Origin of the sequence: Flammeovirga sp. SJP92 (assembly GCF_001583495.1) — a bacterium.
In the GTDB taxonomy this organism is placed as follows: domain Bacteria; phylum Bacteroidota; class Bacteroidia; order Cytophagales; family Flammeovirgaceae; genus Flammeovirga.
In genome coordinates this window covers 1-57,671 of sequence record NZ_LQAQ01000123.1, presented here as the reverse complement: position 1 = coordinate 57,671, position 57,671 = coordinate 1, and the positions used below count along the sequence as shown (strand labels likewise).

The following is a 57,671-nucleotide window of genomic DNA, read 5'->3' as shown; positions in this document are numbered from 1 at the left end:
AAAAGACACAGAGTCTCTAAATGTGTTGTAAAGGTTTACAATAAAAACAGAATCTTCACCAGATGCAGTCTTACCGGATGCTTCTGTAAATAACACACTGATTGTTTTTTCTTCAGAATAAGTTTCTCCTTCGTTGACAATGTATGGCGTATAATCAACAACAGTATTCTCAATTGTACCTTCTAAAAAGTTGGCACCTGTTGGAATAGTCCAACCATGATCCACTGCTCCTCTTGACAAGTCTGAAAATGCAACAAAAGAGTTTAAACCTACTTTCATTGTGTCATTGTAGCTGAAGTTAGTGTTAGACATACTCGTGTACCACATGGCATCCGAGAACTCATTAGGCTCTTCATACTCTTTATTACTACATGCATTCAAGCAAAGTAATAATGTAAGCGCACTTATTATATATTGTAATCTTTTCATTTCTTTCAAAAAATTGATAAGTAATGAGTACACAGACAGTACAAATAGGTTTGCCTTGCCTGTGTACTTATTTATTATTAATTAAGGTATGGATTTGACGCTGCCTCAACACTTGGTATTGGGAAGTAATCATGCAATGACTTAATATAATTCGTTGCAGAAGTACTGAACTCATTTCTGTTCAAGTGTTGTTTCGCTTCATCAGGATGGTCACCTTCAAAAAGTACTGAGGCCCAAATGTTTTTATTGTCTGGAGTCACAAACTTATCCACGTGGTACTTACGTTGTGCAAGATCTTCAAAACGCTCTTCCAAAACACCCCATCTTCTCAAGTCAAACCAACGGATTGAATTGCCTTCTACTGATAATTCTAATGGACGCTCAACATACATTAGGTGTTCCATTAATTCCTGTGCTGTATATGTTTTCTCATTGTGCTGAGATGTTGCATAATCACTTGTTGATGAAGGTCCAATCAATTCCAATGCTGAACGGTAACGTACTTTATTGATATATTTCAATGCCTCAGCAATTCCTGCCGCATCAGAACCTCCTTTAATCATTGCTTCAGCATACATTAAATAAACATCAGCTAAACGGATGACCGTAATATTCAGACCTGAACGAGCAATATTGTCATCTCCTAATTCAGTAGTTCTCGTCTCCCATCTAGAATACTTCTTGAAATAAGCTTGTTTCTGATTGAAAAGTCCATTTCCGTAAGTATAAGGCAAGCTTTGATAGTAAGGAACAATATCATCAATCATCACTACTGAGTTAGATGCTCTTAGAGAATAAGGCTTTAATTTTTCAACACCATCCTCATCTACGTAGTAGTTTCTTGCGTCTGTAGGATCCATTGGGTCTGTTTTGTACGCTAATGCCAACCAATAAGATGGCTGTAATGTACCCCAACCTCCAAATGTTCTTGTCACAAATGATTTTACGATATCATTGGAAGTAGATGCATCATCATTGATATTAAACTCTGTATTGAAGTTACTTGAATAATTAATCTCTAAGATTGACTCTGAATTAAACTCTGTTTCTTCTCTGAAGTTATCAAGAAAATCAGTAGTCAATGCATAACCATAATTATCAATTACATCTTTCAAATAAAGTGCGGCGTTTTCATAATCTCCTTCATAAAGGTAACTTTTACCTAAAAGTGCTGAAGCTGCACCCGCTGTTACTCTACCTAAATGCTGAGACTCCCAAGAGATAGGTAAATTTTTCATGGCAAACTCTAATTCTCCTCTGAAGAACTCTCTCATTTCTGCTGGCTCTAAAGGAGCTTGGTAGAAATCCTCTTCTGCTGTTGGAACAAAATCGTATTTCACTACTCTTCCTTCGTTAAAAGAGTTGTAAGCCCAGAAGTGGAACAGACCTCTAAAAAAACGAGCTTGAGCTAGTATATAACGGTGAGTATTTTCTTCTGTAATTACAATTTCCTCACCATTAGCATCCATCTCTTCTTCTTCTGGATAGACTTTATAATAATTCGCAATTACTTGGTTCGTTCTAAAAATACCTTTATAAATACGTGCCCATCTTTCTGCAATAATACCCGTTGAAGAGTTGTACGTCTTATGATAGAATTCATCACCTGTTAGAGGAGCAACCTGTGTTCCCACAAAACACATGTCATCTCGTCTTACCTCATTGGAAATTGCCAATAAGTTTTTCTCTTTGAAAGTACTGTAAACTGCAGTTAGACTTGAATTCAATTGTTCAGGATTACTGCCGAAGTCGTCTGAGTTTAGTGCATTAGGGTTTTTCTCTTCCAAAAAGCTTGAGCAAGACCACATTGTTGAGGCCAACAAGCCACCTAATATAACTTTATATAATTTATTTTTCATTGCTTTAATACTGATTAGAATCCAAATTGTAAACCGAAACGATACGAAGCAGTTACAGGGTAAGTACCTTTGTCAATACCTCTTGTACTCAAACCATTGTTACCTACTTCAGGATCATAACCTGTGTAATTTGTAAATGTCAATGGATTGATAGCAGTTGCATAGAATCTCAATTTATTGATTCCCATTTTCTTTGTTAGTGTATTTGGAAGCTGGTAACCTAATGTTACGTTACGTAAACGAACAAATGAACCATCCTCTAAGTAGATATCATTACGACCTCTATAGTTGGCGTGATTACCACCTCTATTTGCTGGAATGTTGGAATCAAAGTTAGCTTCAGACCATTGGTATACCATGTCTTTATGAACACCTTGCTGATATGCATAAGCCTTATTACCGTTGATTACTTCACCACCAATTGCCGCATAGAATTGTACTGAAAGGTCAAATCCTTTAAAAGAACCACCTAAGTTCAAACCTAGCTCGTAGTCAGGCATACCACTACCCATATACACTCTATCTTGGTCATCAATGATACCATCACCAGAGTCAGGAATGCCATCTCCTGTAGTATCAACTGTTGGTTGATCTACTAAACGTAAATCACCTAACTTGGCACCTACATTGAACTTCTCGTTGTACTCATCAACTTCCTGTTGTGTTCTTAAAATTCCATCTGATTGAATCAAGAAGAAAGCGCCTGCTTCATAACCTTCTTTCAAGACAGACAATTTATCAGCATGATTACTACCAAGTGTGATCGCTTCACTACCTTTCATGTAAGACTCTTTGTTCGTACCGGCCATTTTAGTGATCTTATTCTGGTTTTTAGAATAAGTTGCACCTACGTTCCAGCTGAATCCTTTCTTACTTACATGCTTATAATTGGCAGAAAATTCCATACCCTTGTTGTTCATATTACCCACGTTCAATACTACTTGAGGCGTTAAACCACCACCTGTAGATGAAGGGATCAATACTGGGAATAACATGTCTTCCTTGTCAGTATTATAAACATCTGCAGTTACTGTCAATTTGTTATCGAAGAATCCTAAATCAACACCAATGTTAGTTTGTACTGTAGTTTCCCATTGGATATTTGCGTTGGCAAAGTCCACTTGAGAAGCACCTGAACTTAAGTTTTCTGTGCCACCTGTACCAAATACTGCATCTTTGTATAATGTGATATTGGCTACATTGCTGTAATCTAAGAAGTTTTGGTTACCTGTAGTACCATAAGAACCTCTAAACTTGAAAGTGTTTACAGTTTCACCAACACTATTTTGCCAGAACTTCTCCTCCGCTACGTTCCAACCTACTGAAACGGATGGGAAAAGACCCCAACGATAATCTTCTGCAAATCTAGATGAACCATCTCTTCTCACTGATGCACTCAATAAGTAACGTCCTTTGTAGTTGTATTGGAATCTACCTAACATACCCACTAAGTTGTTCGTTCTGTTTTGCAAGTAGCCTGTTTGGTTGCCTGCCAAGTTATCAGAAGTTGCACCATCAATCACAGTTACCTCATTACTGATCAAATCTTTTCTAGATCCAAAGAAAGAGTTGTAATTATAGCTTTCTAAAGAGAACACACCTAATAATTTAAAGTTGTGGCCTTTGATCTGTTTCGTATAATTTGCCGTAGATTCCCAAGACCAGTTATCTCTACTGCCACTTGTCTGTCTTACACCTGATCTGTAGTTATTGATCGATACCAATTCACCTTGTCTGTTGTAAGCTTGAATAATTGGCTCAATTAAAGTACGAGTATCTTCCGTCACACTACCACCAAAACGAGTCGACAATTTTAAGCCTTTCATCACAGCATAATCCAACTTGAAGTTGTAGTTCGCTTGATTAGAAACACTTGAATCATCACGTTGTAACCTAGTTTGAATAAAAGCTAAATTTTGAACGTTGTTGTCATTGTCATCGTCAATATTTGTAGTTGTTTCGTTCGGGTCGATTTCTTGTTGGTAAGGTTTGTATCTATAGGCATCTGTTAATAAAGTAACTGGAACATATTTTCTCTCTTCTCTTTTCAAAGAAAAGTTTGTTGAAAAAGTAAATTTCTTCTTCTTATACACCGAGTTTGAACGTATACTCAATCGTTCAAAACCAGAGTTAATTACAGAACCATCTTGAGAAAAATAGTTACCTGTAATATTATATCTGAATCCTTTTTGACCACCTGTTGCCGTTAAGCTGTAGTTTTGAACTGGTGCATTATCAATCAAAATGACATCAGACATATTAGTATCTCTTGTAAAAGAAGATGCATTTTCTTGAAGAGGTGTCCAGAAGTTTTCCTTACTGTTATCTGGAAATAAGTTTCTCAACTTAAGATTTTCAGCGTACATGTATTCTTCAAAGTTCATAGTATGAACACCCGAAGTAATTTTTTGAATACCATAGTAGCCATCAAAGTTGATTTTCATTTGTCCTTCTTCACCTTGTTTAGTTGTGATAAGGATTACACCTGCTGCACCTCTTGTACCGTATACCGCTGCAGAAGCCGCATCTTTTAATACGTCAATTGTTTCAATTTCATTGGGTGATAATCCCGGATCGCCGTCAAACGGAACACCATCCACAACATATAAAGGTGTACTAGAACCGGTCACTGAACTCAGACCACGAATCATAATATTGGCCGCCGCACCTGGCTGACCTGATGAAGCCTGAACGTTTACACCAGCAATCTGCCCTTGCAAGGCACTTGCCATGTCAGAAGTGGCATTTTTAAGTAATTCCTCGCCGTCCATTCTTCCTACGGCTCCGGTTACTTCCTTTTTCTTTTGCTCACCATAACCAATTACAACAATTTCATCCAATGCTTTCACATCCAATTCCATGTTGACATTGATCACAATGCGATCTCCTACTTTGATTGGTTGGTCGCGATAGCCAATTGAAGAGAATCTTAAAACTGTTTGCTTGTTTGGAACAATAAGTTTATAAATTCCTTCAAAGTTGGTCACACTACCTTGTGTTGTTCCCTCAATAACGACATTTACTCCAGGCAAAGGATATCCATTTTCATCTAAAACTTTACCTGTAATAACATTTTTCTTTTTCTGGCCATAAGCCTCTACTGAAAGCATAGCACCTACCATAAGAAATAAGATCAATACCTTATGGAGACTAAACGACAGTTTAACACATTTCCACATAGTCTGCTTTTGTGTAATAAGTTGAACATTCATTTCATACATCAAAATTAGTTTGGTCTTTTAAAATTCTTTAAAACAAATTGTTCATAAATAGGGGGATAAATAAATCTGTATTTAAAGGATTTTAGAGGAATGAGGGGATTATCATAATAAATCATACCCTTTTAAAAGAACCTCACTATACAGCAACTTACGGATAGTTATACTCTTCAAAAACGTGCTTGTAGTAATCATTTTCATATAAAAGTGCGTATTTTACGTTTAAAAAATAGGGGGAGAGATCATCTAGTTAAAAAATGGTAAATTGAAAAAAGAACTACCCCTTCTATCTCTATCAAAATTAGGTGATTATTCGTAAAAAAAACATTTATTTACATTAATTTTTTTTTAAGGTTCTCTAACATTTAAATTCCCCCCTTCCAATATCCCCCACTACTTATACTTTATTTTTGGCTAAGGATCTGAATTAAGTAATCTAACTTGCTTTCATTAAATATAAAGAGTACGTGACTACGGTACTCAAGCAAATCAATACATGAACTATCTTTATTAAGGTCTTAATACTTAATGGTATAAGATGTGACTACTTCATCATCTGTTGATTTGTACAGTTCACTTTTTTAAAACTTAACAATGAAATGAAAAAGACAGCTTTTTACTCTTTCATGGTTCTCTGCTTGTGTTTTGGCAACTTAGCCATGGCACAACAAAAAAAGCCCAACGTCCTTTGGCTTTTGACTGATGACCAAAGACACGACTCTGTGCAGGCTTTCAACAAAATGCTTACAGGTAAGAAAAACAGTAAGTTAGGGTATGTTGAATCTCCAAATGTGGACCGTTTGGCTTCAATGGGAACTACTTTTATCAACACCTACTGTCAGGCAGCAGGTTGTGCTCCTTCTAGAACATCAATGCATTTAGGAAGGTATCCTTTCCGTTCGGGAGTATATGAATTTGAATATTATAATAACTCTTTAGAACATTTCAAACCTACTTTGCCAGAGCAAATGAAAGCTTTGGGGTATCAAACGGTACATATTGGTAAGCTTGGGGTTAGAATCAAAGAATTGATGAAAAATGGTAAAACAAAAGGCCATAAGATCTATGAAACTGATATTGACTTCAAACAATTACATAAAGATGGTTTTACGGATTATGGTAAAGAATGGGCCGCTAAAGTAGAAGGTGAAAAGTTAGAAAAACCTATCAAAAACTTAGAATTCTTTGTGGATGAAAATGGTGACAAAATCTACATTTCTAAAGAGCTCGAAGCAATGAAGCCAGAATATAAAGGTTCTGCTCAAAAAGCTTATGATAAATATGATCTCTTAAGACATTATAATGAGAAAAAAGGACCTCAAACTCCTTTCTCTGGCGGTATTCTTTCGGGTGTAAGTTCACAGCCTGCTGGAAAAACTCGTGACGGTTACTATGCTAGTATCTTCAAAGAATATTTAGAAAACAAGGAACCAACTTATACTATAGGTAGCAGAACATTTGATGGTATTGATGATTCAAAACCTCTTTTCTGCCATATCGGTTTTGATTTTCCTCATACACCTGTTTTACCTCCAAAAGATTATAGAGAGCGTTTCCAGAAGTATGATTATGATATTCCTGAATTAGATCCAAATGAAATGGATAAGATGCCTAAACAGCTTAAAAAACAAGTAGGAAGAGGGTATTCGGATCATTTCACAAAAGAGGAAAAACTAAAGATGGTACAGGATTATTATGCTTTCTGTGCTTATGGTGACCGATTGATTGGTGAAGCTGTTGATGCTTTTATTGAATACAGCGAAAGCAAAAATCAAGAATGGTTGATCGTTTATGTATGTGGTGATCACGGTTGGAAACTGAATGAGCATGGTTCTGTGTCTAAGTTCTCTCCATGGGACATTGATGTACACAACCCTATCATAGTTGTATCTTCTGACAAAAAGAAATTCCCTAAAGGAAAAGTGGTAAGAGATTTCACTGAGTTTGTAGACGTAGCGCCGACGATCTTGGCAGCGGGAGGTGCTGCTATTAATAGTGATGAATTCAATTATCTTGACGGGTTGGATATGGCGAAAGTTGTAGCTGAGGAAGCTCCAAAAAGAGATTATATCATTGGGGAAAGCCACGCTGTTACTGGCCCAAGAGCATTTATCAGAACTGAACGTTTTATGTTCTCTATTCAAACAAGGCCTAACAAGGTAAGAGGTAAAGATATGGAATGGGCCACTACAGCCAGCTATAAAGATTTAGACCCTTGTTTATACGATATGAAGAAGGATCCCAACGAGGTTAATAACCTTGCCTTCAATAAAAAATATCAGAAGATTGCACAGCAAATGAAAGAGAAATTAATCAATATTGTAATTGGGGATAACCGAGTGGAAGTAAACTGGAAAAAATGGGGAACAGGCACAGATGTTTACAAAAGTAACTTTGCCGAAGGTGCTCATGATTACAAGCTGAATTTGGATGACAATCTATAATCAAACTCTATAATTTTCTACTGAATTTAAATTATTTGTTTCAACAAATTCAAAACACCCCCTTTCTTAAATTATGCAGTTTAAGGAAGCGGGGTGTTTTTTAATTTACCAAAAGAGAGGGTTTTGCAACAAATAAAGTGGGGTATTTTTGCAAAAAACAGTTTAAGTAGCTTATTTGATATTCATTTTAAGGGGGAGGAACTCCTAAAGTCCCCTTATTGCACTAACAGAACGACACATCTCGGTGATAGAGATACTTTTTTAATGAAATTGAATTTATAGGATGAAATTATTACTACACCATTTACTCTTCGCATTTTTATTGCTGAGCGTAACCTGTTATGCTGACACTAAAGATTTAATCTTCAATCATTACACCACCCGACATGGATTGTCGCAAAATGATATTAATTGCCTTTATCAAGACAGTCAGGGTTTACTATGGATTGGTACTAATGATGGTTTCAGTAGTTTTGATGGGTATGAATTCAAAGATTATAGAAAAAACACCCATAATATCCCCTCCAATATCATTAATAGAATTGTTGAAGATCATTTTGGCAATTTATGGCTAGGAACGGCCGATGCAGGTATTTGCAGGTTCAACGTAGAGACAGAAGAATTTACATCTTTCATGAACTCTAAAGAAACGCCAAAGCTATTTACTAAAAATAATGCGAACAGAATGGTACTGGATGCTCAGGGTAACCTGTGGTTTGGTAATTCTAAAGGATTGAACTGCGTTCAGAAAAAATATTTAAATCAAGATCAGATTGAAGTCAATAAATATCAGGCGAATCCACACAACAAAGAGAGTCTTTTAGAGGATCATATTCGTGATATTTACATAGATGCTGAAGGTACAATGTGGATTGGAACACTGAAAGGTTTACAGAAGTTTATCCCTCCTACAGGTACTAAAGACTATGGTACTTTTAAAAGCTACCCTAATACAGCAAGTAAGAATAATGGTATTTTGTGTTTTTCTGAAAGTGATAATGCTCTGATCATTGCCTACTATAATGGCATCTATGAGGTCACAAGAGATGGTGACAACCCAGAAGATTTTCATTTCAAAAAATTATCTGAATTGCGTAGCGATGTTTTGTTATGTGATAATCACAATAATATATGGGCAGGTACAAGACAAGGTCTTTTCAGAATGAAATTCAACAAACCAAAAGAGAACCTTGTGGTTTTGGAGCATTATGACAAAGATGAATACCTAAATACCAATATCATCCACACTATTTATGAAGACAAAACGGGTATTGTTTGGATTGGTACCAACGGTGGCGGTATAAAAAAGTACAACCCGAAAAGAAAGAAGTTCCAACACATTAAAAAAGAGAGAGACCAAAGCAGTTTATCGTATAATAAAGTGAGATCTGTTTTTGAAGACTCTTATGGAAGGCTTTGGGTAGGTACTGAAGGAGATGGCTTAAATTATTTGGAACCTAATTCAACGGAATTCAAAAAAATCAATGTAGCCAATGGTGTAAGAGGGCAAAATATGGTGTATGACATTGAGGAATGGAACAATCAATTAATTTTTGGTGTAGGTTATCCGCTTCGTTCCTTGGCCATTCCCATCGATAAAGCCCACTTACTTGAAAAACGTTTATGGGACAGTTCATCTTTCCACCCTGCCAACCTTCGTAATTCTGTTTTCTCTATTGAAACAGACGGTGACTCTACCATTTGGCTGGCATCATATGGCGGAGGATTGACAAGAGGTACATTGCAGAAAGATAATTCTATTCTTTGGAATAAAATTGATATTCAGCAAACGGAAGAATATAAAGACCCTTTTGAAGTCATCAGAAGTCTATTAATAGACAGTAAAGGTAACTTGTGGGTAGGTAGTAATCAGGGGTTAATCATTATTCCTAAAGAGGAAAAAGATAATAATATTCCTGAGTTTAAACTTTTTATCAGTGACGATGACGACGATACATCACTAAGCCATAACTATGTACTTCCTATCTACGAGACCACCAGTGGAGAAATCTGGGTAGGAACTTTAGGTGGTGGATTGAATATCGTGGAGGCCAATTATGATATCAATAACATAAAATTTGAACGTATAACGGTCAATGAAGGACTTCCGAATAATGCCATCAAAGCCATTTTAGAAGATAATTATGGCAATGTTTGGGTGTCGAGCAACAAAGGAATCAGTAAGATCAATATCAAAAGTAGAATGATTAAAAACTTTGATGTAAGTGATGGTCTTCAGGATGATGAGTTTGGTGAATTGACGGCCTGCAAACGTAAAAGTGGAGAGTTGGTGTTTGGCGGTGTAAATGGCATCAATGTTTTCAATCCTCATGAAATCGTAGATGATATCACTAACGCAGATTTAGTATTTACAGAATTGAAGATTCTTAATAATGTCATCAACCCTGTTGATGAGGATAACGATATTTTACAGAAATCCATCCGATTTACAAAATCCATTACTTTGGATGCTAATCAGAATAGCTTCTCTGTAAAGTTTGCTTACCTTCATTATGCTTCACCTAACAAGAACAGCTATAAATACAAACTAGTTGGTTTGGATAAAAGCTGGATCACGGCAGACGCCATGCAAAGAGAAGCGAAATATACTAACCTCTATCCAGGAGAATATACCTTAATGGTTAAGGCTTCTAATGGTGATAACATTTGGAAATCAGATCCTATAGACTTGAAGATCACTATTCTTCCTCCATGGTGGATGACTTGGTGGGCTAAAATGATGTACTTTGTAGTTTTTGTTGGTCTTGTGTATTTCTTCTCAAGATTTACTATCATCACAGCAAGAAAAAAATCTCAGCTGGAAATGGTGAAGTTTGAAAATGAAAAACTGGAAGATTTAAGTCAATTGAAAATGCAGTTCTTTACCAACATCTCTCATGAGTTGCGTACTCCACTGACATTAATCAATACTCCAATAGAGCAATTGATCAAAAAAGGCAAAGAGCTTTCTGAGTATGAAAGAGACAAATCTTACCAATTGATCCATAAGAATATTCAGCACTTGATGCGTTTAGTCAATCAACTGTTGGATTTCAGAAAGGTGGAACAAGGAAAAATGAAACTTAACTTGACCAGAGGAAATTGGAATACGTTTATTGAACAGATTTATTTTTCTTTCAAGGAGTTTTCTGAACAAACCAACATAACATATACTTTCCATAAAACGGAAGACAATATCCATGGTCTGATTGATTCAGACAAGATGGAAAAGATACTTTATAACTTGCTTTCAAATGCTTTCAAATTCACCACTGAAGGAGAAATCAATTTGAGTATCAAACAGGAAAATGGACGTATTGTAATCACTTTACAGGATACGGGCATTGGTATTCCGAAAGAAAGGCAACAGCACTTATTTGAACGTTTCTATCAAGTGGATAACTTAAAAAGAGCACGTCATAGAGGCACAGGAATTGGTCTTGCTTTCACAAAGAGTTTGGTGGACCTACACCACGGTGATATTACACTCGAAAGTGAATTGAACAAAGGTACTACTTTCTTCTTGTCCTTCCCTATTGATGATGACGCTTATGAAGGTGAGTACATTGAAGAAACTCCTGTGGAAGAAACAAAATCATTAATTGAAGACGAAGAATATTTAGAGACTTCTACTAAAGCAAAAATTTTAGTGATTGATGATAACCTTTCGATCAGAGAGTTACTGAAAGATCTTCTAAAAGACAATTATGATGTTTTCTTAGCAGAAAATGGTTCGAAAGGATTAGAATTAGCCAAAGAAGTAATGCCGAACCTAATCCTATCAGATATAATGATGCCGGTAATGGACGGTTATGAATTCACAAAGAAAGTACGTGAAGACAATCAAATCTGTCACTTACCAATCATTCTATTAACGGCTAAAAAATCAGAAGAAAGCAAGCTGAAAGGTTATGAATATGGAGTCGATGCCTATGTCACAAAACCATTCAACTCGGATGTTTTACTGGCAAGAATCTTCACCATCATCGAAAACCGCCGTAATCAACAAAAACGCTTCAGAGTAGATGTTGACATTCAGCCAAGTGAAATTACCTTTACTACAATTGATGAGAAATTCTTGAATAGATTGGTTGAAATTGTAGAAGAAAACATCTCAGATTCTGAATTCACCGTAGAAAAACTGGCACTAGAATATGGTGCCACGCCACTTCGTTTGAATCAGAAATTAAAAGCCCTCACTGGTCAGACCGCCAAAGGCTTTATCAGAAATATTAGACTGAAACGAGCAGCACAAATGCTAAAACTTGGCAGATTTAGCGTCAGTGGTGTAACGTATGAAGTTGGGTTCAATGACTTGAAATATTTTAGAAACTGCTTTAAGAAAGAATTTGGAGTTCTTCCTTCTCAATACGCAAAAGAAATTGAGGCGGACAAGATCCCTTAATGTCGGTTCTTAATATAAAATTGGAATGGCCCATAAGTGAAAACTTGTGGGCTATTTTATTTTGTAATAAAAAAATAGATATTCGCACTAAGAATCTTTCTACACTAAATCAGATAACAAGAATTTAATAATAGATATGAGCAAACTATTTACTATAGTATTACTAATTAGTCAATTAATTTTAACAAATAATATTTACGGTCAATTTAAGAAAAGAGAAATAAAAAAATTTACAAGCAAACTATTTACTATAGTATTACTAATTAGTCAATTAATTTTAACAAATAATATTTACGGTCAATTTAAGAAAAGAGAAATAAAAAAATTTACACAAAAGTACAATTTGGTGATTTCTACTTCAGAAAAAGAAGTGGGACATTTATTAAGTTTTAAGAATTTCAGTAAAGGTGTTTTTGTACCAGCAAATGAAAAAGAAAAAAGTACCCTTATGACAACTATGTTACTTGGAAGCCTCTCTCATTTGTACGACTTTCTTGAAGATAATAAGAAAGGAGAATTTATAGTTCATTTCCCAAATAGTTATACTAGTTCTAAGTTCCTTGTAGAATATAAATTTGATTCTGGAAGTGTTTTCGTAATGAGAAAAATGATTTATGGTAATTTGTTCTTGGAACCTTTTTCAGCTGAAGACCCCAATAACTATGGTTTATTATTCGGTTTTGCAATTAATTCAGAAAACGATTTACAGCTACTTATTAATACATTAAAAGAGTATTGGATAACTAATAACATTAAAGTAATTACACATAAAAATGATCACCTAGAATTTTAGATTATTTTTAGATAGTTCAACTTCTCAACAAGTTACTAGCAACACCTTTCTTTATAAGAATAGGCTTTTGAGGAATAGTGTTTTGGAATTAAAAATCACCTCATCTTTCACTCCGATTAACTCTAATATTACTATCAAATTTGAAGACAATCATAAAGAAGAGGACCCAAAGCATCGTAAACGTTATGTTATATTCTTACTCCCAATCCAAAGTCAGCAAGCACTGAGGCGGCACCTTTTGCTTTTAAACCAGTATGAATAATTATTCTTTTCAATAAAAAATACCTTAAAGAATACCTTGTGTACACCTGTCCCTCAATTGGCTGTGGATCATAAATGTAGTGCCCTAAACTAAGACTAAACTCTACACTTTTCCCAAAATTAAATGCATAACCTAAACTTAAACCCATTTTTACTGGATCTATTGTTTCTGGTTTTATTTTAGTATGATGATCCAATACTCTTAAATCTTTCCACAAAGCATCCTGAGTATACTCAAAATAATCATAATTTAATATTACACCTCCAAGATTCCCTACTTGCTTATATACAGAAGCCTGTAATAACCTTATTTGATGGGATCTATCTATCTGAAGAACCTTACGATCCGCTTTTGAAGCCACAATAGAAAAGTGCCAAGGTCGCTTTCTAGGCAAGGCTTCCAGAGCTTTTTTCCGTTCTTCTTTGCTTATTGTTTTTCTTTCATAACCACTGCAATGCCTTACTCCCACTGTAAAAACAAAGTTATTCATTCCATTATTAGGTACAGATCGGTGTCCATTTGACAAATGCCGAATTCCAAATGAACCGACAAAGTCCCACTGTCCATAAATGGTTCTATGATAAGAAAATGTAGGATCAAGACAAAAATTCCAATGATTGCTGATCGCATAATTAAAAGGGTTTGTTTCTAAATCAAACTTCTTTTCAATGTACGATAAACCCGTTGCCGCTGAAAAAGTAAACTTATGTTTCCTTTTTTTAGATAAAGTATATTCGAGGTAGGTTGTTACTGCATAACTTTTTCCTAGTTCATCAGGAACACTATAATCTGCATAAGTAAACTTAAAGCCAATGCTGGGGTAATTATAAATGTGTTCCCAATCTCGGTTCCCGATCGTGTTTTTCTGCAAGTAAAATTCACTAATAAACATTCCTGTGTAAATCAGTTTTTGATTGTAACCATCATCAGGAAATTCTTTTTTTACAGGTTGATATTTACCACCTCTGTATCGGTATAAAATTCCGGTGCCGGCACTTGCACCCATTGACCATTGTTCTGAAAAACTTTGTGAGAAAGTGGTTTCAATGCAAAAGAAATAGAACAATAGCAATACCAGTAATCTTTTTGTAGAGTAAGCGTTAGAGAGCATATAGTTTGTTAATTATTATTCTTTGAATAATTCTTCAAAGCTAAACGAAGTATTCTATTTATGCAAAGATTGAGCATATTATCCTTTTTTATAGTTTAATAACTTGACCATTAGCATTGTTGTGATCAACAAAAAGATACTTCTTACTTCAAAAAAGTGACAAAACCTTTCCTTCCTGTATTTCAGTTTTAAGATTCTATTTTCACCTACTAATTTTGAAAAACAATAAAGGATCATTTCACCTACTGCTTTTTAAGACTCAAAGAAAAATTACCAACAATAGGTACAAATACCTTTATCAGCTCTTCTATGAATAGTTAAAGCTTATTTCTTATTAGACTTTTTATTTTAATGAAACTTTCAAATTTTGCCTTACTCTTTTTCTATGGAACTTTACTTTTGGGATCGTGCGAAAGCACTAGTGACGATAATTGTACTGCTACAGTTTGGTATCAAGATAATGACAATGACGGGCTTGGTAACCCTGATGTAACCCAATCTGCTTGTGAACAACCTGAAGGGTATGTGAACAATAATAACGATACAGATGATACCGGAGGAAGTAGCAGTTCAGATTGTGACACAGCAGGCGAAGTTGCACAATCCTCAAATGCTGAGATTGAAGCGATGCGTCAGGCCATGCTTGCTTTTAGAAATTCTCTTTCCGCTTCATTACTCTCTGAAGCTTCCACTTGTTTAGATGATGAGAGGTTCTATACTTGGCACAATACTCCGAATGCCAATGGCACTCAAAGAGATGGAATCATTTATGGTGAGCTGTCTGAAGAACAACTGACTTTATTTAAAACCTTATTACAATTGTTTTTAAGTGATGGTGGTTATCAGAAAGTAGATGAGATCACGGTGCTGGCGGAGGGACTTTTGGAAACAGAAAATGCCGAAGCTTGGAGCCCTGATTATTATTCTATTGACATGTTTGGTGATCCAGAAAACAGTGGTTCATGGGGATTTCAATTAGACGGTCATCACTTAGCCATCAACTTCCTTGTACATGGAGACAATGTCAGCATGGTTCCGGCATTTTTAGGGGGTGAACCAGCTGTTTCTTCTTTCAATGGTACAGACTTCGACATCTTCAAAGATGAGAGAGATTTAGCTCTAACACTCTACAATGGATTAACTTCAAATGAGATCGAAGATGCTGTTTCTTCTAGTAGCCATGCTATGGAAGTAGGACCAGCCGACACTCCAGGAGATGTTGACCCTTATAGAGGAGATTATGATTATTCTGGCTTTGCTGGAACAGGTGTAAAATATTCTGATATGTCTGCTGAAACACAAGCCAATTTAATTTTGGTAATGCAGGAGTATGTTTACAATATGGAAACAACTTTTGCAGATGCTTGGTGGACAGATATAATGAACAATATAGATGAAACTTATTTTGTATGGATTGATGAAGTGGATCAACCTTCTACAACATCTCCTTTTTACTATAGAATTTACAACCCCTACCTATGGGTGGAATACAATTCTGAGAATGCTCTCGGAGGGGGAGGAGCAGATTACAATCATGTGCACACCATTACAAGGATTCCCAACAATCCTGCTACCACTTATGGCGGTGATTATGGTGTATTTGCTAAGGTTATTAATCAAGGAGGTGTTAAAACCCTTTTTGAACATTATGCTATCGCCGACCATCATCAGATGAGCGATATGCTGTTTGATTACGAGGTTGAATTACCACATCATCACCATCATGGACATCAACATACGCATATTCATTAATGGTAAAACTAACTAATCAATTTTTTAACTTCCTAAAAAGTATTGGATAAACTAAACGGTGTAGCACAGGTCTCGCATTTGCGGAGGCTTGTGCTTTTTTTATGAGTTTTTCATAAATTGTAATTCAAGGTATAAGTACAAATTCAAAATTATCTAATACTAATTCTATTTATTGTTTTGCGATTACTTCCTTCAAAAAATTTTTAATTGAACCACTATTAACACGTTTTTTAGCGTTGTACTCACAAAAAATAAATTAGAATTAACTATGATTTATTTTTGACTTAGTACTGCATTGTAAACTAAGTTTTCGTTATTTTTGGTATTTAGAAATCAGGAGATTTCTGATGATCTGAAGGACACGAATGAGGCTTACGCTTAACATTCGCGCCAGTGGGCTTTCTACCATTATAGTCTGGTAGTACTCCCCCCTGGCATTGAAGGGAAAAGCGTTAAGAATTTCATGGATTGAGCCGTAAAAAATGATTTTCTTGTTTGAGCAAAGCGAGTTTAAAATCATTGAGGCGAGTGGAATGAAATTTAGCTTTTGACTTCTAAGCCTAGATTTTTTGCTTCGTTTTTCATAGGCGAGTGGAATGAAATTTAGCTTTTGACTTCTAAGCCTAGATTTTTTGCTTCGTTTTTCATCAATGGAAAAATGAAGAAGAAGGAAGGTTGAAAGTAGGACCTTCAAAGCTTGTAGAAATGTTGCGCGAATGTTGACGATAATTTAGTTTACAGAGTAGTACTTACAGCAAATCAAACTATTCGTAATTCATGAAATTCAAACAAAGACCGCATCGACTTCTTCCTGCCAACACTCAAATCCGTTTGACAGGGATAATAACACTACTAGCAATCCTTATTGGAATCCTTTTATTTCTATCGAATAGTATTCAAAGAGAACAAGTTTTAATTTCTTACTGCGGTAACTTTGGCTTTTATGGTAAAAGTCTAACTTTAATGAAACAAGGAATCTTCCATTTCAGCTATCAAGGCTGTAGTCAAAGTAATGGTACAATTAAAGGTACTTGGAAAAAAGAAAATGATGTGTTCACATTTTACCATAAACAGGAAAATATCCCTATCAATACACAATACCATCAAGTAGACAATCTTATCATTTCAGAGCAAGACACCTTCATCCTTTGTGAGGATTATGTTTCTCCATGGTTAAGGGACCTCGCTGAAGATTAATTTTCATTAATGATAAAATTTTAAAGAAAGTTACTTCCAACCTAATTAATCAAGAACTTTTCACACAACAGTAAAATAGGTCTTTATTAAGTCTATTGAGCTTCAAAAACAAAAAGCCCTTTAATTCCTCCCCTATTTCCTTATTCATACCGCTTTTGAAAGCTTATACCTCCCCCCTTCCTTTTTTATGACAAAAAGCGACTTTTCAAAATCAAAATTATTCTGTCGTATTCAAAAGTTTGATTTGATGCTACTCCCCATATTTGCTTAAAACTATTACAGCAATTCATAATGGCTTGAATAGTAACCAACACGAAGAACACTTTTGAAATTCTATGAAATGAAATTTATTATCACAACTGTATTGTTCTTTTGCTTTATAATGGCAAAAGGGCAAACGACTCACCATGTTTATTCGGATGAAATTCCTTGGGGAGATACTTCCTCCTCTCAAGAACAAGGGAAAATCTATAGTATCAATGAAGCTATTTCCGAGGCTTCTAATGGTGATATTATTGAAATCCATGAAGGAATTTATAGGGAAAAAGTGGTAGTCAACAAAAGCAATTTGACAATCAAAAACTACCAAAATGATTATGTACTTGTAACTGGAACTGAAGTGGTGAATGGATGGACAAAAGCATCTGGTATGGCTGAAGGGGTTTATCAGGCGAATGTCTCTAGTTTGAAATTTGAAACGGATTTCACACAACTTTTTGCCAACGGTTCTGAACAAATAATGGCAAGACATCCGAACAATACAAGCGGAGAAATGATGAACCCTATGGGGGAAAATAGTGGATACGCCTTATTGAGTAATGTCAGAAAAGAAGAAGGAGAAAATGCAAGCGGTTATGCCACATTGGAAGGAACTGCTGTTCCTGATGTAGATTTGACAGGAGGAATTTTTAGAGGTTTAACAGGAAAAATGAGAAACTATGTCATTGGAAATATTACAGCAAACGCTGGCAATGCAGTGACTTTCACAGCCCATAATAATGGCGTTTGGAAAGAAAGTGCTGCAATTCCCAATGATCGCCATAAATTCAGCTGGGGATATGTTCTGCATAAAAATGTGATTGATATTCCTGGTGAATGGTTCAAAGAAGGTAATCAGTTGTTTTATTTTCCGAAAGAAGAAGAAGATCTTTTTCAAACACGTATAGAAGTTCAAGTTCGGGAGAAAGTTCTGGTACTTAATAATACATCTGGTACTACTCTCAATGGGGTTCATTTCATGGCGGGAAATGCTGAGTTGGTCAATACGCAGGGAGCAACTATTGAAAATTGTAGTTTCAGGTACCTTCATCCTTTTTGGAAATCGAAAGGATATGGAGACAGTAATACAGAGAAAACTGGGATTTATCTTTCCAACAGCTCTGATAATCGTTTTAACAAAACACAAGTGGCTCATACTTGGGGAAATGCTATAGCGGTGAAAGGTGGAAATAATAATCAATTTGAAAACTGTTTGATTGAAGATTTTGGCTGGTTGGGAATTTTTACCTCAGGCATTTATGCCACTGGTGACAACATAAAAGTACAACACTGTACTTTCGGTGATGCAGCACGTTTTCATATCCGAATCCGTAAAAACGTGAAGTTCGATATTTTAGATTCGGATTTCTTTGGGGCTATGAGAATGGGAGAAGATGCCGGACCAATTGAAGCCACAAGCACAGGTACTTTATACGCTTTGAATATGAAAGGCAGTGAGATTGCATACAATAAAATACACGATGTACATGGCTTACCTGTGTCTGATGGAGGGTACAATAAACAGAAAATCACGGCTTTCTACATGGAAGATACTGAGAATTATACTGCTCATCATAACTTGATTTATAATATTAAAGCAGATAATTACACTGGGCCTCATTCTATTACAAGACATGGTGAGTTTTTGTACTTAGGACCAAGGTACAATCCAATGGATAAGCCTGTCAACTATTATAATAATACTGTTTGGAATGTAGATTTTGGAATCAGTATCTGGAATATTGAAATTGACAATTGGAAAGATCTAGGTATTGATCATACTACCGGTTACATGAAAGATGGACATTTTGCAAACAATATTTTTATGAGCGGTACAGGCTATAAAATGAGTTATGTTAGACAAATTCTTTCAGCCACAGGCGGTAATTTAGGATGGGTATCATTGGAAAACAGTCCAAGTATTGAGACGGAAGATTTTGATGAATACACGGCACATGTAGCCAAGTATCATTATCATTTCAACCCTCAAAATAATTTACACTTTGATTTTTCAGAAGGACAAAATCATTTTGTAAATGCAGAAAAGGGAGACTTCAATTTATTGAATAATTCTATGGCAAAAGCATATGGCGTTGCTTTGAACGGGATTACAAATTCGGCTACTCCAGATTGTGGAGCTTTGGAAGGAAGTGACAGAGTATTGCAGGCGGGTGCTTCTATCGTACTACCTGAACGCTTGGAGAAGACCAACAATACGACATTTGAAAATATCAGTATTGTCAACTTAGCCAATGAATTTATTGATTCTACTGTTCAATTCCCTATTCAAGTGAGTTATAATGCACAAGCTCGAAGGGACATTGTATTGATTCTCAAAGATCCTGAAGGTGAATTTATTACTTCAAAAACCATCACAGTAGAGGAAGGCAATGGAACTTTATCGGAGACCCTTGATATTGAAAGTCCTCTTGCTATTGGGAATGATTATTCTATCACTGCGGCACTTCGCTATGTGAATACCGATTGGACTCAAAACATAGTGACAGTACAGCAGAATATCAACATCATTGAAGAACCTGAAAGTGTTGGGTTTGTAAATCCTTTATCGGAATACGAATCAGAGATGTTGGTAAAAATAACTTATTACGCTCATCAACAAAGAGACTTAAATCTTGTCCTTCAAACCTCAACAGGAGACTATATTACTTCTGAAAAAGTGGTGGTAGAAAAAGGTGACGGAGTAGAAGAAATAAGCCTCACGGCTCCAAGTTCATTAATTGACGGTGATCAGTATAAACTATTGGCGGCACTCCGTGAGGTAGGAGGAAATTGGTCCACTAATAAAGCAACAGCAACACACGATTTTATATTGGATTCATCTGGAAGAATCATTAATTCAAAAGAAACTCATACCAGTAAAATAGTTATCAAACCCAACCCGGTCAGCGATATACTACAAGTTTCCGGGATTAAAAGTGAGACTACTTATAAACTATTAGATTTGAGAGGGCGCCTTCTTATGAAGGGTTCTCTCACTAATGGGAAAATAGACTTAAATCATCTAAATCATGGTGTGTATCTACTTCAATTTGACAACGGTCAACACCAAAAATTGATTAAAAGGTAAATTCTTTTTAACTACATTCATTTCTATAAGCAAACCGTCACTTTGATGGTTTGCTTTTTATTTATCGATTAGAACATAACAAACCGAATAACTAACATATACATCTATATATCAAAGCATTTAAATACCAAAATATCTACCGTTATAGTTTGGCAACGCTACTATCGTCATTATAATTTACCTGGTGAAACCCCAAACTCCTTCTTAAAAATGGTATTAAAATAAGCGTAGGAAAAACCAACGGCGTGTGCCGCTTCAGTGACATTGTATTTTTCTTCAATCAATAAACGATACGCTTCTTTCAATTTCTCTTTTCGGATATATTCTGAAGGCGTTACATTGAGCAAACTTTTTAATTTACTATTCAGTGTAGTACGACTTACTTTCATTTTCTCCGCTACAAAATCAACAGCTAATTTTTCATTTTGAATTTCTTGTAAAATGATTTTATTGAGCAATTTAATAAAACGCTGATCTTGCTGATTGAGGCCTTTTAAATCTAAGGGTTGTCCTTTCTGGAAGCTTTTCTTTAACTGCTGACGAGTATTCAATAAGTTTATTATTTTAAAATACACTATTTTATTCTCAAAAGGCTTTTCGATATAATCGTCTGCTCCAACCTCTAGGCCTCTTAATTGATCTTCCACTTCATTGAATGCAGAAAGCAACACCACTGGAATGTGAGAAGTGGCAAGATCTGATTTCAAGAGCTTACACATCTCTACACCATTCATGACCGGCATTTGATAATCTGTAATGATCAAATCTAGGGTATTGGCTTGTGCATACATCAAACCCTCCTGTCCATTTTTCTTACAAACCACATTAAATTCTTCTTTAAAAAGATCGGCGATGTAGTTTCTAATTTCTTCGTCATCCTCTACAATTAAGAGTTTTCCATCAACAGTTGAGGGGAAATTCAAGGTGTTATTTTCTTTCTCATTGACCTGGTTGTTTTCAACAGACTGTTTTGTATTAGATGCTTCTACATTCGGATGAAGTTTAGGAATTTTCACTGTAAAAGTACTTCCCTGTCCTAACTGACTATCTACTGTAATTTCACCTTGATGGGCACTTACAATGCGTTGAGAAAGTTCCAAACCAATCCCAAAACCTGCGTGTTGTGAAGGATTGGAGGCATAGAAACGATTGAAAACCCGATCTACTTCTTCTTCACTCATTCCTTTGCCATTATCCTTAATTATAATCATAGTTTCCCCATCAATCTGATCACATGAAACATTGATTTCTCCTCCTGTTTCTGTAAACTTTAAAGCATTACTTATCAAGTTGGAGAGTACTTTTTCCATCATTTCTCTATCCATCACTGAAATAATATCCTTGTTAGAACAGAGAAGATGCATTGAAATATTTTTCGTTTCAGCTTCATAACTAAACCAATCACAAGTACTTCCGACCACATCATAGAGATCTACTTCCTCCAATTTGAGATGAAGGTTATTTTGCTCCGCTTTTCTAAACAACAAAAGTTCATCAACCAAAGAGGAGAGTCGTTTGGCACTTTTCTGAATAGTCCTCAAACTTTTTTGAGTGGGCAGATCAAATTGTCTATTTTCTAAAATGGTATTGAGCGGACCTAAAATCAGTGTCAATGGCGTTCGTATTTCGTGTGTGATATCAGTAAAAAAACGAAGCTTTGTTCGGCTAATTTCTTCTGTATTCTGTTGCTCCAACCTAGCTATCACTGCTGTATTTTTGAGGTGAAGCTGCACCTTAATAATCCATATAGAAAGTACAAATAAGAATAGAAACAATAGCGTGAAACCAATAATAGCGGTAGTGGTTTTATACCATGGCAATGGAACTATCAACCAAGGGCTGTACGTTACTTCAGACCAATCTGAAAATGGTCTTGTAACCTTAACTTTAAAACGATACTTTCCAGAAGGCAAGTGATGGTAAATCGCCTTCGGTTCGGTCAGGTGAGAATATTGAAAACCTTTGTCAAAACCTTCTAGCTGATAAGCATAAGTATAGCTTTCTGCATTACTCAATTCGGGTGTGAAAAAGTGAATCTCAAAACTATGGTCTTTGATCTTAATTTCGTTTTCTTCTATTTTATTAAATAAAGCTACCTTTTGTTCGCCCATTAAAAAATCCGAAAATTGAGGGGCTGGCAGAGTATTTTTCTTATTTTTCAAATTATCTGGGTGGAAATAGGTAAAGCCCTTAACTCCTCCAAAAAAAAGTGTACCGTCCTTTGCTCTAAAACTTGATCGGTAACAGAATTGATTTCCTAAAATACCGTCTTCTGTACTGTATTTCTTAAATGTTTTAGAAGGTTTATGGTAAGCAATCAAACCACTATTAGTACTGAACCAAAGTGTTGTTTGGGTTTGATCGTCCATCATACTGTACACCACTTTCACATCCAAATATTCCGGCAACTCTACCTCTATGATTTGCTCATTTCCTTTTTGATAGTAGAATAATCCATCTCCGTAAGTTCCAATCCAAATTACACCTTGGTGATCTTGATACAAACAATTGATCCTTGCATCTTCCAATCCAGCATTTTTGATTCCATCTTGATACGCCTGCACTTTATCTTTAAATGAAGCATCAAAAACCTGAAGGCCTTGTCCACTTCCTAACCAAAAGTACCCCGTGGCCCTGTCCTTTTCAATACAATACAATTGCCTTCCATCCACTCTATCAATTTTAAATTCCTGTTTTTCTTCACTAAACTGATAAATATGCGACGCACCTACCATATAGACTTTTTGCTCCACAGAATCCACCAAGAAATCATTGACTGCCATATAATGTCTTCTTTTGGTTTGCTGAGAAAACTTCTTATTGATAGCCTCTTTTTCGGGGCCTGAAAGCACTTTAACTCCCGTTTGAAGGTGTCCAGTCCATATTCTTCCCCTCCAATCCGCCACTATCGTCAATGCTTTTTTGTCTTTGGTAGTTGCTTCTTTCAAAGTACGGTGAGGTGTTAGGATCCCTGTATTTTGATCAAAAATAAAATAACTTCTATTGTCGGTTTGTATTAATAATTCCGACGCATTAAGTGCAGCAAAACCTCTTACCAAACTGAGTGACTGATCCCCCTTTGTTTGATAAGTCACACTCTTGAATGGTTTATCGCTATTTTCTAATTGATAGAATCCCTCTTTCCAAGTTGTACCCCAAATATTATGATATTGGTCTACTGCTACTTTCACCGTTTCATGTGATGAAATACATATCGCTTTTAGCGACTTTTTACCAATATCCGTTTTATTGATTTTGTACAATTTTGAATTCATACAGATAAGATAATCACCTTGATAAGTGACTATATCTGAAACATGAATTTTTGAATCATTTTCCGTTACCAAAAAAGGAGTAAGATCGATGGCGTTTGAATACTGAGGAATTCCATTTTTGGCTGGAATGAACCAAATATTATTATTATCTCTCACCCACAGCGTTTCGTCTTCCAAGTATTTTACCAAGGTTGCATTTGTGATTTTCCCTTGCTCTATTTGACTTATTTTTTGAGTAGAAGGTGAATAAGTATACAACCCTTTCCAACCTCCCAATAGCAATTGATTATTGATTGACTCTAACTGAAATATGCTCTCAATCAAAGTCTTTTCTATTACTTTAAATTGTTGATTTTTTGTATTGATTTCAATGAGTTGATCGTTATCTCTGACTGCATAAAGCAAGGAATCATTGAGTTGGGCTAGCTTTGTATATATTCCTACCTGTAATTCTTTATTGACATCAATCCACTGATCTTTTTGATAGTCATAGCAAGCCAAACCTCTATTAGTAGCAATCCAAAATTGATGAGAAGCATCTTCTACCAAAGCATTGATAAAGTGACTTACTTTACCTTCTTTTCTCTCTATATATTTTGTTTCAAACCGATGTCCATCAAATCTATTCAAGCCATTATTGGTGCAAATCCACAAATAATGCATCTTTTGATCGATATATAAATCAGTGACTTCGTTAATCGACAGGCCTTCATTTACCGTGAATTTTTTAGATGAAAATTGACCATAGGCGAAGTTTCCGAAGAGTAAGAGTGTTGTAATTAGTATATATATATTGGTAGTCATTATAACTCAAAAAGTGCATCGTGGTATAACGAAGTTTAAAAAGTAGTTGGATTCAAGCCAAGAATACAACAATCATTTAAGGCTTATAAATATAAGATATAATAATTGAATAAATGACTTGAATCCAAGAGTATATGACCTTCACTTAAAAAATTATCTTGGCACTACATCAATAAAGGCTCTCATCACCTCTAGCCAAAATTGCTCATTTTCTACTTTTTGAGCATCAGGTTCGATATTTGACAAACCTTCCAATTCTTTAACTATTGCTCTATAACGTTTCAACCAAAAAGGGTCCTCCTCATGCTCCAGTGCAAGAGTTTCTCTTAAAAGCTGTATGTTCAACGTTTTTATACTCTGATAAATATCCTGTAGAATTTGTTGTTCGTTAATCATGCGTTTTGAATTTCTCCTTCAACATCAAAGTTAAGTACTAGGACAAAAGTAAACGGACATTTTATTTTATCTTTTTTATCCTACTCTTCGTTAGATTTTTATCGCGTAACTAAGGCTATGCTCTGCAAATCTGCCTTTCGTTAGATTTTTATCGCGTAACTAAGGCTATGCTCTGCAAATCTGCCTTGATTAGAATAAAAAATAACAAGCTAAAATTATCCCTTTTCTTCTGTCCTAGTACTTAAGTACTGTGACAAATGAAAACGAATGTTTCGTTGACCCATAATTGAAATTATGGGCTTTTGGGAAGATAACTCATTGATTAACTTTTGATTATAATATTTGACTTATCCGCTTTTTAATGGGTAAAAAACTATAAATCTTTGAGACAAATCAAGTTGGAAAATGGAATAGCTTCCCATAAGTCCAAGACTTCAAGACATGGTGTACGATATTTTGTCCTAGTACTTAACAATCGCAATCGCAATCACAACAACAACCATCACAGCCACAACAACAGTTACTACAGCAACATCCGTCACAGCAATCACAATCACCACAGTCACATCCACAACCGCTGTTTTCATTACTATTTCCTCCACTATCACCGCTATAAGTACCCTCATTGCTATCACCTCCATCACCAAAGTTGCCAGTATCTCCTGTACTTTCCCCCTCATTATGGCCATCTCCGTGATTACTTCCCTTCATTCCTTCTCCACGCTTATTGGAACCACAACTATTGCTGCCAATTGGTATATCTGGTAAACAATCCAAAAGACAACAATCACAATTATTTTCATCATATCCCTCATCATAATGCTGGTTTTGGTTGTGATGACCTTGTTTTTTGAGTTTCTTTTTCTTGATTATTTTCCCTGAATCAGAAGCATTCAAGTTTCTAATTTTTCTCAGATAACGATTTTTTAACGCTCCTGTAAGGTGAATGTTTTCTAGTACCTCACACAATTGGTTTTGTGCATTTTGAATGGCAGTATTAACAGCATCCAACGTAATTAAATCGCTTTTGAGAATTGGATTAAAATCGTTCTTCTCAGTGTCTTTCTTTAAATCCGTTTTTGCATCGATCAAATACACTAATTGTCCCAGGTAACTTCCTATTTCACCAATCTTTTGAATCATTGCTTCTGACTGATGAATCAACGAAGCTCCAAACTCAAAACATAGCCTTGTGATCTTGGCTGTAGGATCAGTGTATTGCTCCAATGTAAGGTGAGCTGTGGCTTCTAATGTGGTATTTTCATTCAAATGATCTTCTACTTTTTGCAAAGGAAAGTTCATGCCCTGCAATACATTGTAGGCTTTTTTGAAATGATTATGATAGAAAAGTTCACCACCTTGAACCAGCATTTTCTTTACTCCATTATTATCCTCCTTGCTGTCATTGAATTTCACTTTAGTAAGAAAAACATTGAGTGAAGAAGTGAAATTGAAAATGGATGATACCTCTCCGGCTTTTGGTAATTTGAAACATGATCTGTCTAGCTTTTCAATACTGCATCCTCTATTCTTATTGGATAGATCATTCAATATCGCCGATAAGAAAACAATATCGTTATTTAAAAAAAGTCTGCTTTTGTTCCCATAAAGACTGCCAATTGACTTACAAGTACCGCAATAATTGTAATGATGACTATGGACCACATTTGCTTTTTTACAAAGGTTTTGCTCTAATATTCCAAACATGTTTTTTGTTAGTTTCCTATTTTAGTTTAGTACTAAGTTATCGTCAACTTTCATTTGATATTTCTGCAGGCTTTTTAGGTCTTCTTTCAAGCCTCCTTCTTCTTCATTTTTCCTTTGATGAAAAACGAAGCAAAAATCTATGCTATGAAATCAAAAGATTACATTCCTCTCGCTTCAATGATTTTAGACTCACTAAAGCTCAAGCAAGGGGCACTCGTGTCCTACAGATCCTCAGAAATATTCGAAAATTTAGTTTACTATGTAGTACTTATATGGCATTTGTATATGTACTAGAACAAATATAATTATTAATATAAAATGTAATTCATTTTACTATATATTCTTTCCAAACAAAAAAGAACTGTTCATACCTATACACCTTACCATCAAATTTCTATGATTAAAAAAAATGAAAGCCTCCAATAAACACCATGAGCCTATTTATAAAAAGAAAAAAGGCTATCCCAATAATTTCATATCAGTATAGCCTTTAATAATAACTAAGAAATTCTATTTTAAAAGTAAGAGTTAGTTGTTCAATACAATACGAAACCTTCTCCAACAAAAATGGATGTCTTTAACTAGAGAATTAATCTTTAATTTGATAAACTTCCATATCATTTTCCCCTTCAAACCAAGGTGTAACTTTCGTAAAGAAGTCTTTCATATGATCAGTTGCCATATGTTCATCAAGCGCCTCTTGAGATTCCCACTTTTCAAAAAGAAAAAGGTGGTTCGATACAGCATCTTTTTGATAAATACTGTATTCAATACATCCTTTTTCCTGAAGAACTAAAGAAGAAACCTCATTGAAAGCATCAAGAAATGCTTTTTTATATCCCTGCTTTGGAGATGCTTTTACTGTTACGATTATCATTTTATCTCTTTATTTTTCTATACTTACTATTATTTCGCTACAAAATTAGAGACTGACAATTACAGAAAACATTCAATTTCAAAGCAATTCTATCGGATTATAAAGATTGAATGACTTCTCAATTATAAGGCGGATACAAGATTTTATAGAGTCTACTTTCAAGCCTTCATGCTACTTTTTACATATACAAATATACTTGGATAAAGAGCCTTATAATTTATTCCTATTTCGGGACAAAATCCACCTGAACCGCTACCTCCCTACGATTAAAATCATGGCCTCTTGGGTGGTCACCAAAAGCAATAGACTTTTATATTCAAAAACAATCGTTGAGAATAAGCCAAGAGAAAGGCAAAACCACCCAAAAGCCTATAATTTCAATTATCGGTTTACAGATGAAAGCAAAAAACATCATAAATGGTTTGATTCTTGATCTATTCGTATTACATTGAAAGAGCTTAACGAAATTATAAAACTGACTGTTTAACGAATCTCATGAAAAACCTTCAACTCTATCATAGAAAAGTCATCCAACGTCTTATTGAAGATAAAAGTTTTACCGTAGCAGAAATTGCAGAAGGTTTAGAGGTTTCTCCGTCTACAATCTATCGTGAGTTAAAAAGAAATACCAATCCAAAAACCAAGAAATATGAAGCCGAGTACGCTCATAAATTATTTTTAGCAAGAAAGAAATACGCCGGCTCCAAAAAGAAAAATCCATTCAGAAAAGAAATACCAATCCAAAAACCAAGAAATATGAAGCCGAGTACGCTCATAAATTATTTTTAGCAAGAAAGAAATACGCCGGCTCCAAAAAGAAAAATCCATTCAGACATCATCCAAGAAGAAACAACGATTACCAACTCTACGCCCAAAGGCGATTGATCTACTGGTATTCTGATCAATATTATAAACTAAAATTACCCAATAGGTGGAAAGACGATTTCCATGTTCCAAAAAGATATACTTACCGCCTCGGTAAAAAGTATTTCAATCACAACAACGATTGGGAATACTACGATCTTTGGATGGAACATCTCCAACTCCTCAGAAGACAGCAATCACAACCCAGCACTAAGTATTATTGGTTGCGTGAACTGATCAAAGATCAACCACAATTCAAACTCTGGAAGAACCCAACCGTTCTGAAATGGAAGACCTACGTATAATCCATTCATTTTTCATTAAAATTCATCTCAACTTACCTATTTCCACTCACTTCACTCCACAATTTTTCACAACGCTCCCTCTTCAGGGATTTTTTTATGCCCAAATTTTCCGAAGTCAAACCCAAATTCAACAATTACTCGAAGTTGAAAAGATAATTTGCATTTGCTCACGAATTGATTTGAAAAAAATATTTTTTGAACGTCGATTGGTTGATTCAAAAAAATCCATTCTTGTTTTGTAATACATAAACCTGTAAATTCAGATTATCTTTCAACAATCTAACTGCAAACTTATTTTTCATGGGAAGTTGAGAGTACTTTTTACTAATGGATATATGGCTATGTCCGTTAAATTTTGAAGGATAAACGTTATTGTGTTTATCCAATGTTAGCTACCATATGAAAACGAGACTACGGAAAATATTGATAAGAATTCACTTTGCCATGTTGTCGGTAGCAATTTTGAACGCACTTATCAATTTGTTGACAGCATACAGCCTCGAAGGGAACATAGAATTTGGAGTTAAGATTTTGGCGGTTGTCAGCGGACTAATACTTTTCTTTTTCTACTTGAAACCATTTAAGAAGATAAGCTTCTATTTCTCGATTTATCCAACGATTGGAGTTCTGTTGATACTCGGACTAATTTTTCGTGGAATATTTTGGGCATTAGTTATATCAGTAATCTTGTTCCCTTTGATTCCTGAAGACAAAGAATTTGAAAAAAGCGGAATTATCATTTCGACCCCATTTCAAGGATTTATGGCACCTTGTTGTTCTTACCAAATTAAAGAACGTCAACTACTGATATTTGAGAAAGATTACGGAGAATGGGAATTAAAAGGAGAAGGGCCTATTGACTTTGAAAAAGTAAAGATTAATTCCAACGAAAAAGAAATCGAAATAATTTATTCGACAGACTTTGACGAAGGAATTATGAAGAAAAAAATAATAAAACGGTAGCTAGTCGAGTAAGCTAGGGGAATCTCACCCCTAACTTCTCACAGAACCGTACGTGAACCTCTCAATTCATACGGCTCTTCGAGGCTGTCAAAGTAATGATTCCCATATTGACAGCATTTATTACAGTCTACTTTGGCGGAATAGGAAAAATATGGGTTAAGCCCGAATGGAAATTTAATCGATCAGATACTTCCTGGATTATTGGAATCAGTACTTTTGCAATACTATCGTTTGGCTCATGGGCACTTACTCTGGCTGGAGGAATTATCTCAACTTCTGGAACATCTGGATTTACAATTCCCGTAAACAATGTAGATGCATTAACTATGGCAAGAATATTTATGTCAATTGGTTATTGGGCTTTTATTGGAGTTCTGATAACATCGGGACTTTACTATTATCGAATCTTGATTAAGTTAAAAGAAATTAGTCGGGTAAGCTAGGGAAATATCACCCCTAACTTCTCACAGAACCGTACGTGAATCTCCCCATACACTGTTTGTAGTATCAAGCCGATAGGCGTTACTACGAACCCTATTATTGTTTAAGTTTGCAACTTATAACAATAATATTGTAATACAATGTGTCAGGTTATAAGTCAAAGACTTTAACAATTTGAAAGTTCTTAGTGGCGCCTGACGGCTTAACACCAAGAACAGAAAAGAATTTTGAAGGATAAACGCCTTTGTGTTTATCCAATGTTATCTACAAATAAGACAACATGAAAAAAATATTAGCTCTTATACTACTTTTAGGAATTTGGATAAACGTAAATGCTCAAAGCGATGAAAGTTTGATTCAATTTCTTTATAAATTGGATGAAATTGCTATTGAAGAAAATATATATTCCTTAAAATCTGTATTGAACGATACTATTTTTGAAAGTAATGATATTTGTGGATATCCTGGTTGCACTAAAGAAGAATTCTTTAATTTTCATTTCACCTCTGATACCGTAAATAATGATTGGGAAATACTGCGACAGTCAATTCAATATGGATTCGTTCATATCAGTCTAGACAGTGCAATTGTTCAATTTAGTAATGTTGTAGATGTTTACGAAGGTCCAGCTTACTTGAGAGAAATTGATATCAATTCGGAACTAGCTATTCTAGAAAAGAATACTGAAATAAAAGAAAAACCGGAACAGGAATCAAAAACAATAGTGACGGTAGATTCTGGTTTTTACTCATGTAATTGTTGTATTTATAATCAAACTGATGAAGATACAATAGAAGATGATAAGGGAAATTTTTGGATTAAGGTTCAATTAGAAAATAATCAATCAGGCTTTATTTTGAAGCAAAATACGTCACAACGAGCAATGAAAATTTTAACTCTTGGTAAAATTGGAAACGAATGGAAAATCATAGCGTTTTATTTTGGAGAAAGATGTTAATAAAATATTATCAGTAATAGAAGTACTTTTATGAATAATAAACTAAACAACATTTTTCAGAATTTAGAAGGAGTTTGGACTCTGAACAGGACAATCCTTAATGTAATTGATAACAATACTGAAACAGCGGAAGGTGTAGCAATATTCTTCAACAAAAACTTAAACGATTTGACTACTTTGAATTATGAAGAGAAAGGAAGATTATCAATTCAAAATGGTCAAAAACATATAAACTTTAACCGAAAATACATCTATAGATTAAAGGAAGAAAGTATTGATATTATTCTAGATGATGGTGTGACAAAGGGTAAATTGTTTCAAACATTATTTCCTAATGACGATATGAATGATTTTAATAGCACAGAACATATTTGTAGACTTGATAAACATAATGGAAAACATATCATACATAATGAATCTTCATTTAGTAATGAATATACGGTAAAAGGTCCCAATTCTGATTTGAAAATAAAAACGCACTATGTGAAGAATAATAACTAATAAAATACTGTATGAAACCCGCATTCGAGTGACACATCCTCTCACATAATTAAACTATCTCGTAAGCATTCATGATATGAAAAATATTCCACTGATTTTACTAATAACTATATCAACAATTTCTTGTACTGACTTTAAATGGAATGGTAAATGGGAAGATTGTGATGAGCTCTGTATTGTCTATTATTCTGCCCAAAAGAAATTAATGAAAGAAAGGGAATTGTATGATAGAGACTTTCCAAGTAAAGAGGAACGAAGGCAACACATAACTAAAACCGAAACTGGACATAAAATAAAATCGTGGTTCCAAAGTATTAAAAATACTGATACATCTACTATCCAGTTCTCTTGTGAAGTGCTTTTTGATAAGGAAAAAAAGGGTACTCGATCAATAATTTAAAAATAAAAGAGCCAAGCTTGGTTACAAATTCAACTAAAATACTTGAAAATGATACTATAGTGGTTGAATTAGAATATTATGGATGGTTATGTCCCTGTCCTCAATGGATAACAAAAAAGAACAAGATAATTTACGAATCAACGAACGCTGTTAATAAAGATAAGGATTTAAGCTTATTTTGGAATATAAAGCCAGCGAATGATAGTTTACCAAGTCCATTTGATTTGACAGATGATATGGAAAACCTAAGGTTTAAATTTACAGGACAGTTTTATGTTAATCCTCAATTTCTTGGAGATGAAGGAGAAAAAGAACCAGCAAAGACTTTATTGTATTATTCTGTAAAACACTTGAAATAAAAAATGAAATGCTAATACGTTATATAGCAATTAGGACATTCAGTAGTTTACTAAAGTGAATTACCATTTGTCAGCACTACCAAATCATTGATTTGGTTCGGGGTTAATTTGAAAGTTCAGTATTTTCTACTACTCGCTCCCATACACTGTTCGTAGTATCAAGCCGATAGGCGTTACTACGAACCCTATTATTGTTTAAGTTTGCAACTTATAACAATAATATTGTAATACAATGTATCGGGTTATAAGTCAAAGACTTTAACAATTTGAAAGTTCTTAGTGACGCCTAACGGCTTAACACCAAGAACAGAAAAGGGATAAACGCCTTTGTGTTTATCCAATGTTTGGTGCAATAACAAAGAAAATACAATTGGGCATAATCGGTAATTGATTATATTTAGACTTGTCAATTCAATCTAAAGTCTCGATATATAAGAACAAATAGAAACATACAAATAAGTGAAATTAAACTTCTAATAAATGACTTATACAGAAAAATTGATAAAAACTAAAGATCTCTACCCTTTTGAAAAATGGAGAGGTTACTTCTATCCTAACGAAGAAGAAGATTTAGATGGAATGGAACAATACACAGAAGAAAACTGTGCCACTGCTCAAAAAATATTTGAAGAATTAATAGATAAATTGATTCAGATTGGTGAGGTAGGAAATAAAAAAGATAAGGAAAAAGCTTTCGAAACAGCTATAATTTCACTTAATAATCTAAATGAGGAAACTGGAGATTGTTTGATTGAAACGGGTGAAAGAGAAGATTTATGTGAATTAATTGATGAAATATGCAATGCAACAGGATTAAATACAGATGACTATGCAGAAGGGGATGGAATTGCAGATTTATGGCGAGAATGGTAAATAAAATTAAAAATACGGCACCGAATATCAATTTAACCCCACACTGTTCCTACACTGTTTGTAGTATCAAGCCGATAGGCGTTACTACGAACCCTATTATTGTTTAAGTTTGCAACTTATAACAATAATATTGTAATACAATGTGTCAGGTTATAAGTCAAAGACTTTAACAATTTGAAAGTTCTTAGTGGCGCCTGACGGCTTAACACCAAGAACAGGTTGTCTATATTGTTGAAAATAATACGCTCTACTTCATAATAAAATTAAAAATACGGCACCGAATATCAATTTAACCCCACACTGTTCCTACACTGTTTGTAGTATCAAGCCGATAGGCGTTACTACGAACCCTATTATTGTTTAAGTTTGCAACTTATAACAATAATATTGTAATACAATGTGTCAGGTTATAAGTCAAAGACTTTAACAATTTGAAAGTTCTTAGTGGCGCCTGACGGCTTAACACCAAGAACAGGTTGTCTATATTGGGTACACACATAAAAGCTAAAACTGCATGTCTCGTACGATGTTGCCTTGCTCGTAATCCAGCAAATCTGTCATACTACAGTGGTAATTTCATTATGAAGTAGAGCGTATTATTTTCAACAATTATTATAAAAAATATACATGAGCTTTGATAAAAGATTAATATTATTTTTTCTATATGTTCCTTTACTAGGTATAATAAACCCTATCCTTCACACACAATTTTATTCTAAAGATGTAAATGGGCTTCTTGGAACTTTATCAATATTTTGGCTAACATTAATATGGAATGCTTTTATTTATTCTTTCACGTTAAATAAGAATGATATTTTGAAATATACTCCATTATGTCTTAGTATTATGTTGTTATTAGTGGGTATGTTGAAGTCTGATTTTTTCTTAGAAAGACATTTTGCAATACTAAATATTATTTATGCCTTAATATATTTAATAGTCAGAAAAATTTGGCAGAAGAAAATACAATTATAAAAATATATAATTGATAGCTGATAATAAACTAAAACAAAGCCTAAAAAGCATAGTGATATTGGTAAAATTGATGAATAGTTGTGTGTAAATATACCCGCCACAAATTGAAAAAAATAAAAGACTTCTTAGCTAGAATTAAACTTTTAGAAATTGAAAAAGAGATTATTTTTATACCCTACACTATTCGTAGTATCAAGCCGATAGGCGTTACTACGAACCCTATTATTGTTTAAGTTTCAAACTTATAACAATAATATTGTAATACAATGTGTCGGGTTATAAGTCAAAGACTTTAACAATTTAAAAGTTCTTAGTGACGCCTAACGGCTTAATACCAAGAACAGAAGAGTCAAACTGTAGAAAGTCCTCTCCTTTCAACCTTAAAAACACTAGGAGATAACTTCAAGTTTTATTGACAATAATTTAGATTGGCAATATGACACAACTTTTGTAGCATCTAAGGAGATAATTTTAGTCGAATAAGTTAGACTGAATTTTTAAAATACTATTACATTAAAATCTAAACTCGGTGTATTGGGTAACGCTCTCTTTCATGTAGTTTAGGAATTACGAATACAAAAATTATATGAACGAGCAGAAAATAAAAAACGTCTTTGCTCTCGATTCAAAAGAGAGATATGGCTACTTGTTAAGAAAAATTGCTGATTTTGAAACAATCTATCTCATCGCAGACAATGATGAAGAATATGTTATGATTGGCTCTAATGGTATTAGTGTTTTACCTGTATGGCCTGAAAAGGAGTTTGCTGAATTATTCTTGACTGACACTTGGAAAAATTGCAAAGTGATTGAATACGATATTTATGATTTTATGGATTGGTTAGATGAACTAGAAAAAGATAAAATTGAATTAGCAGGTTTCCCGAATTCTGATTTTAATACAGTTCATGTTTCTGCATTGGATATGAAAAATCATTTAATATTAGAATTAAATCAGTACGAACAATGAAAAGCTAGGCAGAGTTAAACATTGAATTTGCTCACTTTGATAACAAGATTAATTAATAGTCGAAAATAAGTTTATGGAAAATGCAATAGAAAATAGAATTCCGATTCATGTAGACTTAGAGCCAAATCGCGATGAAGTTTATTCAGGGATTTGTTTAAAAGAAAATAGCGAAGTCTTCATTTTTATATGTTTTAATGATGAGAAAAAAGAATATGATGGATACGCTATTTTGAGAAGTCAAGAAATAGAGAAGTATCGGTATTGGGATAATGAGGAACTTAGCGATATTAAGAATAATAACTACAAAGATTTCCTCAATAAATTACCTCTGGGTGAAATGAATTCATTCCAAGATTGTTTAGTTAAACTAAAAGAAAAGGAATTGATAGCTATTTTTACATCAGACGATAATGATTCGTATTATGTTGGGAAAATTAAAAATATATCTGATAAAAAGGTAACGTTAAAGTTATTAAGTGAGTCTTCAGAATGGCTGGATGACATAGAAATAGTAATCGACGATATTACATATATTGGATTTGATAGTAGCTATGAGAAAAAATTAATTAAAAATGTATTACAAAGATCATGAAAAGGTGTCTCTCATTTTTTATTTTACTAATTCATTCAACTCATACATACTCACAAGATACAGTAAAATACATTGGTACTATCAATAATTTAATTATTTACGAATCAATAGAATTGTATTCAGATAGTACTTTTAAATGGACATCTGAATATGATTTATCTTGGAGTGAATATGGACAATACCAAATCATAAATGATTCTTTAATACTATCATATGATGTTGTATCACAACCACAAAAAGTCGAAATATATGAGATCGAGAATGAATTTTTATATCGGCTAGATGAAAAAAATCGAAGAATAATAAGAAAAAAAGATAAGTCTATTCGGTCAAAGTGGAGTTGGCTAAATGGATTTAAACATAAATATGTAATTAAAAAAGTAGCTAATTGAATAGACCACACCGCCAATAAATGAAATCGGCACGAGATAGCTACCATCCAATTAAGGATACAAACAAATTTTTAAAGCAACTTCGTAACTGCACCTGCACTATTCGTAGTATCAAGCCGATAGGCGTTACTACGAACCCTATTATTGTTTAAGTTTGCAACTTATAACAATAATATTGTAATACAATGTGTCGGGTTATAAGTCAAAGACTTTAACAATTTGAAAGTTCTTAGTAACGCCTGACGGCTTAACACTAAGAACAGAAGAGTCAAATTGTAGAAAGTCCCCCCTTTCAACCTTAAAACACTAGGATGCGGATACTGAAACTAAAAGAGTTATCTCTACAGCTTGCTCACAAATTGATTTTGAAAATTATCTTTTAAAACATTGGCCTAGTCTTTTGAAGAAATCCCTTCTTGTTTTGTAATACAATAATCTATAAATTGTAGAAAAGCATTCAACAATCTAATAACAAACTAATTCTTTTATAGGGAGTTGAGAATATTTTTCACTAATGGATATATACCATATCGTGTATATCTATTCAATTTTAAAAGATAAACGTTATTGCATTTATTCAATGTTACATACAATAAACTAAATGAGAAGAAATAAATTAATAATTAAAATTGTAGCTGTTATCGTATTTTTGATAATGAGTACTATAGTTTGTAAAATCTATTTTAGCGATAATACCTCATTATCTTATATATTGGAAGAGAGTGATTTTTCTCAAACTAGTCCTCCAAATAATTTGATTGCACCGGGAACAATTGCTTTAGTTGAAGAAGGTAAAAAAGGAGTATTAAAAATAATTTGTCCTTGTGAAAATGCTTTAGGAGACTCAATAAGAAATTATTTTATTAAATCACCCTCAGCAGATATAAATTTATTCAGTCAACTCGAAGGTGACTTTAGCCTTGACTTGTCTTTCATGAATAAATTTACATCAGAATCAAAGTCAAGCATAGTAAAAAAAATAACACTAAAACTTTCTAATGTAAAAATATTGGAACTTCCAGATGATGCTGTATTTAAAAATATTAAATATAGGTCACCCTACTGTACACAAGCAATTAATAAGCGTCTAGCTTCAGGAAAAAGGGTTACTATGATAAAAAGAGTTATTCAAGCAGATGCTGAATATATAGTTGACTTCGAAGATAGACTTTCTCAAAGTGACACTCTTAACTTAATGAAAAATTTGGCATTAGAATTAACGGGAGGATCATCTATAAAAGAAAAAAATATAATAATAGGTAAAAACCTATTTTGGGGAGTAGATGATGATATAGCATTAGGTAATTTAAAACCTAATGAGTTGCCTTCTATTGGCTCTAAAAATAGACCAAGATTGACTCAAATAAATAAAGCCTATAAAGTTGAGTATGAAAAAGTAAGTCACTCTGTTAGTCCAATAAAACAACCCTCTGCTATGAGCTGTTGGATTGCCACATATACTATGATGTTATCATGGAAGGAACAGAAAAACTACAAGATAGAAGATGTATTGGATAATCTAGGAGAACCATGGAAATCTTATTATTATGATGATACCGGATTGCCAGCAAAAGCCGTTAAGGATTTTCTATTACAAACAAATTTAAATTTTGAACCTCCCGCTAGTTACACTCTTGAATCCTATATAAATTGGTTAAAAGAAACCGGACCTTTATGGATAATTTCGGGTGACGGTCTCAGCTCTCATGCTAAATTGTTAGTGGGAATTTATGGCGACAATAGTGGAGATATATCAATTTTTGAATTTATTGATCCTGAGACAGGAAAAATTCAAAGGATGGAAATGATGAAATTCATTTCAGAATATGAAAAAGAAGTACGCTTTCTAAATAGGGTGGATAGTGATATACCTTATAGAATTCAGATTATTCACTTCAAATAAAAAGGGATTAGTCGAGTAAGCTAGAAAAATAACCCCTAACTTCTCAAAGGATCGTACATAAATTTCTCTATTCATATGGACCTTGTTATACAAATTACTATAAAAACTGTAATCCAATGATAAAATAAATCTGGAAACTCACGAACCATTTACTCTTCTTTTCTAAAAGCGAGATACCTTTATGTAAAGAACTTATCTGGATCATCTCTATTGGCTGAGTAAGCAGTTAATAATAAAAAGCCCAATGACACAAATTCAATGTCATTGGGCTTTCAATTTTCTAAACGCTATAAATTCACACAGCGTATTTACTAAAATAAATCTGAGATTATCTCACACTCAATCTGATATTTCTTACACCATATTCCGTGTTGATTTTCACCAAATAAAGACCTGTTCCTAATGAACCTATCTGAACTGTTCTTTGGTCTGAACTGATTAGGCCCACACCTTTTAAGTCATAGATGGTCATTGATTCAAATCCTTTTGCGTCCACTGTTACTACAGATGTTGCAGGGTTTGGATAGATCGATACGTTCTCAAGTGCTGTATCTGATTCTAACGAGCTTGCTCTGGAATTTGTGCCTGATCCAACGCTTATATAATCAAAATACATGTAGCCCCAATGCTTGCTGATGGTCACGGTATTACTACCTGCTACTACTTCAACATCAATTGATTTTTCTAACCATGTGTTTGTCGGTCCATCAAATAAGATGCTTCCTAGTGAAGTTCCATTGACATCAACGTATTGGTTTTTATTGCCATGAGGTAAGAGATATGCAATCTTGATGGTTTGTGTTCCTGCTGTGAATGCATTGAAAGTCCAAGTGATGGTTCCTTCACCTTGCATATGAACGTATTCACCTGCGCTTGCTGTAGCATCAGTGACTACTGTAACTGCTGTCAACGTTGCACTTTCAGCTTCAAGAATACTTGCTTCCAATGGTGCTTCTTCTACCACTACTGTTACTTCATCAGTGGCCGTCAAGCCATCGGCATCCGTTACTATTAATGTGATCAGGTGAGTTCCTACTGACAATTCTACTGTTGGGTTACTGCCTGTTGCAATCTCGATTCCCTCTAGCATCCAACGGTAAGAAGCGATAGGACCTTCTGCGTCAGTACTTGCTGTACCATCTAAAACAACTGTTTCCCATCCGTCTTGATCACTGTCTGTTAATTGTTGGTCTATGCCAGCATTCGCTACTGGAGGTGTATTCTCGCTCACTGTGCCTGTGCAAACGGTCAAGTTCTTCAAAGCGTAAGTGACCTCTTGATTGGGTTGGGAAGCGAACGTCAGGTAGAAGGCTAAGTAGGCTTCAGTTGATGTTTGTGATGCTGTAAAGTCAAGATTGTAAGTATTGAATCCTGTTTCAAATGGACCTGTCACTTCAATGCCTGACTGTATTATATCAACTGGTCCTTCGTTATTGTGAGACGAAATCAATGCTACACTCATTGCCGTAACTGCAGGTGTACTAGCCGAGTTGAAATCAAAAGATAATCTGACTGTTTCACCTTGGGTAACCGTCAAAGGAACACCCGATTGCATCAACCATATATCCGTTTTACCCCACATTCTGTGTGTCAATACTAACGCTCCGCCTGCATTGGATAAACCTGAACCATTGTTCTGATCCGACCACTCGTTTCCTAATGACCAATTCGAGGCCAAAGGAGTTGCGTCTGATAGACATCCTGCAGGTAAGATTGTCACCTTTACATTGTCTGAACTGCTGATGCCTTGGTCGTTGGTGACCGTTAAAGTGATCAGGTGTTCCCCTACTGTCAGTGCTACATTTTCTGTAACGCCTGATGCAATGCTTACTCCGTTTTCAGTCCATTCGTAAGCGACAATGGTTTGTTCGCTGTCCGTTGATCCTGTTCCATCTAATGTTACGATCTCTACACCATCTCCGTCATTGTCATTCAAGAATTGGTCTGGGCCAGCATTTGCTGCAATTGATTTTGGAACATCACCATACACTTCGAACTCATAGATGGAATGTCCCCATTCTAAGGCTCTTTGAAGGCCGAACATTCTGATATGTCTTGCATTTACAGCAGGGAAAGTGATAATGTCTTCTCCTCCTACGCCTGCATTGTTGGTATAAACGGTATTCCATGATGCACCGTCTTGTGATACTTGAATTTCATATTGTGAACTGTATGAACCTTCCCAATACAATCTCACCTCATTGACGGAATATTCCTGATCAAATGCTACCGCAATCCAGCTTGGGTCCTCATATAAACTTGACCATCTTGTCAATTGATCCCCGTCATTTACACTTTCTGCGGTATTGGCTCCTTCTTCTACAGAAGACGCAGTTACGGGCTGATAAAGTGCTAAGTTGCCCGTTCCAGGTTCGTTGACACTGACAATAAAGTCATATGCTCTTGATGCCGATGGCGATCCCGAATCGGTAGCCGTTACTGTTACCTTCACCTCTCCTGTAGCGTCGTTTGCAAAAGCCAATGATAACATTCCGTTGCTGACCGATGGAAGCACTACATTTGCCGGCGATGTTTCTACTGTAAAATTCAAGGCCGTACCTTCTGGGTCATTAAAGACTGTATTTAGGTCTGAATACCCTGCCAATGTTGAGGCATTTTTATCTATTCTAAAGCTATTGATCTTACCCACAATAACAGGTTTGTGATTTCTATTTGGATCAATTGCGATATCAAGATAACCATCAATTGTTTTAATACCGGCCAGCATGGCATCTCTATGAATTTCATCGGTATTGTCACCATCATCATAGGTTCTGTACTGCCATCCCCAAGCTCCTGCATAGCCGTTGTTATATAGAATTTTAAATAAATCTTCCTCTGCCACTGAACCCGGCTGATCTTCTACATAAAACTCACCAATGACCAATGGTTTGTCCAGTTCCCAATGGGATGCAGGGTGCACAAACGGAGAGTAAGTGGTACCTGCCCAGCTGTAATAATGCACTTGATAGTAATCCAAAATACCCAATGCATCTCCACCCGCAGCGATTAATTCGGCATCAGAATAATAGTTTTTCTCCACTCCTGAGAAAATATCAGAATTGGCTTTGAACGACCATGCACCATTGGTCACTTTTGCATTTGGATCTTCTCTGTGAATCGCTCCCGAAAGTCTATTGATAAATCGTTGGATGGTTGACATTGAAACGTGGTCTGTAAAGTCCCATCCAAATTCATTACTCATCCCTTCTGGCTCATTGAAAATTTCCCATGACAATAAAGCTTCATGATCTTTCAAACCATTGACCATTGGAATCAGAGCATTGTTGATATAGGCATCAATATTACTTTCTTCCTCCAATAGCTTCTTCGCTCTTTGTGAAACTTCAATGGGGTAATCTCTTGTATTCAACATATCAAACGACCATAAACACAGGTTCAATACTACATTGTGATCGTAGGCGATGTCCAATACATCTCTTAAATCTTGAATCATTGAAGGTTCAAGACCTGATGTGTAACCATTGGCATCTAATTCTGGATTGTTTGCTCCATTGATATGCACCCAAAGTCTCATGGAGTTACCTCCTCTTGTTGCGAAATCAGAAATCGCTTGTTCGTAGTAGGCTAAGTTGGTGGTTTTCTCTCCAAAATCATTGGCGAAATTATACCATGCTAAGTTACCACCGGATAAAAATACAGACTGATTTCCTACTTGAACTCTGTCCATTCTACTAGCGTTGAAGGCTTCTACAACTACAACAACCGTAGTGCTACCTGTTGCTCCTTTATCATCGGTTACAGTTAACGTTACATTGTGAGTCCCTACCGGAAATTCCTTGTTGACAATGGCTCCAGTGTCAAACTCAATGCCGTCTATTGACCACACGTAAGAAACAATTGATCCGTCATCTGTACTTTCTGAGGCATCTAACGTCACCACTTCCACACCATTATTATCTGTATCTGTCACTTTTGGTGAAGTACTTACCGCTACTGGGTTTTGATTTTGTGATGATGACGATGATCTGACTTCAATGACTACCTCATCATTCGCGCTCGCACCTTCATTATCTCTCACTTGCAATTGGATTCTTGTAGTTCCCAAAGGAAGATCCACTGTGATTTGAGGTCCTTCCCCAATAATAACACCAGCGTCAATCCAAGTATAAGAATCAATGGTACCATCTGCATCGCTACTATTAGAACCATCTAATGTCACTGTCGCATAACCATTGCCATTTGTATCATATACCGTTTGATCGTTACCCGCGTTAGCAATTGGCAAGCTGTTGCCTGCTTTGTTCACCGTCACTGTCATTTGATCAGAGGCTGTCGCACCATCATTGTCTGTCACTACTAAAGTGATTTCGTGCGTTCCCTCTGCCAAAGTAACGGTATCAATTACCTGATTTGCGATTTCATTTCCGTTTTCCAACCAAACATAAGAGGCAATAGATCCATCAGCATCAAATGAAGCGCTTCCATTAAGAACAACTTCCTCGAAACCATCTTTATCATCATCTGTCACCGTTTGATCTGCACCTGCATTGGCTACAGGAACACGGTTTGCCCCTGAAGTAATCGCTCCTTTTAAGTTGTCAATTTTGATGGTTCCGCTTCCTGCATCCCCTCCAAAATAAAAGGACATTTGAGTAATTGCTCCCGCTTCTACTACTCCATTAACTTGTCCACCCCATGATGGATTTGCAAAAGCAGAGAAAGGTAAATAAAGTTCTTCACTTCCTCCTAACGTAGTGGAAGCCTCCCAATATTCACCCGAAGCTTCTTGGAATTGTAATAATAATGTTCTTCCTGAATTATCACCTTCCACTAAAAAGCTCAAGCCGTCATAACCTGCAAGGTTGGCATTCATGGTTTTACTTACCCCTGCATAACTATTAAAATCGTATTGTAATATCATACTCTGACCTCCTTCCAAGGCAGAAGACTGATCCAATGTTATCGTCACATTCCCGCCGTTTGGGTTTTGTATCCAAGTATTTTGCAAAGCTGATGAACTCGCGTAGCTTTCAAAATTGTCTACGATTGGGGATGGTAACTGTGTGATGAAGGATTGCGTACCTCCTTCAATTGTTGAGGAGTAAAGTGAATTATAGGCTTCTACAGTCCAGTAATAAGTGGAAAAATAATTTAGGTTTACAGGTGAAGTAAAGCTCGCTTGATCAAGTGCTTCTTCGCTGATAATTGGATTGGACAAATCGCTGTTTGGTGAAACAATTAGTTTGTACAATGTGGCATTATCTGCTGTTGACCAAGAGAAAACAGTATTCTCAACGCTTACTTCATCCGTACCAGGAGAAGAGGGTGTAAATACTCCTAGCGGTGGAGGTGGTGATTGCGTTGCAAATGAATATACTGTATTACTGATTTTACTTCCGATATAATTAAACGCTTCCACTTGCCAGTAATAAGTAGTGTTGTACTCTAGTTTATTAGCCGTAGGAAGAGCGTAATTTACGGATGAAATATCAGCTACGGTTACAACCGGATTGGTTAGATCTGATGATTTAGAAACCGTCAATGTATAATTACTTGCATACTGTGCACTCTCCCATTGGAATACAGGAATTACACTGACATCACTTGATGCATCTGAAGGCGACAGTTTATTAAATGAAGAAGGCGCTGCTTGAATATTCTTCTCCAACATACGCTGACCATGTGCCGTCAACACAGGTGCAGTATGCGGATCAAATCGTGAATACTGATGTCCATCGCCAGGCCATTTCACTCTGTATAACCAAATTTCATCTACAGGAACATTCGTTTCGCAGTCATTCCCAATGTTTAGCGTATACCCTGCCGTAGGTGGTTCTGATGGTGCTGTATTCAATCCAACCAGCATCCAAGAACAGTCGCCCGCCATATCCGTTTCATAAATGATGTCCGTATATGCCTTCATTACTTCCGCTCTTTCAAGGTCTTTGGTCAAATCCCAATCACCTTTATACGCCTTGTCATACTCTTCCATAATACAAGGTTTGTTTAAACCATGGGCTACTTCCACGTGGTACGCAGTCCATACTTTTCCCCATTCCAGGTCCTTGCTCCAGTTGTCCGTTGCATAGTTGTGAATTGTACCAAAGTCAATATTTGGAAGTTGGATCAAGCCTTCCCAATCACCCTGACCACCAGAATATTGCCAGTCGTTGGTAATCAAATCCTGCCCGTTGGCTTCTCTTTCAGCATTGATCTGATTGACTTCATCATAAGAGTAATTAAACAACCCTTCATCCCCCATACTGACCATATGATAAGGATCTAGAGTTTTGATATAAGTCGACATTTCATCTGCCCACTGTACATACGCACCCACAGTAGCGGACGTAGAACGCGCCTCATTGGTCAACTGCCAAGAGAAAATAGTAGGATCATCAGCATACTTTTTCCCAGTTACAGTGTTTGTTCTCGTCACCCAAGATTTCACATACTCTTTGTAAATGTCTTTCATCTGCGGATCCGTGAAAAAATTGTTCGCCGAACCGCCTGTCCATTGAGCGTACTGCTGCATTCCGCCAAAATCCGACCAATAGTTAACGAAAACAGGTATACATTTCAAATCTCTTTTCTCCAATTCCGCCATAATGGAATCGAGATGTACATACCCTGCCTCATTATAAGTGTAGGCATCCGATTGAAGGTTGTAGCCGTCGTGCAGTTTGGCTCCATCCATAAAAAACCACATTCTCACCACTTTCTGGTTCAAACACACCATACCATCCAAGATATCCTTTGCCATATCCATGGATTTGTACATCATGTAGTAGTTGTTGGTCCCCGAAAAATAGTAAGGTTCGGCGTTGCCGTTGCTAGTGTTTCTCAAGAAAACCGTGTCTTGAGCGTATACGATTCCTCTTGGAACGTTTGGATTTTGAGCATAAGAATTGCCCGTACCAATCCCGTAAAGTGAAACGATCATAATCAACCATTTCAAGATGCTTCGCACCTCATTCATTTCAAACTTCATAGTAATATGTTAGTTAATAATAACACTCAAAAGTCCGTATTTTCGACACTTATAAAGTGTAATTTTTTTAAGAAATGGGGGATATTTAAATTATTACACCTTATTGTTTTGGTTTGTTTGTGATAAATAGTTGTGGTTTTGAAGTTGGGTAATGATGGAGGTAAGAATCAAGTGAATTTTAAGTTTTTCTCATTCGTACGCTTCAATATTTTACCATTAAAAATTTGGGGAAATTAGTTCGTGTTGTGGTCCGGTGGACATTGCAATGCAACGTCCCTACAGTCTACTTTCAATTTTTTGGTAGAATATTATTTATGATGGATACCGTTGTAGGGATGTTGCATTGCAACGTCCGCAGAACCACTATAAAAACCACGAGCCGCTATATGATCAATTTTCTTCATTCAAAATGTCCTATTGCTCTAGTTCATACAGATGGAAATACCTTGATAGAATTGTCAAATGTCAGATTACCATGAATATCTTCTTTATAATCTATTTCAACATCATAAACCAACCCATACATTTTCATTAAGGAATCAATTTCATTCTTTTTCTTTTTCAAGATTTTTGTGTCACTATAAAATTTCAATAGTGGTTTCAGTGAAAATCCAAGAAATGTAAAGCCCCCTGCAATTGCTGTCACAGACAATTCAACAAACCATTCGTCGTGATCTAATCCTATCTTGAATAAATACAAAGGGATCACAATAACAAATATTGCACATACGAAATTGAAGAAAGATTTAATGTGTAGTCTTCTCTTTTTAAAACTCATTTTTTTCATTTCAATAAAGAGGTCATCGATAATACTATTAAAGCCTTGTGTATAACTAAAGTTCTCACACACATCTCTAAAAGCAGGTTTCTCTTGGGTCAATTCACATTTTATTCCGCCACTATTATACTTATTTTGACACATTTTGCAATGTTTGAATTGTGCTATTTTTCGAGTCATAATTATCGTTTGCTATTAAATAATGATTACCGTTTTAAGACTTTTATTGTTTTTTATATTCTATGACATATTTATCAGGTTCTAAATATAATAACTGGGTTTTCAATGTTGAATCAGATATGTCTTCTATCAAATAATCGTCTAACACTTTCATTTGTAATCTAATGATTGTATCAGCAATGAGTAACCAACGGCCTCTCTTGAGATTATTTGGCTTATAAAGTGATTCATAAGTACTATCCGCTTTCAATATAAGTGTATGCCCTCCTTCTTCCTTTACTTTTTTACCATTTTTATATTCACCTATTGAAACCCAAGTACCCACTAAATGAGTACTCAACTTGAAAGGTATATCTATGTTCGCTAAATGATCATTCGTTGATGTTTTTTTAGACTGTAACACTTTATTCTTTTTTTGAGAACATCCATAAATCACACTCAATAGAATAAAACCAATGAATAGGATTAAATATGAGATATTTGTCTTTTTCATCATTAATGTCAGCTCAATATTATAGTTCAACAACTGTTTATATTTTCTCACTCTGAAACTCTTTCAAATAATTAGTCTTGTGTATGGATTATCATCTATGTCATAATTATCCCAATTACTATCGTTCAAATGTTTGTCTATAATATCTTTCTTACAATCAGAATAATAAATTAATTCATTTTGGTTGCCATCATTTAAGCTTAGTTTTTTCATGTTTACTGTTGAGTTATATTTTATAATTCTTCATTTTCAAAGCGTATACTCTCCTTAACTTCTTCTATACACTCAACTATAAAATCATTTTTCAAGTGGTAATTATTCAAAAAAGCTAATAACTCATTATAATTTACATCCTCTTCTTCGATGTCATATTTTGGTAAAGCCATAATAAACTCCTTAAAAGTTTCTATTGAATCAAAAACCTTTCTGAAATTCCATTTTCCTCCTCCATGTTCACAGTAATAAATTGGGTAACCTTTGTCCTTTTCTTGAATGTTAAACACAAAAGGGTCTGAATAATAGTTTGAACAAATAACATACAAGTCCTCATCCCATATTGTTCCAACGAGAGACTCCATTGTTACACTATTATATCTATAGCCTGCCTGAAAGGTCAAAAATCCTTTTTCATTATTTTGAGGGTAACTATGAGGTAAAATTGTGATTTCGTAATTAATAATTTTCTCCTCAAGAAAACTAATTATTGTTTTATCTAAATCCATTTCTTATTGTTTTTGTTTATCAGATAGTTCACTCCCTCCAAGTTAATTATCTCTTTTAAATATTCAATCTTGAATTCTAATTAATAGTACAAAATAGTGGTTTTAGGAATTAGGGAAAGTGGTTCGTATTGTGGTGCGTGAGACGCAAAGCATTGCGTCTCTACAGAGGGTGTATTTTCAAACAAAAGGGAGTGCTAAATTGAAAATAAATCGCCTGTAGAGCCACAATGCCTTGTGGCTCACGAACCACCATAATTAGCACTATCTTCAATTATAAATTCCCCGATTCCCAATTTTTCCAACTGTTATTCGGCTCTTCTATTGGAGCCCAATTTGAAGTATCTTTTGTTATCAAAATCTTGGCAAGTAACTTGTATGTTTCTTGTTGACTTGGAGGAGTCTCTTCATAAACACTTTCAAAATGGAATTCCTCAATTGTCATTAGCTTAGGTATATCATTTGGAATATGTTTAAGAATATCATTTTCAGTTGCTTTAATTATGCTTGAATTTGTCTCATGTAAGTATCGAATTAGATCACCAAACCCTATGAGATGGTCAGGGTTGTCTTCTTTTCGGATTTCGATTCCAACTTTTTCATAGTCTTCATGGTTATTATTAAATGGAACAAATTGGTCTCGAATTTTAATCTCTTGGATATCCTTTCCAATCAACTCAAAATTTTCCATCTCCTCTCCCTCTTTATTTTCAATCCTTTGAAATTCACTTGTCTCAATTAATATAATGTCGCTTGTATTTGTAATGTCATTGCTATTGGAACCATCTGCTTTTGGATAATCAATACAATTACCAAAATAGTTCAACTCAATATTTGTATAAAAGCCTCTATTATGATACCCATTTCTTTCAAATACTAAAGCCCATCTTGCGGAGTCAGCATATAGATGAATTCTACTACCTGCAGATACACAATATCCATGCTCTAAATCAAGAAAAAAATTGTATTTGATATCTCCTATTCGGCCATGATTGTACATACTAACTTGATGAAATGCTAAATCTAATTCCTGGAGTATTTCTTTTTCTGTGAAATTTATTTCTTCCATGTTATTTCCATTTGAATGATCTGAGCATGAAAACAAAACAAGAGGTAATAGTAGTATTAAGATTGTTTTCATTCAATTTTTGCTAAAAGTTTTAATACAGTGAAAAAAAATTCACTGTTGACAATTTAGTTATCTCATCTAAATATTCAAGTTTAGTTTATAATAAATCGTATTGAATTTAATGAAACCTATGAGCTCTTTAACACTTAGTCCCAGAGGTTTTGTCTATAGTTTATTCCAAAAAAATAGAGATATGTAAAATACATACCCCTATCAACATGAAATGAAATTTTAGTAACTTAAAAATTTATGCTAATTGTCTAACTGTTTTTGTCTTCGGTATTCCGTTGGTGTCAACTCTTTATCTTGACGGAATACTTTACTGAAATATTTTGGATCTGAGAAGCCCACTTTATAGGCTATCTCAGAGATGTTGTCTGATGATGTGACCAATAGCACTTCGGCTTTTTTGAGTCTTTCTTTTTTGATGTAATTGACTAAAGTTGTGCCTTTTACTTTTTTAAAACGATTTAAAAGGACCGGTCTGCTGACACCAATTTCTTTCTCAATTTCAACGACGTTAAAATCAGAATCCGTTAGTTTTGATTGTATTATTTCATCTATTTTCAAAATCAGTTCATCTTCCTTTTTCTCTACCTTTTCAAGAATAGACGCTTTTTCTTCCTTTACTTTTTTGTAGAAATAAAGATAAGTGACCAACGAAATGAGAATCAAAAATTGTAATACAATCAAATAGATATTGTAGATGTAATCCTCTTTATCTTTTACATTAATGATATAAATTGATTCAATAACTGTGGCAGATAAAAGAAGAAGTGTGAGAGATTTAAAACCCAATGTTATTAATTCATTTTTTTTCATAGCTAGTTGATTTATCATGTTACTTTCTGGTTTTATTTGTATCATTTAATTTGTAATGGGACAGCACAATGACCGCCCCTTGAACCTTCATTTTAATTATATTTCAAAGCCTAAAATTGTAATATCATCTCGTTGTTCCATTTCACCTTGATGTATTCTTAAGACATCCAACAACAATTGATGTTGTCTTTCTAAAGGCATACGAATGGTTTGATTGAGAATCTTTTCGAACTTCACTGAACCGAATTTCTTTCTGTCTTCATCACATTGGTCTATGTAGCCGTCAGTGAGTAAAAAGAAGCGGTCATTTTTTCTCAATTGAAAGTGCTGTTCCGTAAATTTCTTTTCTTTTTTACGTCTTATTCCTCCAATGGAAATTTTATCTCCTACCACTCTTTGTAACTCTTTTTGGTCTGAATAATAGATGTACATTGAACCTTTGGCTGAAGAGAAGCATAAGTTTTTTTCCTCTCCATCCTGATCAATTCTTACTATACTCAAGTCCATTCCATCTGTGTTTTTAGAATGCTCCTGCTTTAAGGCCTTACGAATTCCTTCATCCAGCTGAATTAAAATTGAGGAAGGATCTTCGATATTGTATTCGTTGACAATTTTATTCAAAAGTGACATCCCAATCATCGACATAAATGCTCCTGGTACACCATGCCCTGTACAATCTACAGAAGCGATAAAAAGTCTGTTTTTTTCATCTTTTACACTCACCCAATAGAAATCCCCTGATACAATATCTTTGGGTTTGAATAAGATAAAATGATTTTGGAAGTAAGACGAAAACTGTTCTGTAATTGGTAAAATGGCCTCTTGCATGGTTTGGGCGTATCGGATAGAATCTGTGATATGACGATTCTTCTGAGTGATTTCACCATTGGCGGTTTGAAGCTGACCTAATAAGGTAGAAATCTTATTGTTCTTCTCATTCAACTCCAAATTTCTTTCTGAAATCAGCTTATTGGTGTTCGACAAATTATCCCTTTGCATTTCCAATTCTTCGGCTTGTTGTTGTACCTCTTCGTTGATCATTACAAGATCATTATTCCTTTCAGCCAATTCTTTTGTACGGTCTTTCACCGTTTTTTCAAGTACCTGCTGTTCTCTTTTATAGGCACGTACTTTCCATTTATAACCCAAGAAAATACTTAACAACAACACCGTAAAAACAAGTAACCTAAACCACCATGTTTGCCAATACGGCGGTTGAATAATCAGCAACAACTCTTGTCCTTCCTCATTCCAAAGTCCATCATTATTTGTTCCTTTTACCCTGAAAATATAATCGCCAGGATCTAGGTTTGTATAAATTGCTTCTCTTTTACCATCTACATAATTCCAATCTTTATCAAAGCCTTCCAATTTATAAGCGTACTGGTTTTTCTCCGGCGATATCATATTTAATGACACAAAGCTGAATGTCAACACGTTTTGATCATAATGAAGCGTAATTTCATCCGTGATACTGATATTTTTACGCAACACCGTTGATGTAGAGTCCGGCTTGATTTCTCTATTGAAGAGCGAAAAGTTGGTCAAATAAATTTGTGGTTTGTAAGGGTTGTTGATGATCTCTTTCGGAAAAAAAGCATTAGCTCCATTATTTCCACCGAAGATCAATCTTCCTTGTTTAGTTTTACAAAATGCCATTGGAATAAATTCATTCCCTTGCAAACCGTCATCTTTTGTATAATGTGTAATTTTATTGTTTTTGTGATCAAACTTTGAAAGGCCTGCATTGGAACTCAGCCATAATACTCCATATTCATCTTCCAAAATTCCATGTACACTATTACTGCTCAATCCTTGTTCTTCTCTGAAAGAAGACATCAAACCTTCGTAATAATGGGCTATAGGCATTTGTAATTTTTCTGCTTCAATTTTATTCATTCCTCCCGCAGTACCAATCCATATATTTCCAGCTTTATCTTCATGTACGGCATACACCCAATTGTGGGTCAAAGAATTGACATCCTTTGTATCATTCATAAAATTTACCCAACGTTCTGACTTTGGATAATAAATAGATAAACCACCATAGGTACCTACCCAAATCCATCCTCTTGAGTCTTCAAAAATATTCAAAGTCCAATTACTAGAAAGCGTTTGATCTTCTTTTCCCTCTTCTCTCGTAAAGACTTTGAACTCTTCATTTTCCGCATCAAAAAGAGCAACTCCACCTCCATTAGTTGCTACCCATAACTGCTTCCTACTATCTTCAAAAATATCTCTTACATCATCATGAGGAAGGCTTGTTTTATCCCACTTATTGTTCTTATAGGTTTTAAAAGTCTTTGTTTTTTGATCAAATTTCGACAACCCACCCAAATAAGAACCTACCCAAATATTATCTTTATGGTCTTCTTGAATAGCAAAAACGGCCCATGCTTGAAGTTTAGTAGGATCTCCTTTTTCAGGTACAAAATGTTCATACTTATTCTTTTTAGTATCTAAAAAAGTGAGTCCTCCTCCACTAGTTCCAAACCATAAATTACTTTTTCGGTCTTCAAAAATAGCTTGCACCGTAGTGTGATTTAAGCTGTTTTGGTTCATCACTTCCCTCTTGTAAGTTTTGAACTTTTTGAAGTTCGGCTCAATGTAATCTACCCCTTGGCCTGATACACTACACCACAAAATATTTTGTTGATCATAATGTAGAGAAAGTAAAGCATTACCAGCAATGGACTTATTATTCAGATCGTTATTTCTATAAATTCTTATAACCTGATTAGAATAACTTGAAAGTTGGTGGAGACCATCAGAAGTTGCAAACCAAATGTTTTGAAAGTCATCAATGACAATATCTTTTATACTTGGGTGTTTCAATCCCTTATTGACTTTGGGAAGATAATCTACTTTTTGAGTAGTAGGATCTATTGAAAAAACACCATTTTGAAGAGTACCAATTAATATATCTTTTGTCCTTGTTGGGACAATCTTGGTGATCTCACTTGCTGTATTATTTGAAAAATAACTTTGGTGCAGATCTATTGAAATCATCTTAAAAACACCTCTGTGATGATGGTAAACACTAAGATTTAAACCATCATGACCAATCCACAGATTACCATTCTGATCCTCGGCTAACGTATTTATGTTAGAAAGGTAAGGATTTTGTTTGTCAGCTAAATGATGACTTATTAATTCTCCAGAAGTATTGAATTGGTACAAGCCTGCTCCTTTTGTTCCTACCCAAATTGTCCCTTTTTTTCCTTGAATAATTGATGATATTTCAAAAGCAAAGGCTTCCTTTCCGAAAGGAGATTTAGGGATCAATTTTCTAAAATGTTCACCATCTGCATTCATTATGTGTAGGTTGTGTGTAGTCCCTACCCAAAGTTGTTGTTGGTCATCTTCAAAAATAACATTGATATCGTTGGTGGATAAAGATTTGTTTTCTTCTGAAGAAGATCTATAGACTTTCATCTCATAGCCATCATATCGGTGTAAACCATTTTGGGTACCGAGCCATAAGAATCCCTTCTGATCTCTGTAAATGTCTTTCACTACTTTGTTCGTCAGACCAGATGCATCGGAAATATGTTGAAAGCTTCTTTCCTGCGAAAAGGAGAACTGAACAAAAAGTAACAAGTGTATTATAACGATAAAGTTCTTCATTCCATTAATTTTTTTAAGGTGTGTCGTAGGCCGATAGTTGTTGTGTTGTTAGTTAGAAAAGCGTTAGTACTAGGACAAGTCTTCTTGTCCTAGTACTTACCCCTCAGTAAAGGATAGCTTTTCAGTATACTTATAAATCCTAGTATGAAATATTCAGTGTATACTCAGATTTAGTTTCTAAACCTGAGACTACTTGCTTGTTTTTAATGACTGTACCGTCTTGTTTTTCGATAGTAGTTGAAATAATCAAAGCAGAGCGTTCGGCATAGACCGTATTGGCTGTTGAAGCATCAATCGTGATTTCATCATGTGTGCTTTGAATCACCGCTGAATAAGACTTTGCAGTACTTGTAATCTGCTCATCAAAGTTAATCATCAATTTTACATGCTTCAGTGCACAAACGATATCTACTACCGTTTCTTCTCCACTATTTATTGTACACGTTTTTTCTCCATAATAATAAGGGGCATCAAAAGTAAAATAAGGCATTTCTTCTGCACTAAATGCTTTGACTGTATAATCGCCTACTGCCAAGCTGATTTTTTCTGGTGCTTCTGAAATTTTCTCGAAAGAAAGTACCACTTCACCAGAGGCATTTTCCACTTTTAAACCGTAGTCATTGAGGTCTTGGTTTGTTCTTGCATTTGATCCGAATTGCAATACCAACTGCCCTTCATTTAATTCTTTTTCTAACGTTTGCTTTTCGTTACAGCTTACTATTAATAAGCCTACGAAAAGTATCATTACTATATTTTTAATGTTTTTCATCCGACTAATTATTTAATAACTGAAACTTTCTTTGATGTATTTTGCAGACCATTCGCACCGTTCACAATGCCCTTACCCCAATCGGTCAAGGAAGTACCTTCCCAATCCGTTGATAAGTCCAAATACTCCACTCCTCCTGAATTACCTTTCCAAGACCAAGCTAACCAACCAATATTTAGGCGTTCACATTCTGATAAAATATGCTCATACGGAATCTGAATTGGGTTTTCGGCAGTACCTCCGTGTTGGAATCCAAATTCACCCACAATCAATGGCAACTTCATCTCTACCGCTTTTTCCAAATTGGAAGTGATCGTTGTTTCGTTTCTGTAGCTCTGATACATGTGTACTGAGAAAAGAATATTTTTCTGTGGATCATTATCGATGATCTCTTGACCGTAGTCAAAAATTGGTGTCATATCTTGTCCCCAGCCACTACCATCAATCACTAATGTGTGCTTCAAACCTGCTGTACGCATCATAGTCACGGCTTCTTTGTAAGCATCTCTGTACGTGGTGGTTTTTCCACTCCATTCGTTGGCGATATTGATCAAAAGGATACTTTCATATTCTTTCATTACCCCTAAAATGTCAGGTCTTACATAGTATTCTGCCATTTTCAAAAGGTTCTCTTTGCTTTCATCACCCGTTACATCATGTAATTCAATCATCGGGACCATGCCTTTCTCAATCGCAGTATTGATCATTTTTCTCAACTGATCCGTCTCCGATACATTGTTCCATTGACTCGGTACGTAGTTTGTTTGCCAAACCATTCTCACTGTATTGGAATGATATGCCGAAATTGGCGTTAAAGCATTGATGGCTGTATTTCTATTTCCACTGTCAAACCAGAAATGACCGTTGTTTACTCCTCTTAGAATAAACTCCATTCCGTTCGCATCGTATAGTTTTCCATTTTTTGTGAAGAAACCAATAGAAGTATTATACTCTGGGCGAACTTCTCCTTCAATCGGCGTAATCACGATATCTTTACTTCCTCCATCTAAAATCGTTTCGTCTACAGATATCACTAATTTTCCTGTTCCTTGATCGATGTCGATCGTCACCGCATAATGTGTCGTCGGTTGAATGGAATTGATTGTGATTTCGGATGTCAATTGACTTTCACCCTCACCAATTGTCGCAATCACTGAAAGGCTTCCACTTGATCTGAAATAACCTGCTCTTGTCTCTGTTTTTTCAAAAACTAATTCACCGAAAGAAGACTTCACAACTGATGAGTACGTTCCAAATTGATTTTTCACCAAGTCAGAATAGTCTACCGTCACTTTAGAATTCTGTAATTTACATTCTAAACTAGAGTTGGTCAATTGCTCTGCCTGTATAGAGAAATCTTCTGAAACGCCTCCATATTGAGGGTCTTCAAATCCAAACTGAGCGGAAGAGTTACTCTCACCTTTGGCTTTATACACACCAGAAGGTAGTTCGATTGCTTCGGGCACTGTTTCAATGGAAGCATAAGAAACTACCGTCTTTCCCTCCGCGTCCACAATGTTCACTTTCACTCCGTTTCCTTCGCTCTGTAATCTGAATGCAGTCTTTTCTTCTACATCCTCATTGATCGTTACAGCCAATGACAAATTGCCATTCTGTACGACTGGATCTGAGGGGGTGTCTTCTGAAGAACAGCCCATCAGCCCTACTAGAAGTAATAATAAGTTAGTAATCATTTTATGTTCCATAATCAAAAATTGAATTGTAATTTTTCTATTTTGTTTATCTTAAAAAGTAGCAGTTAAATGCTTAAACTGGTTCAAGTCTTAAGCTATAAGCGTGACTTGGACCTTATTATTTGTAAAAAGTCTGTTGACTTTTAGATCCATTTTCTTTTGCTATAAGTCTACAGACTTATCACAAAATTCAAGCACAAGTGACGCCTTCGGCTTAACACTTGCGCCAGATTCAAATTTGAAAAAACTTATGTTAATCATTCTACAAAGAAGCCATTCTCCTACTTACTATTTCCTTCACCTCCAATACGCCCGCTCCTTTTTTATGGATTTTAAGCGTGCAGGTTTTGATTTTGTCAGCAGGCAATGTGATTGCTCCTAAATCCAAAGTACCCCAAGTTTGTTCTTCTGCTTCTTGCTCACGCATTACTCTATCAGGAGTGGGTAATGCTGTAGGCTTGAAGTCTTTTTTGATTTTCTTTTTGATGATTTGATCTCCAAAAATCACTTCGATCACATCTCCTTTTACGGCCTGTCCTGCATATTTTAAGGAAAGTTGGAAAGTAGAAGGAGTTACAATTTCGATGGGCCATTCAATCGTGGCATCTCCACTGACTAAAAACCAATCGTGAGCCCAACCATTGACATTGGCTTTAAATTTTAAATCCCCTTTTCCAGTGCTTTCGTGTACTGCCAATACCACTCTTGGGCTTTCTTTATACCCCATCGGGATTCTCAAATCAGCAAATCCTGCCGAAGTTACATCAGTGTACCACGCCTCGAAAGCCTCCTTCATTTCCTTTGCCTTTTCTGGTAATTCAGATTGCAAATCGTGTTTTTCTGAAGGATCTTCTGTTAAGTTATATAAGCCTGTTTTTCCAAATTCAGTGGTATACCTAAAATCGCCTTCTCTTACAGCACCTCTTTCAGCAGTGATTTCAAAACCTGTCATGTGCGTATATAATTTTCTCGATTCCGGTGCTTTATTTTCCAATAAATAAGGACTTAAATCCACACCATCAAACTTCACCTCTTTTGGTTTTTCTACCCCTGCCAAACCTAATAAAGTAGGCATCAAATCAATATGAGCTGTTAGTGCTTGTTTCTGACTTGGTTTGATTTTTCCTTTCCACTGCAATGTACAAGGCACCAACGAGCCACCTTCGTGAATTGAAGTTTTCCCTCCCCTCCAAGGACCATTGTAGCGGTCTCCTTGAGGGCCATTATCGGATAAGAAAACGACAATTGTATTTTCTTCCAGAGCATTGTCTTTTAAATACTGACGGATTCTTCCTACGTTATCATCAATATTTTTACACATCCCGTAGATGGTTGCTATCTTCTTGTTTTGCTTTTCTCCGTAACCGAAATCAATGTCTTTATACAAATCATAGTACTCATCTCCTACTTGGTAGGGTGTGTGAGGAGCATTCAATGGGACGAAAGCAAAAAACGGTTTTTCTTTATTTCTATCCATAAAAGCCAAAGTAGAATCCGTCAATACATCTGTGATATAGCCTTTGGTTGAAATCATTTCTCCATTGTATTCCAAAGATGTATCGAAGTAATTACTCCAGTGACCAGAAGTGAAGCCTAAAAAAGTATCAAAACCTTGCCCTTGTGGGTTTTCAGGATAATGTGCTCCATTGTGCCATTTTCCAAAACAACCTGTCGTATATCCAGCTGACTTGAAGGCTTCCGCGATGGTCACTTCCTCTGACCTCATATTTTCTCTTCCTCTTGTCACAAAAGAAACACCTGTTCTCAAATGGTATCTACCTGTCAAAACACTCGCACGAGTAGGAGCACAAACCGGACTCACGTAGAAACGGTTGAGTACTGCACTTTCACTCGCCATTTGATCAAAATGAGGTGTTGAAAGGTACTGATTGCCAGTGTAGGAAAAGTCTCCCCAGCCTTGGTCATCTGTCAAAATCACAATGACATTAGGCGATGTTGTTGCTGTTTGCCCATACGCCTTCGGAAGGAGTATGAGCAACATGCCACACAAAACACTTATACTATTTCTAATGGATTTCATCATGGTTATTGAGCGTTATCAGCAATCACTTTTGATGTTAACCCGTTCATTTTCTTTGCATAATCATCAATCACTTGGATAGTGGATTGGTCTTTA

General features: G+C 35.2%; 36 protein-coding genes (1 of these 36 running past the window's edge). 18 read left to right on the top strand and 18 right to left on the bottom strand.

Features of this window, described 5'->3' with window-relative positions; translation table 11 throughout:
* From AVL50_RS32395 to AVL50_RS32385, 3 genes are all read right to left on the bottom strand, one after another.
* Nucleotides 1–429: the beginning of a hypothetical protein gene (locus AVL50_RS32395; protein WP_157491796.1), read on the bottom strand. It extends 1,173 nt beyond the left edge of the window; only the first 429 of its 1,602 coding nucleotides appear in the window; its start codon is at nt 427–429; its stop codon lies beyond the left edge, outside the window.
* A 77-nt stretch (nt 430–506) separates the two neighbouring features.
* The gene (locus AVL50_RS32390; protein WP_062622213.1) at nt 507–2,288 is read right to left on the bottom strand and encodes a RagB/SusD family nutrient uptake outer membrane protein; all 1,782 of its coding nucleotides are present in this window, start codon (nt 2,286–2,288) and stop codon (nt 507–509) included.
* Nucleotides 2,289–2,302: 14 nt separating this feature from the next.
* Nucleotides 2,303–5,500 carry a TonB-dependent receptor gene (locus tag AVL50_RS32385; protein WP_253764348.1) on the bottom strand — a complete coding sequence of 1,066 codons (3,198 nt, stop codon included), beginning with the start codon at nt 5,498–5,500 and terminating at the stop codon, nt 2,303–2,305.
* A gap of 605 nt (nt 5,501–6,105) precedes the next feature.
* Between AVL50_RS32385 and AVL50_RS32380 the strand changes: the two genes are divergently transcribed.
* The 3 genes from AVL50_RS32380 to AVL50_RS32365 all read left to right on the top strand — a co-directional run bounded on the left by AVL50_RS32380 (nt 6,106) and on the right by AVL50_RS32365 (nt 13,148).
* Complete coding sequence (locus AVL50_RS32380; protein ID WP_062622212.1) at nt 6,106–7,950, top strand: sulfatase-like hydrolase/transferase; 1,845 nt, start codon at nt 6,106–6,108, stop codon at nt 7,948–7,950.
* Between the two features lie 283 nt (nt 7,951–8,233).
* The gene (locus tag AVL50_RS32370; protein WP_062622208.1) at nt 8,234–12,355 is read left to right on the top strand and encodes a two-component regulator propeller domain-containing protein; all 4,122 of its coding nucleotides are present in this window, start codon (nt 8,234–8,236) and stop codon (nt 12,353–12,355) included.
* A gap of 136 nt (nt 12,356–12,491) precedes the next feature.
* Nucleotides 12,492–13,148: a hypothetical protein gene (locus tag AVL50_RS32365; protein WP_062622207.1), complete on the top strand. Its 657-nt coding sequence runs from the start codon at nt 12,492–12,494 to the stop codon at nt 13,146–13,148.
* 188 nt (nt 13,149–13,336) lie between these two features.
* On the opposite strand, the gene AVL50_RS32360 is transcribed toward AVL50_RS32365, so the two are convergent.
* The gene (locus AVL50_RS32360) at nt 13,337–14,521 is read right to left on the bottom strand and encodes an acyloxyacyl hydrolase (protein ID WP_157491795.1); all 1,185 of its coding nucleotides are present in this window, start codon (nt 14,519–14,521) and stop codon (nt 13,337–13,339) included.
* 351 nt (nt 14,522–14,872) lie between these two features.
* Here AVL50_RS32360 and AVL50_RS32355 point away from each other — a divergent pair, with 351 nt between their 5' ends.
* The 3 genes from AVL50_RS32355 to AVL50_RS32345 all read left to right on the top strand — a co-directional run bounded on the left by AVL50_RS32355 (nt 14,873) and on the right by AVL50_RS32345 (nt 20,816).
* Nucleotides 14,873–16,273 carry a DUF3500 domain-containing protein gene (locus AVL50_RS32355; RefSeq protein WP_082796106.1) on the top strand — a complete coding sequence of 467 codons (1,401 nt, stop codon included), beginning with the start codon at nt 14,873–14,875 and terminating at the stop codon, nt 16,271–16,273.
* Nucleotides 16,274–17,050: 777 nt separating this feature from the next.
* On the top strand, nt 17,051–17,470 hold the full coding sequence (locus tag AVL50_RS32350; RefSeq protein ID WP_062622204.1) for a hypothetical protein: 420 nt from the start codon (nt 17,051–17,053) through the stop codon (nt 17,468–17,470).
* A gap of 340 nt (nt 17,471–17,810) precedes the next feature.
* Nucleotides 17,811–20,816 carry a right-handed parallel beta-helix repeat-containing protein gene (locus AVL50_RS32345; protein WP_082796105.1) on the top strand — a complete coding sequence of 1,002 codons (3,006 nt, stop codon included), beginning with the start codon at nt 17,811–17,813 and terminating at the stop codon, nt 20,814–20,816.
* A gap of 170 nt (nt 20,817–20,986) precedes the next feature.
* On the opposite strand, the gene AVL50_RS32340 is transcribed toward AVL50_RS32345, so the two are convergent.
* The 4 genes from AVL50_RS32340 to AVL50_RS32325 all read right to left on the bottom strand — a co-directional run bounded on the left by AVL50_RS32340 (nt 20,987) and on the right by AVL50_RS32325 (nt 27,875).
* Nucleotides 20,987–24,895, bottom strand: coding sequence for an ATP-binding protein (locus AVL50_RS32340; protein WP_062622192.1), 3,909 nt, complete (start codon nt 24,893–24,895; stop codon nt 20,987–20,989).
* 153 nt (nt 24,896–25,048) lie between these two features.
* The gene (locus tag AVL50_RS32335) at nt 25,049–25,291 is read right to left on the bottom strand and encodes a hypothetical protein (protein WP_062622190.1); all 243 of its coding nucleotides are present in this window, start codon (nt 25,289–25,291) and stop codon (nt 25,049–25,051) included.
* A 468-nt stretch (nt 25,292–25,759) separates the two neighbouring features.
* Nucleotides 25,760–26,998 (bottom strand): DUF5685 family protein, encoded by a 1,239-nt coding sequence (locus AVL50_RS32330; protein WP_157491793.1) that lies wholly within the window; start codon nt 26,996–26,998, stop codon nt 25,760–25,762.
* Between the two features lie 589 nt (nt 26,999–27,587).
* Complete coding sequence (locus AVL50_RS32325; RefSeq protein ID WP_062622187.1) at nt 27,588–27,875, bottom strand: putative quinol monooxygenase; 288 nt, start codon at nt 27,873–27,875, stop codon at nt 27,588–27,590.
* Nucleotides 27,876–28,370: 495 nt separating this feature from the next.
* On the opposite strand from AVL50_RS32325, the gene AVL50_RS32315 reads away from it, so the two are divergent.
* The 12 genes from AVL50_RS32315 to AVL50_RS32255 all read left to right on the top strand — a co-directional run bounded on the left by AVL50_RS32315 (nt 28,371) and on the right by AVL50_RS32255 (nt 38,371).
* A complete protein-coding gene (locus AVL50_RS32315; protein WP_062622183.1) occupies nt 28,371–28,664 on the top strand; it encodes a helix-turn-helix domain-containing protein in 294 nt (97 codons plus the stop codon).
* Between the two features lie 92 nt (nt 28,665–28,756).
* Nucleotides 28,757–29,044 carry a hypothetical protein gene (locus AVL50_RS33250; RefSeq protein ID WP_157491791.1) on the top strand — a complete coding sequence of 96 codons (288 nt, stop codon included), beginning with the start codon at nt 28,757–28,759 and terminating at the stop codon, nt 29,042–29,044.
* 444 nt (nt 29,045–29,488) lie between these two features.
* Nucleotides 29,489–30,007, top strand: a complete 519-nt coding sequence (locus tag AVL50_RS32310; protein ID WP_062622181.1) for a hypothetical protein — start codon at nt 29,489–29,491, stop codon at nt 30,005–30,007.
* Nucleotides 30,008–30,114: 107 nt separating this feature from the next.
* Nucleotides 30,115–30,450 carry a hypothetical protein gene (locus AVL50_RS32305; RefSeq protein WP_157491787.1) on the top strand — a complete coding sequence of 112 codons (336 nt, stop codon included), beginning with the start codon at nt 30,115–30,117 and terminating at the stop codon, nt 30,448–30,450.
* Nucleotides 30,451–30,728: 278 nt separating this feature from the next.
* On the top strand, nt 30,729–31,406 hold the full coding sequence (locus AVL50_RS32300; RefSeq protein ID WP_062622178.1) for a hypothetical protein: 678 nt from the start codon (nt 30,729–30,731) through the stop codon (nt 31,404–31,406).
* Between the two features lie 30 nt (nt 31,407–31,436).
* Nucleotides 31,437–31,907: a DUF6314 family protein gene (locus tag AVL50_RS32295; RefSeq protein WP_062622176.1), complete on the top strand. Its 471-nt coding sequence runs from the start codon at nt 31,437–31,439 to the stop codon at nt 31,905–31,907.
* Between the two features lie 76 nt (nt 31,908–31,983).
* Nucleotides 31,984–32,307, top strand: coding sequence for a hypothetical protein (locus tag AVL50_RS32290; RefSeq protein WP_062622174.1), 324 nt, complete (start codon nt 31,984–31,986; stop codon nt 32,305–32,307).
* A gap of 17 nt (nt 32,308–32,324) precedes the next feature.
* Nucleotides 32,325–32,666 (top strand): hypothetical protein, encoded by a 342-nt coding sequence (locus tag AVL50_RS32285; RefSeq protein WP_062622168.1) that lies wholly within the window; start codon nt 32,325–32,327, stop codon nt 32,664–32,666.
* Between the two features lie 480 nt (nt 32,667–33,146).
* Complete coding sequence (locus AVL50_RS32280; RefSeq protein WP_062622166.1) at nt 33,147–33,539, top strand: hypothetical protein; 393 nt, start codon at nt 33,147–33,149, stop codon at nt 33,537–33,539.
* Between the two features lie 1,561 nt (nt 33,540–35,100).
* Nucleotides 35,101–35,484, top strand: coding sequence for a DUF2750 domain-containing protein (locus AVL50_RS32270; protein ID WP_062622160.1), 384 nt, complete (start codon nt 35,101–35,103; stop codon nt 35,482–35,484).
* 73 nt (nt 35,485–35,557) lie between these two features.
* A complete protein-coding gene (locus tag AVL50_RS32265; RefSeq protein ID WP_062622159.1) occupies nt 35,558–36,076 on the top strand; it encodes a hypothetical protein in 519 nt (172 codons plus the stop codon).
* A gap of 993 nt (nt 36,077–37,069) precedes the next feature.
* On the top strand, nt 37,070–38,371 hold the full coding sequence (locus AVL50_RS32255) for a papain-like cysteine protease family protein (RefSeq protein ID WP_062622156.1): 1,302 nt from the start codon (nt 37,070–37,072) through the stop codon (nt 38,369–38,371).
* Nucleotides 38,372–38,699: 328 nt separating this feature from the next.
* On the opposite strand, the gene AVL50_RS32250 is transcribed toward AVL50_RS32255, so the two are convergent.
* From AVL50_RS32250 to AVL50_RS32205, 10 genes are all read right to left on the bottom strand, one after another.
* Nucleotides 38,700–45,323 (bottom strand): PKD domain-containing protein, encoded by a 6,624-nt coding sequence (locus AVL50_RS32250; RefSeq protein WP_062622151.1) that lies wholly within the window; start codon nt 45,321–45,323, stop codon nt 38,700–38,702.
* 427 nt (nt 45,324–45,750) lie between these two features.
* Nucleotides 45,751–46,245 (bottom strand): hypothetical protein, encoded by a 495-nt coding sequence (locus AVL50_RS32245; RefSeq protein ID WP_062622149.1) that lies wholly within the window; start codon nt 46,243–46,245, stop codon nt 45,751–45,753.
* A gap of 79 nt (nt 46,246–46,324) precedes the next feature.
* Complete coding sequence (locus AVL50_RS32240; protein WP_157491785.1) at nt 46,325–46,825, bottom strand: hypothetical protein; 501 nt, start codon at nt 46,823–46,825, stop codon at nt 46,325–46,327.
* Nucleotides 46,826–47,007: 182 nt separating this feature from the next.
* Complete coding sequence (locus tag AVL50_RS32235; RefSeq protein ID WP_062622146.1) at nt 47,008–47,496, bottom strand: hypothetical protein; 489 nt, start codon at nt 47,494–47,496, stop codon at nt 47,008–47,010.
* A 271-nt stretch (nt 47,497–47,767) separates the two neighbouring features.
* Nucleotides 47,768–48,562 carry a hypothetical protein gene (locus tag AVL50_RS32230; protein ID WP_062622144.1) on the bottom strand — a complete coding sequence of 265 codons (795 nt, stop codon included), beginning with the start codon at nt 48,560–48,562 and terminating at the stop codon, nt 47,768–47,770.
* Between the two features lie 312 nt (nt 48,563–48,874).
* On the bottom strand, nt 48,875–49,462 hold the full coding sequence (locus AVL50_RS32225; protein ID WP_172826968.1) for an AraC family transcriptional regulator: 588 nt from the start codon (nt 49,460–49,462) through the stop codon (nt 48,875–48,877).
* A gap of 78 nt (nt 49,463–49,540) precedes the next feature.
* A complete protein-coding gene (locus AVL50_RS32220; protein ID WP_062622141.1) occupies nt 49,541–53,071 on the bottom strand; it encodes a two-component regulator propeller domain-containing protein in 3,531 nt (1,176 codons plus the stop codon).
* Between the two features lie 139 nt (nt 53,072–53,210).
* Entirely contained in the window at nt 53,211–53,840 is a 630-nt protein-coding gene (locus AVL50_RS32215; protein WP_062622140.1) for a DUF4493 domain-containing protein, read from the bottom strand.
* 8 nt (nt 53,841–53,848) lie between these two features.
* Nucleotides 53,849–55,534, bottom strand: a complete 1,686-nt coding sequence (locus tag AVL50_RS32210; protein WP_172826967.1) for a DUF4493 domain-containing protein — start codon at nt 55,532–55,534, stop codon at nt 53,849–53,851.
* Nucleotides 55,535–55,796: 262 nt separating this feature from the next.
* Nucleotides 55,797–57,578, bottom strand: a complete 1,782-nt coding sequence (locus AVL50_RS32205; protein WP_082795598.1) for an arylsulfatase — start codon at nt 57,576–57,578, stop codon at nt 55,797–55,799.
* Between the last annotated feature and the right edge of the window lie 93 nt (nt 57,579–57,671).

What these genes read in the sequence shown, in the direction of transcription:
- AVL50_RS32210 (WP_172826967.1), bottom strand. Translation starts at nt 55,534, where the DNA reads ATGATTACTAACTTATTATTACTTCTAGTAGGGCTGATGGGCTGTTCT.
- AVL50_RS32235 (WP_062622146.1), bottom strand. Translation starts at nt 47,496, where the DNA reads ATGGATTTAGATAAAACAATAATTAGTTTTCTTGAGGAGAAAATTATT.
- AVL50_RS32270 (WP_062622160.1), top strand. Translation starts at nt 35,101, where the DNA reads ATGAACGAGCAGAAAATAAAAAACGTCTTTGCTCTCGATTCAAAAGAG.
- AVL50_RS32295 (WP_062622176.1), top strand. Translation starts at nt 31,437, where the DNA reads ATGAATAATAAACTAAACAACATTTTTCAGAATTTAGAAGGAGTTTGG.
- AVL50_RS32250 (WP_062622151.1), bottom strand. Translation starts at nt 45,323, where the DNA reads ATGAAGTTTGAAATGAATGAGGTGCGAAGCATCTTGAAATGGTTGATT.
- AVL50_RS32330 (WP_157491793.1), bottom strand. Translation starts at nt 26,998, where the DNA reads ATGTTTGGAATATTAGAGCAAAACCTTTGTAAAAAAGCAAATGTGGTC.
- AVL50_RS32365 (WP_062622207.1), top strand. Translation starts at nt 12,492, where the DNA reads ATGAGCAAACTATTTACTATAGTATTACTAATTAGTCAATTAATTTTA.
- AVL50_RS32255 (WP_062622156.1), top strand. Translation starts at nt 37,070, where the DNA reads ATGAGAAGAAATAAATTAATAATTAAAATTGTAGCTGTTATCGTATTT.
- AVL50_RS32335 (WP_062622190.1), bottom strand. Translation starts at nt 25,291, where the DNA reads ATGATTAACGAACAACAAATTCTACAGGATATTTATCAGAGTATAAAA.
- AVL50_RS32355 (WP_082796106.1), top strand. Translation starts at nt 14,873, where the DNA reads ATGAAACTTTCAAATTTTGCCTTACTCTTTTTCTATGGAACTTTACTT.
- AVL50_RS32345 (WP_082796105.1), top strand. Translation starts at nt 17,811, where the DNA reads ATGAAATTTATTATCACAACTGTATTGTTCTTTTGCTTTATAATGGCA.
- AVL50_RS32370 (WP_062622208.1), top strand. Translation starts at nt 8,234, where the DNA reads ATGAAATTATTACTACACCATTTACTCTTCGCATTTTTATTGCTGAGC.
- AVL50_RS32315 (WP_062622183.1), top strand. Translation starts at nt 28,371, where the DNA reads ATGAAAAACCTTCAACTCTATCATAGAAAAGTCATCCAACGTCTTATT.
- AVL50_RS32280 (WP_062622166.1), top strand. Translation starts at nt 33,147, where the DNA reads ATGACTTATACAGAAAAATTGATAAAAACTAAAGATCTCTACCCTTTT.
- AVL50_RS32265 (WP_062622159.1), top strand. Translation starts at nt 35,558, where the DNA reads ATGGAAAATGCAATAGAAAATAGAATTCCGATTCATGTAGACTTAGAG.
- AVL50_RS32325 (WP_062622187.1), bottom strand. Translation starts at nt 27,875, where the DNA reads ATGATAATCGTAACAGTAAAAGCATCTCCAAAGCAGGGATATAAAAAA.
- AVL50_RS32205 (WP_082795598.1), bottom strand. Translation starts at nt 57,578, where the DNA reads ATGATGAAATCCATTAGAAATAGTATAAGTGTTTTGTGTGGCATGTTG.
- AVL50_RS32230 (WP_062622144.1), bottom strand. Translation starts at nt 48,562, where the DNA reads ATGGAAGAAATAAATTTCACAGAAAAAGAAATACTCCAGGAATTAGAT.
- AVL50_RS32380 (WP_062622212.1), top strand. Translation starts at nt 6,106, where the DNA reads ATGAAAAAGACAGCTTTTTACTCTTTCATGGTTCTCTGCTTGTGTTTT.
- AVL50_RS32225 (WP_172826968.1), bottom strand. Translation starts at nt 49,462, where the DNA reads ATGATAAATCAACTAGCTATGAAAAAAAATGAATTAATAACATTGGGT.
- AVL50_RS32360 (WP_157491795.1), bottom strand. Translation starts at nt 14,521, where the DNA reads ATGCTCTCTAACGCTTACTCTACAAAAAGATTACTGGTATTGCTATTG.
- AVL50_RS32245 (WP_062622149.1), bottom strand. Translation starts at nt 46,245, where the DNA reads ATGTGTCAAAATAAGTATAATAGTGGCGGAATAAAATGTGAATTGACC.
- AVL50_RS32340 (WP_062622192.1), bottom strand. Translation starts at nt 24,895, where the DNA reads ATGACTACCAATATATATATACTAATTACAACACTCTTACTCTTCGGA.
- AVL50_RS32390 (WP_062622213.1), bottom strand. Translation starts at nt 2,288, where the DNA reads ATGAAAAATAAATTATATAAAGTTATATTAGGTGGCTTGTTGGCCTCA.
- AVL50_RS32300 (WP_062622178.1), top strand. Translation starts at nt 30,729, where the DNA reads ATGAAAAAAATATTAGCTCTTATACTACTTTTAGGAATTTGGATAAAC.
- AVL50_RS32385 (WP_253764348.1), bottom strand. Translation starts at nt 5,500, where the DNA reads ATGAATGTTCAACTTATTACACAAAAGCAGACTATGTGGAAATGTGTT.
- AVL50_RS32215 (WP_062622140.1), bottom strand. Translation starts at nt 53,840, where the DNA reads ATGAAAAACATTAAAAATATAGTAATGATACTTTTCGTAGGCTTATTA.
- AVL50_RS32310 (WP_062622181.1), top strand. Translation starts at nt 29,489, where the DNA reads ATGTTGTCGGTAGCAATTTTGAACGCACTTATCAATTTGTTGACAGCA.
- AVL50_RS32350 (WP_062622204.1), top strand. Translation starts at nt 17,051, where the DNA reads ATGAAATTCAAACAAAGACCGCATCGACTTCTTCCTGCCAACACTCAA.
- AVL50_RS32290 (WP_062622174.1), top strand. Translation starts at nt 31,984, where the DNA reads ATGAAAAATATTCCACTGATTTTACTAATAACTATATCAACAATTTCT.
- AVL50_RS32220 (WP_062622141.1), bottom strand. Translation starts at nt 53,071, where the DNA reads ATGAAGAACTTTATCGTTATAATACACTTGTTACTTTTTGTTCAGTTC.